Here is a 56,966-nt window from a genome sequence, read left to right as displayed (position 1 = left end):
CGGATTGACACCCATGATCGTTCGGCCGCGTCGCAGTGTCGTTTACGTTCCCGCCGCCAACGGGCGCGCCCTCGCCAAGGCGCGGCGCCTCGACGCCGATGCCGTTATCCTGGACCTCGAGGATGCGGTCGCGCCCGGCGAGAAGGCGGCGGCGCGGGCCGCCGCCGGAGCGGCGCTGGCGGAAGGTGGCTGGGGCCACCGCGAAACGGTGATCCGCGTCAACGGCCTCGACACGCCCTGGGGCGCCGCCGACCTCGCCGCCGCGGCCGCGGCGGGCCCGGACGCCGTCCTGCTCCCCAAGGTGTCGGGCCCCGACGCCGTGATGCGGGCCGCCGCCGCCCTGGCCCGGGCCGGCGCGCCCGAGGCGACCCGGCTCTGGGCCATGGTGGAGACGCCGGCGGCGGTGCTCGCCGTCGCCGCCATCGCGGCCGCCGCCGCCGATCCCGCGTCGCGCCTCGCCGTGCTGGTCCTCGGCACCAACGACCTCGCCAAGGACCTGCGGCTGCGCCCGGGGCCGGGCCGCGCGCCGCTGCTGCCCTGGCTCGCCGCCACGGTGGCGGCCGGGCGGCTGCACGGCCTCGACGTGCTCGACGGCGTGTTCAACGGCCTCGACGATCCGGAGGGTCTCGCCGCCGAGGCCCGGCAGGGGCGCGACTTCGGCTGCGACGGCAAGACCTGCATCCACCCCGGGCAGGTCGCGGCCTGCAACGCGGCCTTCGCGCCCGACGCGGCCGAGATCGCCTGGGCGCGCCGGGTGGCGACGGCCTTCGCGGGGACGGAGGGCGTCGGCGCCAACGTGCTGCGCATCGACGGCCGCATGGTCGAACGGCTCCACGCCGAGGAGGCCGGGCGGCTCCTGGCCCTGGCGGAAGCGCTGGAGCGCCGCACCGCCGGTGGAGCCGAGGGGGTGCTTTGACCCCGTGACGGTGGCAGGCTAGACCAACGCCGTCGTCGCAAAAAACCGGCAGCGGACGGGCCGAACGCCCCCTTGGGGCGTTGGGTCCGCGGGTACCGGGACGAGGGGACCCCGAGTGGCGCTTCGACGAAGCGCGGCCCGGGGAAAGGCGGAGAAGGAAGCGGGTATGGCGGAGAACGAGAACCGTGGGCCGAACGACTTCCGCGCGCGCAACGGCAAGCGGCGGCGGGAGCCCCCGATCATCGATGCTTCCGCCACCGAGGTCCCGCTCGACGCCCGCGACTCCGTTCCCGATGCCGACGGGGATCCTGCCGGCGGCGTCCACGCGTCCGGCTCGGATCCCGGCGGCCCGCAGTCCGGTTCCGCCGAGGCGTCCGAGCCCGTGCTGTTCGGCTCCGCCTTGCGGGATGCCGCGCCGAAGACAGACGCGGCCGAGCCGTCCGCCGTCGCGCCCGCCGAGGCCGTGACCGCCGCAGAGGGACCCACCCCGGTCGCCCCGGCGACCGGCAGCGGGTCGGTCGCGTCCGACTCCTTCGAGACCAAGCCTTTCGAGACCAAGCCCTTCGACGGCAAGCCGTTCGAGTCCGGGTCTTCCCCCATCCCGTCGACCCCGATCCCGCCGGCCGGCTCCGCATCCGCCTCGTCGACCACGGCGCCGACCGGCGGGTCCGACGACCGCCTGCCGCCGGCCGCCGCGGCGGCCCGGTCCGGCGGCGGCGCCATCCCCTGGCTGCTCGGCCTGTGCAGCCTCGCCCTGCTCGGCGCGCTGACCTGGGTGCTCTACACGGAGCCGCAGCGCAGCGGCGGCGGCGAGATCGCCGACCTCCGCGCCAGGGTGGCGGGCCTCGAAGCCCGGCCGGACCCCGGCGCGGCGGCGGCCGGCGTGGAAGGGCTCGACAAGCGCCTCACCGCCGCCGATGCGGAGCGGGCCGGCCTCGGCAAGAGCATCGCCGACCTGTCCGCCCGGCTCGACGCCGTCGCCCAAAAGGCCCAGGCCGCCCGCGACAGCGACAAGGCCACGCCCGCCGCCGAGGCGCCATCGGGAGCTGCGGCCGCCGCCACCGTCGGGGCTCTCGGCGCGTTGGCCGCCAGGCTCGAGGGCCTCGACGGGCGCGTCGCCGCCCTCGCCACGGCCCAGGGCGACACCGCCAAGGCCGTTGGCGACCTGCCGAAGCCCGTCGCTCCGGACTTCGGCCCCGTCAATGCCAAGCTCGCCGCCCTCGACGGGCAGGTGAACGCGCTCGACGGCAAGATGAACGGCTCGGACGCCCGCCTCAACGGCTTCGACGCCAAGGTCAATGCCGTGGACAGCAAGATCAACGGCTTCGAGGCGCGTATGAACGGCTTCGAGAACCGGACCAACGGCATCGAGGCCAAGGCAAACGAGACCGCGGCCGGCCTCGGCCAGGTGGAGGCGAGCGTCGCCAAGCTGCCCCGCGTCGACCTCGCCCCGCTGCAGGCCTCCACGGCGGCGCTCGACGGCCGGGTCGCCAAGATCGAAGGCCAGCTGTCGGCCCCGAAGGACGGCAGCCGCTCGACCGAGGCCCGCGCCGTCGGCAGCGCCGACGAGGCGCGGGCGACGCCGCTCGCCCTGGTGGGCCAGTCCGTCGCCGTCGCCATCGCGGACGGCCGGCCCTACGGGGCGGACCTCGACGCCCTGAAGGCGCTCGGCGCCGCGCCCGCGACGGTGGCCAAGCTGGATCCGCTCGCCGCCAAGGGTGCGCCGACCGCGGCCGCGCTGCGCGACCAATGGGAAGCCGTGCAGGGCAGCGTGCTGGCCGCCGTGAAGCCCGCCGAGCCCGGCAGTGCCTTCGATCGTTTCGCGGCCGGCGCTCGCAGCCTCGTCCAGGTGCGCCGCGTCGGCGCCGTGCAGGGCGACGACCCGGCGGCCCTCGTCTCGCAGGTCGATGGCGCGCTCGCCTCGGGCGACGTGGCGGGCGCCCTCGCCGCCTGGGACAAGCTGCCCCAGGCCGGCCAGGACAGGTCCCGCGACTGGGCCGCCGCGGCCCGCGGCCGTGTCGCGGCGGCGACGGCCGCGCAGGACGTCGTGAACGGCGCCATCGCCACGCTGGGCAAGACCAAGAGCTGACCCGACAGCCGACAGCCGATAACCGGGAGCCGGGATGGCGGGGCGACTCCCGCTGCCCCGCCGGCTTCCGGATCCGATGAGCCGCCCCGGCGGTTGCTCCGCCGCGGTGCCGTCCTCCACCCTGGGGCCGTCGCCGCTCTCGGGGCTGCCCCGAACGCGCGGCCGGGCCTGTCCCGCGGTGGGCGGCGGGCCGACTCCGCCACGATTCCCGCGCCCCGTTCCCGGGGCCGCGGCACGAGACCGATCCGATGAAGGTGGGCGATCCATGATACGCGTGCTGATCTATTTCGCCGTCGTGGTGCTCGTCGCGCTCGGCGTGGTCTGGATGGCCGACCATCCCGGCACCGTGCTGATCACCTTCGGCGGGCGCGAGATCGAGACTTCGACGCTGGTGGGCGCCATCGCGCTGCTGGTCGCGGCGGCCGTCGTCGCCATCGTGTGGAGCCTCATCCTCTTCGTGTTTCGGGTGCCCTCCCTCCTGTCGGGCGCGTCGCGTTCGCGCCGGCGGCAGCGCGGCATGACGGCGCTGTCCCGCGGGCTCGTGGCGGTCGGCACCGGCGATCAGGCCGCGGCCTTGCGCTACGCCGCCGAATCCGACCGCTACCTCAAGCGGGAACCCATGGTCCTGCTGCTCAAGGCCCAGGCGGCCCAGATGGCGGGCGACCCCGGCGCGGCGGAGAAGAACTTCGCCGAGATGCTCGATCACCCCGAAACGCGTGCGCTCGGGCTGCGCGGCCTGCACATCGAGGCGCTGCGCCGCAACGATCCCGAGGCCGCCTACGCCTATGCCGAGGAAGCCCTGAAGACCGCGACCCTGCCCTGGGCCGGCGAGGCCGTGCTGGAACATCGCGCCGGCAACGGGGACTGGGCCGGGGCGCTGTCGGCCGTGGAACGGAACGCCGGCGGTCGCATCATCGATCGCGCCACCGCCAACCGCCAGCGGGCCGTGCTCACCACGGCGATGGCGAGCGACCTCGCGGAGCGCGATCCCGACGAAGCCCTGAGCCTCGTCCGCGATGCCCTGAAAATCGCCCCGACCCTCGTGCCGGCCGCCGCCCTCGCCGGCAAGCTGCTGACCCGCAAGGGCGACATCCGCCGCGCCTCCAAGCTCATCGAGACCGCCTATTCGGCGACCCCCCACCCGGACCTCGTCGACGCCTATCTCAACCTCCGGGCCGGCGACTCCGCCGCCGACCGGCTGACCCGGGCCGAGACCCTGGCCCGCATCGCCCCGCGCGACCCCGAAAGCCTCATGGCGGTCGCCCGGGCCGCGCTCGAGGCGCGCGAGTTCGAGCGCGCCCGGGACACGCTGAAGCCGTTGGTCGAGGGCGGCGACGGCGCCCGGCCCACCGTGAAGGTGTGCCGCATGATGGCCGAGATCGAGGAAGCCGAGCACGGCGAGACCGGCACGCTGTTCGAGTGGCTGCAGCGGGCCCAGCGCGCGCCGCAGGACCCGGCCTGGGTGGCGGACGGCGTCGTGTCGGACCATTGGGCGCCGGTGTCGCCCGCGACGGGGCGGATCGATGCCTTCGAATGGACGACCCCGGCGGAACCCATGAGCCGCGGCGGCGCCGTGGATCATCTCCGGATGCCCGCCGGCGCCGACACGCCGCGGCTCGTCTCAGGGACCGAGCCCGCGACCCTGGAGACCGCCGCCGCCCCGTGACGGCCAGCCCGTGCCGGTCCTCAAGTGGGGAAAATCGCCTGGGACGGCGCCATCCGGCCAGACCTGTGGCATCCCCACACTAGAAAACTCCGCTTCCTGCCGGCAAGGCTCCGCCGGATCGAGAGGCCGGACAGGTCTTCGACGGGTCCGTCCCGGGGAGCAGTCTGGTGTCGAACATGAGCGGGCCGAGAGTCGGCCCGATGCCGCGGCGTGCGGCCTCGGCCGCGCTGTTGGCGTCCGTGCTGGGGGTCTGTAGCTCGGCCGTGCCCGGGGCGGCGCGGGCGCAGTCGGTCGCGTCCTGGGAGTCCTCGATCGCCAATCTCCAGGGCGCGAGCGTCTCGGGCAGCACGGTCCGGCAGTTCGCCCGCATCTCGGTCGGCGGCAGCCGGTTTCGCCTGCGCGTCTCGAACGAGACCGGCACGGCGCCGCTGCGCATCCTCGATGCCCACGTAGGGCTGGCGGGTTCGGCGCCGGGGTCGGTCCTCTCCGGCAGCGACCACGTCGTCACGTTCAACGGAGGCTCGTCCATCACGGTGGCGCCCGGCGCCGGCATCCTGTCGGATGCCGTCGACATGCCGCTGCAGCCGCTGTCGCGCCTCGCCGTCTCGACCTATGCCGAGACGGCGAGCCGGCACCAGGTCGGCCACCTTCTCGCCTCCGAGACCAACTACGTCGCGCCGGGCGACAGGGCCGGCGAGGCCGTCATGGCGGGCGCGGTGGCGACCTCGTCGGGCTTCACTCTCGGGGGGATCTCCGTGGAGGTCGGCATCCAGGCGGCCGGTGCCGTGGCCTGCCTCGGCGATTCGATCACCGACGGGCTCTTCTCCACCAGCGACGCCGAGCGTCGCTATCCCGACCGCCTGGCCGAACGGCTGTTGTGGGCCAGCCAGGGCCGGGTGGGCGCCATCAACGCCGGGATCATCGGCAACGGCATCCTGTCCGGCGGTGCCTTCTCGCTCGGCGGTCCCAGCGCCCTCGCGCGCCTGTCCCGCGACGTTCTCGGCCGGCCCGGCGTGCACTGGCTCATCGTGTTCGAGGGGATCAACGATATCATCTACCCGCCCGACGCGGGCGACACGGCGGACGAACTCATCGCCGCCTACGGCCAGGTGATCCTCCAGGCGCACGAGCACGGCGTCAAAGTCTTCGGCGCCACCCTGACACCCTTCGCCGGAACCGGGGCGGGCTACTTCTCGCCCGCCAGGGAGGCGCTGCGCCAGAAGGTGAACGCCTGGATCCGCGGGTCGGGCAGCTACGACGCGGTCTTCGACTTCGATGCCGTGGTGCGCGACCCCGGGGCGCCCCACCGCCTCCTGCCCGCCTACGACGGCGGCGACCACATCCATCTCGACGATGCCGGCTATGCCGCGGTGGCCGATTCCATCCCGCTCGGCACGATCCTGCGCGGGAGCGGGCGGTGACGGCCCCGATGCCCTGACGGGCTCGGGCCCGCGCTTGCCCCTGCCGTCGCCCTGTCCCATGCTGCACTGCAACGTGAGGAGAGCCCGGCATGACGGTTTCGACCGCAACACTCGCCCGGAGGATCGCGCAGGGACGGGGGCACGAGCCCGCCGACCTCGTGATCCGGGATGTCCGGCTGCTCGACCTCGTGACCGGCGCCCTCGTGCCGACCGACATCGCCGTCGCGGGCGAGACCGTGGTGGGCACCTATGGGCGCTACGAGGGGCGGCGGGTGGTGGAAGGGGCGGGGCGCATCGCCGTCCCGGGCTTCATCGACACCCACCTCCACGTCGAATCCTCGCTCGTCACCCCGCTGGAGTTCGACCGCTGCGTCCTGCCGCACGGCGTCACCACGGCGATCTGCGACCCGCACGAGATTGCCAACGTGCTCGGCACCGCGGCCTTCGACTATTTCCTCGCCTGCGCCGACCGCACCGTCATGGACCTCCGCGTGCAGCTGTCCTCCTGCGTCCCCGCCACGGCGCTGGAGACGTCGGGGGCGGAGATCGGCGCCGAGGACCTCGCCCGCTACGCCGCCCACCCCAAGGTGATCGGCCTCGCCGAATTCATGAACTTCCCGGGCGTGCTCGCCGCCGACCCGGCCTGCCTCGCCAAGCTCGCGGGTTTCGCGGGCGGGCACGTCGACGGGCATGCGCCGCTCCTCCGCGGCCTCGACCTCAACGGCTATGCGGCGGCGGGCATCCGCACCGACCACGAGGCGACCGGCGCCGAGGAAGCGCTGGAGAAGATCCGCAAGGGCATGGTGGTGCTGATCCGCGAGGGCTCGGTGTCGAAGGACCTCGCCGCCCTGGCGCCGCTGCTGACGCTCGAAACATCGCCGTTCCTGTGTTTCTGCACCGATGATCGCAACCCGCTCGACGTCGCCGAGGAGGGCCACATCGACGGCATCGTCCGCATGGCGATCGCGGCGGGCGTGCCGCCGCTCGCCGCCTACCGTTCGGCCACGCTGACGGCGGCCCGGGCCTTCGGGTTGATCGACCGGGGCATGATCGCGCCGGGCTACCGCGCCGACATCGCGCTGATCGACGCGCTCGAGAGCTGCTCGGTGTCGACCGTCGTGTGCGCCGGGCGGGTCGTCGACGAGGCCCTCTTCGCGGCGCGCGGCACCGTGCCGCCCATCGGCCGCGACAGCATGATGGCGCGGCCGGTCGCGGCGGCGGACTTCGCCGTGTCCGGCTCGGGGCGGGGCCGGCCCGTCATCGGCGTCGTGCCGGGGCGGATCATCACCGAGCACCTGACCCACGACCTGCCGGAGACCGACGGCACCGTGCGGGCCGACCCCGCGCGGGACGTCGCCAAGGTCTGCGTGGTGGAGCGGCACGGCCGCAACGGCAACATCGGGCGGGGCTTCGTCCAGGGCTTCGGCATGAAGCGCGGCGCTATCGCTTCCTCCATCGGCCACGACAGCCACAATATCTGCGTGGTGGGGGTCGACGATGCCGACATGGCGGCGGCCGTGAACCACCTCGGCACCATCGGGGGCGGCTTCGCCGTCGTGGAACGCGGCGTCGTCATCGCCGACCTGCCGCTGCCGGTGGCGGGGCTGATGAGCGACAGGTCGCACGAGGACGTGCATGCGGCGCTGCTGCCGCTGCGCATCGCCGCCCGGACGCTCGGCGTGACCCTGGCCGAGCCCTTCCTCCAGGTGGCGTTCCTGCCCCTGCCGGTGATCCCGCACCTCAAGATCAGCGACCGTGGCATGGTGGACGTGAACCGGATGGCGCTGATCGACGGGTGACGCCGGGCCTCCGGCCCCGCGTCACGCTTCGGCGCGCAGCTCCCGCCCGTCGTGGCCCGCGATGGCGACCTCCACGATGCGGCCGGGCGCGACGCCCTCGCCGAGGCGGACGGGCGAGAAGTCCTCCGTCCGGCCGCGGCCGCCCCGCTCGGCCAGCACCGGGAGCCGCCGGCCGACATGGCCGTCGAGGTGGCGGGCCAGCGCCGCCGCGCCCGCGGCCCGCAGCGCCGCCGCCCGGGCCTTGACGCGGTCGCCCGGCACCGCGGGCATGCGGGCGGCCGGCGTGCCGGGCCGGGCCGAATAGGGGAAGACGTGGAGGTGGGCGATGCCGCAATCCTCCACCAGCGCCAAGGATTGCGCGGCTTCCGCCTCGGTCTCGGTGGGAAAGCCCGCGATGAGGTCGGCGCCGAGGGCGAGGCCGGGGCGCAGCCGGCGCACCGCGGCGCAGAAGGCCACCGCCTCGGCCCGCGAATGGCGGCGCTTCATGCGCTTCAGGATCAGGTCCGCGCCGTGCTGCAGCGACAGGTGGAGGTGGGGCATGAAGCGGGGCTCCCCCGCCACCACGTCCAGGAGGTCGGGGTCGGCCTCGATGCAGTCGATGGAGGACAGGCGCAGGCGCGCCAACTCCGGCACGTCCCGCAGCACGCGCTTCAGCAGCCCGCCGAGGCGGCTGCCGTCCGGCGCCGCGAAGGAGGTGACGTCGACGCCCGTCAGGACGACTTCGGCGGCCCCCGCCGCCACCAGCCGGCGCACCTCGGCGACGACGCGCTCGGGCGGGGTCGCGCGCGAGGCGCCCCGGCCGAAGGGGATGATGCAGAAGGTGCAGCGGTGGTCGCAGCCGTTCTGGATCTCGACGAAGCCCCGGGTGTGGCCGCCCGCCGCCCCGGGTCCGAAGCCGGGGGGCGACGGCGCGGCGGGCGCCGGCAGGCCCGGCCTGGCCCAGGCTTCGGGCGCGGCCTTGCCGATGTTGGGGAGGGTGCGGCTCACCTCGGGCATGGCGGCGATGCCGGGATCGACCGCGGCGGCACAGCCCGTCACCACGATCTCGGCCCCGGGCCGCCGCCGCGCCGCGCCGCGGATCGCCTGCCGGGTCTGGCGCACCGCTTCGGCCGTGACGGCGCAGGAGTTGACCACGACGAGGTCGCGGTGGCCGGCGGCCGCGGCGGCGGCCCGCATGGCCTCGGATTCCACGATGTTCAGCCGGCAGCCCAGCGTCAGCACCTCGATGCCGCCGGGCTCCTCCCCGCTCACCACGGCGCGATGGCGCCGGTGGCCGGGTCGAGCCGGCCGCGGTGCTCGAGCGCGACCGGCCCCGTCATCACGATGTGGCCGTCGGCGCGCCAGGCGATGCGCAGGACCCCGCCGGGCAGGTGGACCTGCGCGGTCCGGCGCGTCAGGCCGCGCAGCGCGGCGGCCGCCAGCGTGGCACAGGCGGCGGAGCCGCAGGCCAGCGTCGCCCCGGCGCCGCGTTCCCACACGCGCAGCACGATCTCGTCCTGGCCCCGCACCTCGGCAAACGAGACGTTGGCACGGTCGGGCAGCATCGGGTGGCGCTCGAAGCGCGGCCCCAGCGCCGGCAGGTCGATGGCGGCGGCGTCGACCACGAAGAAGACGAGGTGCGGATTGCCCATGCTGACGGCGGCCGGGGCCTGCAGGCCCGTGCCGTCGAGGGCGTCGCCGAGGTCGACCTGCAGCGTGTCGGCGGCCTCGCGCAGCGGGATGTCGCGCCAGCCGAAATGCGGTGCCCCCATGTCGACCGTGAAGGCGAGGGGGCCGTCGCGGTGGCACGACACGGCGGTGCCGTCGACGTCGAGGCTGACGTCCGGGCCGGCGCCCGTCTCGGCCATGAACCAGCCGACGCAGCGCGTGCCGTTGCCGCAGGCGCCCGCCCGCGACCCGTCCGTGTTGAAGATGCGGACCGCGGCGTCGACGCCGGGCGACGCGGGGTCGGACAGCACCATCATCTGCTCGAAGGCGAGCGGGCCGTGGCACAGGGCGCGGGCCATGGGTCCGGTGAGGGCCGGGGTGCGGCCGCGCTCGTCCACCACCAGGATGGAATTGCCGGCTCCGTTCATCTTGGCGAATGGCAGCATGGTGGAAAACAGGTGGCACGCGCGGGGCCGGGGGACAAGGGCGGCCGCCGGAGCCGGGCTGCCCGGGGGGCGGCGCGCCGGTTCAGCCCCCGGTCGCGCCGCCGGGCTGCACCAGGCTGGTCCGCGCCGCCGCCACCACGGCGCGGGTGAGGTCGGCCAGGACCCGGGCGCCGATGCGGGCGAACTGCCAATGCAGCGGCACGTCGAGGCGCCGGCCCGGCGCCACTTCGACGAGGCGCCCGGCGGCGAGATGCGCCTCGACGAGGGCGAGCGGGTTGAGGCCCCAGCCGAGCCCCGCCAGGCAGGCGTCGACGAAGCCCTGGGTGGCGGGGAGCCAATGGGTCGGCGCCGACAGGTCCACCCCCGCAACCTCGCGCGCCCAAAGGCCCTGCAGCCGGTCGCGCCGGTCGAAGCGCAGCACCGGCGCGGCCGCGAGCGCCGCCGGGGTCGGGCCCTGCGGGAACCAGGCCCGCCGGCCGTCCGGGCTCGCCGTCGCGGCGTAACGGAGGGCGCCGAGCGGGCGGGTGCGGCAGCCCGGCACCGGCACGGGATCCGCCGTGACGGCCGCCAGCACCTCGCCGCTGCGCAGCCGTTCGGCCGTGTGCTCCTCGGCATCCAGCACCAGGTCGAGCAGCGCCCCGGTGTCGCGCGCGAAGCCCGCCGCCGCCGGCATGAACCAGGTGCCGAGGCTGTCGGCGTTGACGGCGACGCGCAGCGTGAGCGGCCCGTCCTGGCCGGCGCCGGCGAGGCCCGGCAGCAGCGTCGCGACCTCGCCCTCCAGCAGCCGCACGCGATCGACATGGGCGCAGAGCTGCGCGCCCGCCGCCGTGGCGAGGCAGGGCTGGCCGCGCCGCACCAGCACGGTGCCGACGCGCTCCTCCAGCGCCCGCACGCGCTGCGACACCGCCGAGGGCGTCACGCCGAGCGTGCCCGCCGCCCGCTCGAAGCTGCCGTCCCGGACGACGGCGGCCAGCGCCGCCAGGGCGGCATAGTCCAGCATGGCCTTAGCTCCGCTTCATCGCGTTAAGGCGATTGAGCTGGCCTACACCGATAGGGCGCGGCACGACAGCGCCATGTCCAGCTTGTCCCCCGTCGCCGGCGGTTTCGCCCTCATGGCTTCCCTCATCGTGGCGGTGGGGGCGCAGAACACCTTCGTGCTGCGGCAGGGCCTGCGCGGCGAGCACGTCGGGGCCGTGGTGCTGTTCTGCATCGCGGCCGACGTCACGCTCATGGCGGCGGGGGTGGCGGGGCTCGGCGCGGCGGTCGGGCGCGTGCCGGGGCTCAGCGCGGCGCTGACGGCCGGCGGCGCGGCTTTCCTCGGCTGGTACGCGGTCGCCGCGCTGCGGCGATCGCTGCGGCCCGGAACGCTGGTGGCGGAGAGCGCCGGCGGCGCCGTGCCGCTCCGCGCGACGCTCGGCCGGGCCGCCGGCTTCACGCTGCTGAACCCTCACGTCTACCTCGACACCGTGCTGCTGCTGGGGTCGGTCAGCGCGGCCCTCGCGGCGGGGGAGCGGCCCGGCTTCCTGCTCGGCGCCTCGCTGGCCAGCGCCTCCTGGTTCGTCGCGCTCGGCTACGGCGCGCGCCTGCTCGCCCCGCTGTTCCGCAGGCCCGTGGCTTGGCGCCTGCTCGACGGCGCCGTCGCCCTCACCATGGCGATCCTGGCCCTGGCGCTCGCCCGCCAGGTGCTGACCGGGGTGCCGTGACGCGTCCCGGCGCCGGGGTCAGGCGGCCCCCGGCTCCCCGAGCATGAAGGCGACGCCGGCGGCGGCGTGGAGGGCGGTGGTGTCGAAGACCGGCAGCGCCATGTCGGCCTGACCGATGAGCATGGTGATCTCGGTGCAGCCCAGGATGACGCCGTCCGCGCCCTCGCCCGCCATCCGCCCCACGACGTCGAGGTAGGCTCGCTTCGACTCGGGCCGGACGATGCCGCGGCAGAGCTCGCCGTAGATCACGTCGTGCACGGTGGCGCGGTCCTGCGCGCCGGGCACGAGGGCATGGATGCCGTGCCGCTCGGCGAGGCGGCCGGTGTAGAAGTCCTGCTCCATCGAGAACCGCGTGCCGAGGAAGGCCGGGCGGCGGCATCCGGCCTCGCGCAGCGCCCGTCCGGCCGCATCCGCGATATGGAGCACCGGCACGCCGGCCCGGGCCTCGATGGCGCCGTGGACGCGATGCATGGTGTTGGTGCAGAGCAGCAGGGCCTCGGCGCCCGCCGCCGCGAGACGCCGCCCGGCCTCGCCGAGCTCCTCGCCGAGTTCGTCCCAGGCGCCGGCCGCCTGCCGGGCCGCGATCCCGGCGAAGTCGAAGGACCACAGGAGCAGGGGGGCGGAATGGAGACCGCCCCGGCGCTCCCGCACGCCCTCGTTCAGCAGTCGGTAGTAGAGGGCCGTGCTTTCCCAGCTCATGCCCCCGAGCAGCCCCAAGCCGCGCATGCCGCGCTCCTCCCTCAATCCGTCATCACCAGCGCCCAGTAGGTCTTGAACCGGGTGCCCGGGGCACTCGCCGCCGCGATGCCGATGCGGCGGATGGGGCGGAAGAGCAGGTTGGCGTCGTGGCCGGGCGAGTGCTGCCAGCCGAGCAGCGCGCGCGCGAAGCTCGGGTAGCCGGCCGAAACGTTCTCGGCCTCGGCGCCGCGGCGCAGTCCTTCGGCCGCCACCCGCGCCGACAGGTCGCCCGCCAGCGTGTGGCTCAGCGTGTCGGCCCGCGCCATGGCGTCGGCCTGCCGCTGGGCGACGCGGTTCAGCGCGGGGTCGACCTCCACGGCGCCGAGGCCGTGGGCCTCGCGGTAGAGCGCGATGGCCCGGCGGGCCGCGTCGACGTCGACCGGCAGGGAACCGGCACCGACGATGCCGGGCCCCCCGCCGGCGTCCGGCAGGCCCGAACAGCCGGCGAGGGGCAGCAGCAGCAGGAGGAGGGCCGCCGCCGCGCCTCGCCGCGCCGTGCCCGTCTGCCGGGCAGCCCCCGGCAGGCCCGCCCGCGTCACTTCAGGAAGACGTAGATGTCCACCTCGAGCGTGTTGTCGTCCGAGCTCTTGGTGCGGTTGAGGTACTCCTCGGCGAACATGTTCTTCGCCTCAAGGCCCTTCTCGTCGAGATAGGCCGTGATGGCCTCGTAGGTGGAGTCGATGTCGTCGTAGGCGCTGCGGTGCTGGAACTTCATCACCTTGCCGCCGGGCGACTGGCCGAAGGACAGGTCGGCCGCCATGTCGGCGGGCTTGGCGCCGGGGTCGCCCGCCACCGGCACCATGGCGGTGAACTTGAACCCGGCATCGTCGGTCTCGGTGAAGACCGCCATGGGGTGGCCCGTCGGCTGCATCTTGGCCTTGGCCAGCGCCTCGTTGAGCTTGGTGAAGCTGTCGTTCAGCGTCTTGAAGCCGTCGTCCCAGGTGGACTGGCCGCTCAGCTGCAGCACCGGGTGGGGCTGCAGCGTCATGGTCTGGCTGATGGACGTGTCGGGCGGCGAGGCTGGCGCGGCGCCGGCGTCGGGGGCCGCGGGTGCGGGCGTCGCCGCGGTGTCGGGCGCCGCCGGCGTGGGCGCGGCGGCGGTCGGCGGGGTGGCGGCAGGCGCCGGGGTGGACGGGGCCGAGATGGCGGGAGCCGGGGTGGCGGGAGCCGGGACCGGCGCCGGGGGCGCAGGCGTGGCCGGCGTGGGGGCGGCCGGCGTCGCCGGCGTGGTCTGGGCGAGAACCGGGGGCGATGCCGCCGCGAGACCGCCCGCCACGGCCGCCATCAGCGCCAGCCGGCGAAGGATACCGTTGAAAGCCATTCTGCTTCTTTCCCGAGGAGGACCGCGGCGACACCGCGGCGACGCGCGCCGGCGCTTCTTATCCGACAAGCCCGGGCCGATTCAAAGAGGCTTCGCTGTTCCTCAGCCGCGGCGCCTCAGGCGCCGAGGCCGCCCTTGGTGCGGATGAACGCCATCACGGTGTCGACGCCCTCGCCCGACTTCATGTTGGAGAAGACGAAGGGCTTGCCGCGGCGCATCCGCAGCGTGTCCCGCTCCATCACGTCGAGCGAGGCGCCGACATGGGGGGCGAGGTCGGTCTTGTTGATGACGAGCAGGTCCGACCGCGTGATGCCGGGGCCGCCCTTGCGGGGGATCTTGTCGCCGCCCGACACGTCGATGACGTAGATGGTGAGGTCGGCGAGTTCGGGCGAGAACGTGGCGGCCAGGTTGTCGCCGCCCGATTCGATCAGGATCAGCTCCAGCGCCGGGAAGCGCCGGTTGAGGTCGTCGACCGCCGCGAGGTTGATCGAGGCGTCCTCGCGGATGGCCGTGTGGGGGCAGCCGCCGGTCTCGACGCCGATGATGCGCTCCAGCGGCAGCGCTTCGGCCCGCGCCAGGATCTCGGCATCCTCCTTGGTGTAGATGTCGTTGGTGATGGCGGCGATCTCGTGCAGGCCGCGCAGGCGGCGGCAGAGCTGCTCCATCAGGGCGGTCTTGCCGGAGCCGACGGGACCGCCGATGCCCACCCGGAGCGGGCCGCGATGTGACGTCATGAGCGGAACAACCTCGAATACAGGGTTTCGTGCTGCAGGGCGGCGATGTCCGACCTTAGGGCACAGCCGCCGAGATCGTCGAGCGTCGAGCCCGCCGCCCAGCCGCCGAGCGCCCGGGCCCGGGGCAGCAGCGCCGCCGTGACGCGCTGCCCGTCGGTCTGCCCGATGGGGCCGAGCCGCACCGCCGCCGAGACGAGGTTGCCCACGAAGGCCAGCGCCAAAGCTTCCAGGCTGGGGACGAGGGCCAGCCCCGCCGTGCCGGCCGCGGCGCCGAAGGCCACCGGATAGGCCACGTCGCCCTCGGCCGGCAGGCCCGGGCAGGCGGCCCCCGGCCAGGAGGCCCGGATGGCCTCGGCGAAGGCGCGGCCGGTGCCGCCCGTCTCGAGCCGCCGCTCCCGCCCCGGCGCCAGCGCGAGGGCGAGGTCGCTGAGGTCCCCGAGCAGGTCGTGACGCGGCCGGGGAGCGGCGGCGAGCCGCCAGGCTTCGGCCGCCAGCACGCCGTCCTGCCGGGCCGAGCCGTGGCCGAGCAGGTCGCCGAGCCAGCCTTCCAGCGTCGCGGCATCGTGCACCAGCCCGGCGTCGACCGCGCTCTCGAGCCCGTGGGAATAGGCGAAGGCGCCGACCGGGAAGGCCGGCGACAGCCAGGCGAAGAGCTCCAGCGGGGAGGGGCCCGCGTCGGGGGGCGTCAATGGTCGTGCTTGTGGTCGTGCTTGTGGTCGTGCTTGTGGTCGTGGTCGTGCTTGTGACCGTGCTTGTGCTTGTGGTCGTCCTTGCCGTCCTCGGGGCCGGGCTCGGCATGGCCCGCCTTGTCGTCCTTGTGGCGGTGCCCGTCGCCGTGCCGGTGGTCGTGGCCGTGCTTCTCGGCCTTGTGATCGTGCTTGTCGTGCTTGTGGTCGTGCTTGCCGTGCTTCTTGCGATCGTCCTTGGGTCCGTCGCCGTGCTTGTGGTGGTCGACCGTGCCGTGGCCCGCGCCCGCATAGGCGCCGCCTTCGGGATCGAAGGGCGCCTCGATGGCCACCACGGCGGCGCCGAGGCCGCGCAGCATGTCCTCGATGACGTGGTCGCCGCGCAGCCGCAGCGCGTTGGACATGACCTGGGCCGACAGGTGCCGGTTGCCGATGTGCCAGGCGAGGCGCACGAGGTCCCCCGGCGTGCGGCCCCGCACCTCGATCAGCGCCTCGGGGGCGGCCACGACCTCGACGACGCGGCCGTCGTCGAGCACGAGGCCGTCGCCGCCGCGCAGCGCCACCGCCTCGTCGAGGTCGAGCAGGAAGGCGAGCCCGCCCGTGCCCGTCATGGCGATGCGGCGGCGGTGACGGTCGTCGAAGTCGAGCACGACGGTGTCGGCGACGGCCGCGGCGGCGTGGTCCTCGGGCCAGTGGCCGCGGGGCAGGACTGTGGTGGCGCGGATCAAGGGCTGGTCCTCGAGGGCACGGGCTGCAGGGGAGGCGTCGGTCGGCTCAAAGCTCTTCGACGCGGGCGGCATGCACCACCTCGACCTTGCGGTCCGCGAGGTAGTCCGCCGAGACGCGGCGCCAGTCCTGGAGGTGCGGCGTGTCGAAATGGGCGGCCAGCGCCTCGCGCGACGCCCAGCGCTCCACGAAGACGAACTCGTTCGGCTCGGTGATGGAACTGGTGAGGTCATAGGAGAGGCATCCCTCCTCCTTGACGGTGTGGGCGATCACGGTGCGGGCGTCTTCGAGGAAGTCCGCGCGCTTCTCGGGATGGATGTGCAGTGTCGCGATCACATAGACCATGGGCTCGGGTCCTTTCCGAACAACTCGCGGCGTCGCGCCGAATCCGGCCGCCGCCGTGGTCTAACGCCCGAGCCCGCCCTTCGGCAACACGGCCCCGGCCGGGCGGTGGGGCGGACGGGAGGAGGCCGGTTCCGGGAGCGCGGTGCGGAGGCGGGGATGGACGACCGCCGACCGGACAGCATCGGCCGCGATCCCCGAAGCGGTGAGCAGGCTGGCCTCGACGACGGGCACAAAGCCATTGACACGGGCGCCCATTCGATCCTAGCGTTCGTTCGAGATCGCCAATGTATTTCCCCGGCCCATTTGGCCTGGCGATCTGGTCGGATCTGTCCGACGTACCGCACCGATAGGTCAAAATCGCCGTCGGTCGAATTGCGCTTCCTTCTATCTTTCTGAAAAATTTCAGCATCTTTGCCAAATCAGCCCGCCATGGATCCGATCGGTGATCGGACGACCTGCTTCGATTTTATTCGAACAGAGCGGCGTAACGGACGGGCCGGGACCGGTCCGCACCATTTTTTTGACCACCTGATCTATCGGGTCGTCACATGACCGATTTCACAATACCTGCATTGAAGAGTTCTCACGGCAACGACAATCGAGGCTTCGTGGCGGGTGCCAATCCCGGCGTCGCCTACGGCCGCTACGGGGCGATGTTCGATGCACCCTCGGCCCAGAAGCTGCCCCAGGAGGCGCTGATGGCCCTCGCGACGGCGATGATCAAACCCGACATCGGCGCCCCCATCACGGATCTGGAGCCGATCGACGAGAATCCGTCGATCCCTGCGGGCTATACCTACTTCGGGCAGTTCATCGACCACGACATCACCTTCGACCCGACACCGTTCAACACGAGTGCGGTCGATGTGGGCGCCCTCGTCGACTTCCGCTCGCCCGCCCTCGACCTCGACAACATGTATGGCCGGGGTCCGGACGATCAGCCGTACATGTACGAGAAGGACGGGTTCAGCCTGCGGGTGGGCCGCGTTCCCGGCCATGCCGATGCCGTGACGGGCACCAAGGCCGACCTGCCGCGGTTGCCCGACGGCACGCCGATCCTGGGCGACAAGCGCAACGACGAGAACAAGATCGTCTCGCAGTTCCACGGCGCCATGATCCAGTTCCACAACAAGGTCGCGGCCGACACCGCCATGCTGACCAGCTTCGGCTTCGACCCGGCGGTCAAGGGCAGCCGTTTCCGCACGGCCGCCAACATCGTTCGCTGGCACTACCAATATGTCGTGGTGTTCGATTACCTGCGGCACATCTGCCTGCCCGGCATCCTCACCGAAGTCTTGAACTTCGGCGAGATGCCGCGCCTGCCCAACTACCTCAAGACCGAGGCGAAGTTCGCCTACATGCCGATCGAGTTCGCAGGCGCGGCCTTCCGCTTCGGCCATTCCATGATCCGGCCGAGCTATTCGCTGAACAGCGTCGTGACGACCGCCAAGGGGGTGCCACCCGAGCCCAAGACGCGCATCCCGACCTTCACCCGCGACGAGACCGACCTTACTCACAATCTCAACGGCTTTCCGGGGCCGTTGGCCGATGTCTGGGGGCTGGACTTCGGCTTCTTCCTCGACCTTCCCGCCGGACCCGGGGCGGCGGCGGGCGGCATGAAGGTGCCGCAGCCGTCGTATCGCATCGACGCCCTGCTGACCGGGCCGTTGCAGGACCTGCCGGAGTTCTTCAAGGACACCGATACGCCGGCCAAGCTCTCGACGATGGTGGGCAACCTCGCCTTCCGCAATCTGGAGCGCGGGCAGACCCTCGGCCTGCCCTCCGGCCAGGCGGTCGCCAAGCTCCTGGGCGTGCTGCCGCTGACGGACGAGATCATCTGGAGCGCCGGCTCGCGCCTCCTCGACAGCGCCAAGCTCGACGCCGAAGCCAAGGCGGACGTCCAGACCACGACCGATGCCCGCGCCAAGGTGTTCGAGGACTGGGGCATGGACAACGGCTGCGTCCTGGCCGGCAACTGCCCGCTGTGGTTCTACATCCTGCGCGAGGCGGAATACTACGGAGTGAAGCATCGTCCGGACGATCCGATGATCGGCTTCGGCGGGCAGCATCTCGGCCCCGTCGGCAGCCGCATCATCTGCGAAACACTGCTCGGCCTGCTCTGGATGGACAAGTCGTCCTTTCTCCACAGCAACCGCGGCTTCACGCCGTTGCCGCAGATCGCGGGTGGGCAGATGACCCTGGCCCGCCTGATCGAATATGCCTTGAGCTGACGGCCCGGGCCGATGTTCAACAGTGCGATCCTCGACGTCGTCATCGGGCTGGTCTTCACCTTCATGGGCGTCAGCCTGGCGGCGAGCGCGGTGACCGAGGCGATCGGCTCCGCGTTCAAGCTGCGCCAAACCACGCTGCGGCAGGGCATCCAGGCCCTGGTGAACGACAAGGACTTCACGGGCCTCGCCCGTGACCTCTACAATCACGCGATCCTCAATCCGCTCGCCAGCGGCAAGGCAGACACCGTCAGGCAACTGTCGCAGCAGCCCGCCTACATCGAGACGAGGCAGTTCTCGATCGCCTTCCTGGACATCCTCGACGCCGGGACCGGTGGCCAGTCCCTGGCCGCCACCATCGCCGCCATCCCCGACGCCCAGCTCCGGGCCGCCCTCACGGCGCTTCTCGCGCAGGCCGACGGCGACGCGGCGAAGTTCCAGGCGGCGGTCGGCGCCTGGTTCGATGCCGCGATGGACCGGCTGAGCGGCTGGTACAAGCGCGACACCCAGGCCATCGCCTTCGCGGCCGCCCTGGCGATCTGCGTCGTCCTCAACGCCGATGCCTTCCACCTGGCCGAGGCCATCTGGCATCGGCCGGCGCTGGTCAGCGAACTCGGCGTCCGGCCGACGGTGCTTCCGAGCCCGACGGACGCCATCGGGCTCCTCGACAAGGCCACGTTGATCGGCTGGGTGGATTGGGACGTCGACGGCCGGCGGTCCTCGCCGTTCGGCCTGACCTGGATGGTGCTGGGCTGGCTGACGGTCGCCGCCGCCTCCCTGTTCGGCGCCCCGTTCTGGTTCGACACGCTGCAGCGCATCGTCCAGGTCCGGGGCACGGGCGACAGCGCCCGCGATGCCGCCGGCGCCAAGCCCGCGCGGCGACGGGGCGACGCCCGGTGAGCGCCGGCTCGCCCCGGCCGTTTGCCCTGCGCGGCCCCGACCCGCTATGCAGGCCGCCGGCGCCAGAGGGCGCGGAGGGCGCAGGCGGCGCGGACGGCGGGGAGGCGCGGGGTGGCGAGGGGCGACGTGAGGGGGACCGGGCCTGGCGCCGCGGTCCTCGTGGCCTGGCTGACCGTGGCGGTGGCCACGCTGGTCTTCGTGCTCCGTCCCCTGTCGATCGGCTTTCCCTCGGGTGGGCTCGACGCCTCCTGGGTGGCGGTGCTGGGCGAGGCGGCGACGCGCCCGGCGCGCTGGGGCGTCGACCTCGCCTTCACCTACGGGCCGGCCTCGGCCCTGGTGACGCGCTACTTCACCGACGGCTATCTCGTTCGGGACCTGCCCGTGCTGCTGGCGGTGGCGCTGGCCGGCGGCGGCGCCGTCGCCTGCCTGGCTGGCCTCGCCGTCGCCGGCCGGGCGCGGGGCGGCCTCCTCGTCGGCCTGGCGGCGCTCGGCACCGCCGCCGGCCTCGCCGCCGACCTCGCCCAGGACCAGGACAGCTTCTATTTCGCGCTCGCCGTGGCGCTGCTGCTGCTGGATCTGTCGCGGCCGCCGCGGCACCGCGCGGCGCGGGCCGCCGTGCTGTCCGGCTTCGCCCTGCTCGGCGTCCTGGCCCTCGCCAAGACGAGCTACGGCGTCCTGGCGCTCGGCCTCGCGGTCCTGGCCGATGCCCGGGCCGTGCTGGCCCGCCGGCGCTGGCCGCTCCTCGTGCCGGTGGTCCTCGGCGCGGCCCTCGCTGCCTTCCTGGCCTGCGGGCAGCGCCTCGCCGACCTGCCGGCCTATCTCGACCTGCAGGGCCAGGTGGCGGCGGGCTACGGCGAAGCCATGTACCTGCCGGCCGCCCGCGGCGAGATCCTGGCCTATCTGGCGGCCGCCGCCGGGCTGGTCGCAGTGGCGGCCCTGTGCGGCCCCCCCGGCGGCTGGGGGCGGACGAGCGCGGCGCTGGGCTGCTCCGTCGCCCTCGTGCTGGCCCTCAAGGCCGGCTTCGTCCGGGCCGACACCCACCCGCAGATCGCCTGGTCGCTGCTCGGCCTGGCCGCCCTCGCGCTCGCCGTCGGCCCCGTGCTGCGGCGCTCCCCGGCGGGCGCCGCGGCGCTCGGGGCGGCGGCGCTGGCCGTTCTGTGGGTCGTGGCGCCGCTGTTCCTCCTCGCCGCCACGGACCGGCAGCCCGAACAGCTTCCCGAGATCTACGGCGACATGCGGGTGCAGCTCGTCACCGAGATCGACGCCTGGGGCCGGTTCCTGCGCTCGCCCGCGCGCTTCGCCGCCGAGGCCCGGCAGGCCAAGGCGGCGGCCTTCGAGGCGATCCGCACCGCCCAGCCCCTGCCGGCGCTCGCCGGCGGCGTCGACACCGTGCCGTCGGCCCAGAGCGCCGTGCTGGCGAACCGCCTCGACTATCGGCCGCGGCCGAGCTTCCAGGAATATTCGACCTATACGGCGGGGCTGATCGCCGCCAACGCGCGGTTCTACGGCGGGCCCACGGCGCCCGATTGGGTGATCTTCGGCCCCGGCGGCCTCGACGACCGCTACCCCGCCATGACGGAGGGCGCGCTGTGGCCGGCGCTGCTGGAGCGCTACGAGCCCACGCTGAAGATCGGCGACTGGGTGGCGTTGAAGCGCCGGGCGGCGCCGCTGCCCGACGTGCTCGGGCCGCCGGTGCGGCTCGCGGCCCGGCTCGGCGAGCCCGTGGCGCTGCCGACCCGCGGGCCGGTCTTCGCCCGCATCACCGTGGGCGAAACCCTGCTGGGGCGGCTCGCCGCCCTGCTGTTCCGGCCGCCGGCCCTCAGCCTGCGGGTGACGCTGGCGGGCGGCGCCACCCGCTCGTCGCGCTTCATCCCGGCGCTGGCGGCGGGCGGCTTCCTGCTGTCCCCCGTCGTCGGCGATGCCGATGGTTTCGCCGAACTCGCCGACGGCCACGGCGCCGAGGCGGGGGGGGCCGAGGTCACCGGGTTCGAGGTGGGCGGCTCGCGCCTGGCGCGCCTCTTCTACGCCGGCACGATGGCGGTGGAGCTGCGGGCCGTCACCGTGCCCGAAACCCCGCCGAGCCCGGAAGCGGCGCCGCTCCGGGCCGCGCTCGACCGCGCCGTCCCCTGGCTGCGCAGCGTCCGGGCGATGGGCCGCTCCGCCGACCTCGACGGCGAGAAGCTGTCGGCGCCGGCGCCGACCGACCTCACGGTGCCGGCCGAGGGCGTGCGCCGCCTGCACGTCGGCTTCGGCCTCTACGACGGCGCCTTCACCGAGGGCCGGACCGAGGGCGTGTGCTTCGCCATCGCCCCCGCGCCCGGCGCGCCCCCGCTGTGGACGCGCTGCCTCGACCCGGCGGCCGTGGCGGGCGACCGCGGCCCGCAATCGGCCGACCTCGACCTGCCGCCCGGCCTCCGCTCCGTCATCGCCGAAACGCGCTGCCGCCGGAGCTGCGACTGGGGCTGGTCCTATTGGGACGCCATCGGTCCGGCGGGCGGGTGAGGCCGCGCGCTCCGGCCGTCAGGCCGAAGGTCAGGCGCGCGGGCGCAGCATCACGAACTTCTGGTCCTCGCCGATCCTGAAATAGTCGCCCGGGCCGCCGCCGCGCAGGATCGGCTCGGCCGCCGCCGTCTGATAGACGCCGTCCTTGAGGAGGCGCCGGGCGATGTGCACCATCACCACCTCGCCGAACACCATCCAGCTGTCGACCTCGCGGCCCTCGGCGGTCCTGAGCCGGACGACCTGGGTCAGCCGGCACTCGAACGACACCGGGCTCTCGCCGACGCGGGGCGCCGCGATCAGCCGCGACGGCGCCGGCGTCAGGCCGGCCAGCGCGAACTCGTCCACCCCCGGTCCGACCGCCGCGCAGGAGGCGTTCATGGCCTCGGCCAGCGGCAGCGTGCTGAGGTTCCAGGCGAAGGCGCCGGTCGCCTCGGCGTTGCGCAGGCTGTCCTTGGCGCCGATGGAGCAGAAGCCTACGATCGGCGGCACGTAGTTGAACGCGTTGAAGAAGCTGTAGGGGGCGAGGTTGCGGCGGCCGTCGCCGTCGACCGTCGAGATCCAGCCGATGGGTCGCGGCCCCACGATGGCGTTGAACGGGTCGTGGGCCAGGCCGTGGCCCCGGGCGGGTTCGTAAGAGTGGATCTCGTCGGTCATCGTCCGTTCCGTCCTGGTCCCGGGCGATCCATAGGGCGATCGGCCGGGGCCGCACAAGCTCCTGTGCGGGGCCGCTCGCGGTCTTGCCGCCCCCTGCGGTCTTGCCGCCCCCTGCGGTCCCGCGCCCCTGGACGGGGCCGGGGAAGATCGCATAGGGAGCCGGGGGACGACGTTGGACGATGCGCCGGCCCGGTGCGGGCGGGTTGGACGGGGGCGTGATGACCGAAGCAAGCGATGGGCAGGCCGACGACCTGCCGCCCCTGCCGCGGGGCCGCATCTCGACCGGCGTGCCGGGGCTCGACGACATCCTCGGCGGCGGCCTGACGCCGGACCGGCTCTACCTGCTCGAAGGCACGCCCGGCACCGGCAAGACGACGCTCGCGCTGCAGTTCCTGCTCGAAGGCGCCGCCGAGGGGCAGCGCCCGCTCTACGTCACCCTGTCGGAGACCGGCGAGGAGCTGCGGGCCGCCGCCGCCACGCATGGCTGGTCGCTCGACGCCGTCGACGTCTTCGAGCTCGTCAGCGAGATGGGCCTCGACCCCGACAGCGAGCAGACGATCCTGCATCCCTCCGAGATCGAGCTCGGCGAAACCGTGCGCGAGGTGATCGCCCGCGTCGACGAGATCCGGCCGGCCCGCGTCGTGTTCGACAGCCTGTCGGAGCTGCGGCTGCTGGCGCAGAACCCCCTGCGCTACCGGCGCCAGATCCTGGCCCTGAAGCAGTTCTTCTCCCGCCGGAGCTGCACGGTGCTGATGCTCGACGACCGGACGTCCGAGCCGGGCGACCTGCAGCTCCACAGCATCGCCCATGGCGTCGTCTCGCTCGAACAGGCGCCCCGCCAGTTCGGGCCGGAGCGCCGCCGCCTGCGCGTCGTCAAGATGCGCGGCATCAAGTTCCGGGGCGGCTACCACGACTTCAACCTCGAGACGGGCGGCGTGCGGGTGTTCCCGCGCCTGGTCGCGGCCGAACACCACGCGCGCTTCGATCCCACGGCCCGCGGCACGGGCTCGCCGGAGCTCGACCTGCTGCTCGGCGGCGGCCTCGTGCCGGGCACCAACACGCTGCTGCTGGGCCCCTCCGGCGTCGGCAAGACCACGACGGGCGTGCGCTGCATGCTGGCGGCGCTGGAGCGGGGCGAGCCCGCCACCTACTACCTCTTCGACGAGGGCCTGGCGACGCTGCTCGCCCGCTCGGCCGCGCTGGGGCTCGACCTCGCCCCCCACGTCGCCAGCGGGCTTCTGACCATCCTGCAGATCGACCCCGCGGAACTGTCGCCGGGCGAGTTCTCCGCCCGGGTCAAGGCGGCCGTCGAAGACCGCGGCTCGCGCTTCGTCGTCATCGACAGCCTCAACGCCTACCTGCACGCCATGCCGGGCGAGGAGTTCCTCATCCTGCAGATGCACGAGCTGCTGAGCTACCTGAACCAGCAGGGCGTCACCACGCTGCTGGCGCTCGGCCAGCACGGCGTCGTCGGCGAGGTGCGCAGCGACGTCGACCTCAGCTACCTCAGCGACTGCATCCTGCTGTTCCGCTTCTTCGAGGCCGCCGGCCAGGTCAGGACGGCGCTGGCGGTGGTGAAGAGCCGCGTCAACGCGCATGAGCGCACCATCCGCGAGCTGCGCCTGACCAGCCAGGGCCTGCAGGTCGGCCAGGCCCTCGGAGATTTCGAAGGCGTGCTGACGGGGCTGCCGGCCTATCGGGGGCGGATCGCCATGCTGCCCGGCGAGGCCTCCGCACACGACACCGCGCGCGACGCCGCGCCGTGAGCCTCTTCGCGGACGGCGAGGACCGCGTCCTCGTCCTGGCGCCCCGGGGTCGCGACGCCGCCGTGATCGAGCAGGTGCTGCACCGCGCCGGGGTCGCGACGCGGGCCTGCCCGGACCTGGCGGCCTGGCTGGCCGGCCTGCGGGAGGGGGCGGGCGCCGCCATCGTCACGGAAGAAACGCTGGCGGAACGCGACATGTCGGGCTTCGCCGCCTGGCTCGACGCGCAGCCGCCCTGGTCCGACTTCCCCTTCATCGTCCTCGCCACCCGGCAGGCCGGCCGCCGGTCCGGGCGCGCCTCGGCCCTGCTGGCCCGGCTCGGCAACGTCGTGCTGCTGGAGCGGCCCATCAACGCCGAAACGCTGGCCAGCGCGGCGGCCTCCGCGCTGCGGGCCCGCCAGCGCCAGTACCAGGCCCGCCGGCACATCCACGAGCGGGAGCGCGCCCAGGAGGAGCTCCGCTTCGCCAACCTCCACCTCGAACGGCGCGTGGGGGAGCGGACCGTGGAACTCGAAGCGGCGCGCGAAACGCTGGAATTCGCCCTCGATGCCGCCGGCATGGGCTCCTGGGACCTCGATCTCGACACGGACAGGGCGCGCCGCTCGCCCCAGCACGACGCCCTCTTCGGCTATGCCGCCCCGCTCGACGCCTGGGGCTGGCAGAGCTTCCTCGCTCATGTGGTGGAGCGGGACCTGCCGCTCGTCGCGGAAGCCTCCGAGGCCGCCTTCCAAACGGGGTCGCTCGACCTCGAATGCCGCATCGAGCGCCACGACGGCGTCGTGCGCTGGATCAACCTGAAGGGCCGGCTGAAATACGACGCCGCCGGCCGGCCGAGCCGCATGGCCGGCATCGTCATGGACCGCAGCGACCAGCGGCTGACCGAGGAAGCGCTGCGCCAGGCGCAGAAGATGGAAGCCATCGGCCAGCTCACCGGGGGCGTGGCGCACGACTTCAACAACCTCCTCACCGTGATCGTCGGCGGCCTCGACATGATCCTGCGCCGCCCCGAACAGGGCGAGCGGGTGAAGCGGCTGGCCGAGGCCGCCATGGGGGCGGCGCGGCGCGGCGAACAATTGACCCAGCAGCTCCTCGCCTTCTCGCGCCGCCAGATGCTGCGGCCGCAGACGCTGAACCCCAACCGCCTGCTGCTCGATTTCCGCTCCCTCGCCGAGCGTGCCGCGGCCGGGACGGCCGAGCTCGTCTTCGACCTCGATCCCGCCATCGATCCGGTCCGCATCGACCCGGCGCAGTTCGAGTCCGCCGTGCTCAACCTCATCGTCAACGCCCGCGACGCCACCGAGGCGACGACGGCGCCGGCCCGCATCGCGGTGCGGAGCCGCAACCTCCACCTCGGCATGGCGGCGGTCGCCGACAAGGGGGTGGCGCCGGGGCCCTACGTGGTGGTGTCGGTCAGCGACACCGGCGTCGGGATCCCGCCCGACACGTTGCAGCGCGTCTTCGAGCCCTTCTTCACCACCAAGGACGTCGGCAAGGGGACGGGGCTCGGCCTCAGCCAGGTCTACGGCTTCACCCGCAGCGCCAAGGGCTTCGTCGAGATCGAGTCCGAGGTCGGCGTCGGCACCACCATCAGCCTGTGCCTGCCGCGCTCGAGCGACCCCGCGGCCGAGGAGGCGGGGACCGGGGGCGCCGGCGCCACCCCGCTGCGCCGCGCCGCCGAGGGCGAGACCGTGCTGCTCGTCGAGGACGACGAACAGGTGCTGGGCATGGCGGTGGAAAGCCTGGAGGAGCTGCAGTACCGCGTCGTCGTGGCCCGCAACGCCGCCGAGGCGCTGGAGCGGCTCGCCAGCGCCGGGCGGGTCGACGTGCTGTTCTCCGACGTGGTGATGCCGGGCGGCATGAACGGCTCGCAGCTCGCCGCCGAGGCCCAGCGCCTCCGCCCCGGCCTCAAGGTGCTGCTGACCTCCGGCTATGTCGCCGACCTCGACGAGGGCCAGGTCATCGGCCACGGCGAGCTGCCGGTTCTCAACAAGCCCTACCGGCGGGACGAGCTCGCCCGCGCGCTGCGGCTGGTGCTGGGCGGACCGGAGACGTAGGGCGCCCTTCTCGCGCGGACGGGAGCGGGCGGAGGCGGCACCGTCGGGCACCGGCTCCGGCAGAACAATTGGCTATTGGAATTACCTTCTGCTCAGATCATGCTCGCGAGATCCTTGCGGCGCGTTCCATCGCCATGAGTCTGTTCCACTTCGGCGACGATCCCGGCATCGCGGTCTTCGTGCCGCGCACCCTGCGCGTCGCCGTGGACCGCGGCCCCGACCGTGCCTGGCTCAACGGGCCGCTGGTCTGGGCGACCGACAGTCGCCACGGCCTGCTCTACCTCTCCCCCCGCGAATGCCCCCGCACCGTGATCTGGCCCACCGACACGACGAGCCCGGAGGACCGCGACGCCTGGTTCGGCGGCCGCAGCTGTCGGGCCATCGCCTTCATCGAGGACGATTGGCGCGACAGGCTCCGGGCCGCGGTCCTCTACCGCTACGCCCTGCCGGCCTGTGGCTTCGAGGACATCGACGCTGTCGGCATGTGGGTGTCGCGCCGGGCCGTGGTGCCGTCGGGCCTGGACGTTCCCGACGACCTTCCCGGCGCGCTGGATGACGAGGCCGTCGAACTCCGCAGCCTACCCCGTCTCACCCCCCTGCGCTCCATCCGGCAGACCACGCTGCATGCGAGCCGTATCAGGACGCGCAATGCGCAGGATGGGGAACCGGCGGGATGGAGCCATTCCAAGCCGGGACGAACCGTGGTGGCGTGATGTCGAGGGCCAACGCTTCCGTTCTGGCCTAGGGCTCCGAATTCAGGTCGACGGTGCCGCTTCGCCCTTCTCCCCTCTGGGGGAGAAGGTGGCGCGAAGCGCCGGATGAGGGGTCACGACGGGCTGAAACGCCACAAGGGCTCGATACACGGACGATGCGCGGTGCTCCCCCGCCCTCATCCGACGCCGCTGCGCGGCGCCACCTTCTCCCGCCGTCGGGAGAAGGGCTCTCCCGACGGTTCCAGATCAACCCGAGTTCGGAGCCCTGCGTCCCGGCCTCGACGTGTTGGCGCCCGCCCCGGACCGGGCGATAGTCGGGGACCGCAGGCCGACGCCGGGGAGCTTCCCATCGCCATCGCCGATTCGCCCGTCCCCACCCTCGACACCCCGCGCCTCGTGCTGCGCGGTCACAGGCTCGACGATTTCGCCCCCTGCGCCGCGCTGTGGGCCGACCCGGAGGTGACGCGCTTCATCTCGGCGGCGCCCGCCAACGAGGAGGAAGCCTTCGCGCGCTTCCTGCGCTTCCCCGGCCTTTGGGCCGTGCTGGGCTTCGGCTATTGGGCGGTGGAGGAGCGGGACACGGGGCGCTACATCGGCCACGTCGGCTTCGGCGACTACCGCCGCGCCATCGTGCCGCCGCTCGACGGGCCCGAGATCGGCTGGACGCTGGCGGCCGCCGTCGCGGGACGGGGCTATGCCACGGAGGCCGCCGGGGCCGCGCTGGCGTGGAGCGACCGCCATCTCGCGGGGCGCGCCACGGTCTGCATCATCAGGACCGATCACGCGCGCTCGATCCGGGTGGCCGAGAAGCTCGGCTACCGCCCGGCCGGCCTCGCCGCCTACAAGGGGGCGGCCTGCGCGGTCTACCGGCGTCAGGCCCCGGGCCGCTCGAGCACCGCATAGACGGCATAGCCCCGGTGGAGGCTGCGGCAGTCGAGCGCCAGCCCGTGCCGGGCCGCGAGGTCGCCGAGCGCCACCGGCAGGTCGCCGATGGGGTGGACGTGGAACAGCGCCAGCCAGGCGAAGAGCCCGCGCCCGAAGGCGCGCGGCAGCCCGTCCTGCGGGCCGAAATCCACCACCAGCAGCCGGCCGCCGGGCGCCAGCGCCTCGGCGGCGCGCTCCAGCGCGGCGCGCCAGTCCGGGATCATCGAGAGCACGTAGGAGATGAAGACCCGGTCGAACCCCGGGCGGCCGAAGAGCGCGCCGGCCGCCACCGCCGTGGCATCGGCCTGGGCGATCTCCACCCGCCCGCCGAGGCCGGCCCGGGCGAGCGCCGCCGTGGCGGTTTCCAGCATGGCGGGCGAGACGTCGAAGCCGTAGAACCGCGCCGCGGGGTGGCGCCGCGCCGCCGCCACGAGGTTGCGGCCCGTGCCGCAGCCCACCTCCAGCACGGTCCCGGAGCCTGGGGCGAGGTCGGCGATCAGCCGGTCGCGGCCCAGCAGGTAGTGGCGCCGGGTGAGGTCGTAGATGACGCGCTGGCGCCGGTAGATCCGGTCCATCGCGGCGGCGGGATCGGCCGCGGCGGCGGGATCGGCCGCGGGAGCCGGGTCGGCGGCGGCGCTCACCGGCCGGGCGCCAGCGTGTAGAGGTGGAATCCGCCGTAGATGGCGGAGCGGTCGCGCGCCGTGAGGTCGCGGCAGCGCGCCCGGTCGCTGTGCCAGCGGGCGAGCAGCGGCTCGGGCAGGCGGCCCGGCAGCAGGCTTTCCTCGGCGGCGGTGCGGAAGATGACGCGGGCGCCCGGCCGGGCCGTGCGGGTGATCTCGCGCCACAGCGCCGTCAGCGTCGCGTCGTCCATCCAGTCCTGGGCGTCGAGCAGCACATAGGCGTCGAGGCTGCCGTCGGGCTCGCCCCGCAGGTGGTCGATCATGTTGGCGTGGCGCACCGCGACGCGTCCCGCCCGCGCCCGCAGCAGCGGGAAGGCCCGGCGCTCGAGATAGGGCGGCACGGGCCCGTCGCCCTCGGGCTTGTAGCCGCGGGCGAAGGCGGCCCAGGCGAAATAGTTCTCCCGCACGTCGAAGTCGCAGGCGAGCCGTTCCATCCGGGCGCGCAGCACGCCCACGATGCCGGCCGTGCCGCCGTCGGCGGCCAGCGCGTCGTATTGGGCGGGCGGGATGCCGAGCCCGTAGAGGGCGGCGCGCCGGTGGCTCAGCCAGCGCACGAGCGGCCGGTCGAAGAGCGGCGCCACGTGGCGGTCGAAGGCGGCGCGCTGCCCGGCGAGGTCCCGGGCCCGCAGCACCGCCGACAGGTTCGCGCCGTGCAGGCGCGCCACGACGTGGCCGGCCGCGATGAAGCGGCCGAGCAGGCCGTGGCGGTGCAGCCCCCGGGCGAGGTAGCCGTGGCGCGGGAAGCCCCAGGCGTCGCGCCCGTCCCAGTAGGCCCGCGTTTCGGCGTCGAGCGCCGGCCGCAGGCGCATGCGGTAGAGGTCGCGGTTGCCCCGGCCGCGGCCCCGGCCGAAGAGCGCGTAGAAGGCCGCGTGGTCGGTGAGCGCGCCGGCGGCGGCGAGCTTCAGGCGGTTCAACGCCACATGGTGCCGGTTGAGGTCCACGGCCGTGATGGCGGCGGGGTCGGCCAGCAGGTAGCTCAGCACGTTGCAGCCGCCCGACGCGATCGTCACCATGCGGTCGGTCGGCCGGAGCGCCAGTGCCTCCATGTCGATGGCCGGGTCCTCCCAGATCTGCGCGTAGACGAGGCCGCTGAACGCCAGGGTGAAGAGCCGGTCCTGCAGGCCGCGCGCCGACAGGAGCCGACCGTGTTCGACGGCACGCTTGACCGAAGCGCGGGGCAGCGCCGCCGTCTCGCCGGCCAGGGCCGGGCTGTAAGCGTCCCCGGCCAGAGCCGGGCTGTAAGCCTCCCCGGCCAGGGTCGGATTGTGCGATGGGGTCACGGGGCCTCCCGGGCAGGCGTCATCTCATTTGGAGATGGCGGCATCGACGGAAGGCACGGCTAGCCGGGTCTCGTGACAGGCCCGCGACACCCGCCCCCGGCCGCGGCGGGAGCGGGATTTTTCCTCTCCGTCCTTCCCGCCGGCCTGGAATCCCTCGGAAAAAGCCCCCACATCGGGAAGGATCGGCCGCCGCAACGGGGCCGCACTTTATCGGACGATCCGCGCCGCTTCGGGGCCGGGCCGCCATGGAGACCAGAACCATGAACTTCGAGAAATTCACCGAACGCGCCCGCGGTTTCGTGCAGTCCGCCCAGTCCTTGGCGGTCCGCGAAGGCCACCAGCAGTTCACGCCCGAACATGTCCTCAAGGTGCTGCTCGACGACGAGGAGGGGCTTTCGGCCGGCCTCATCGACAAGGCTGGCGGCCGCTCGCGCGACGCCCTGCAGGCGACCGAGGCGGCGCTGGCCAAGCTCCCCAAGGTTGGCGGCAGCGGCGCCGGCCAGCTCTACCTCGCGCCCGCCACGGCGCGGCTCTTCGGCGAGGCCGAATCCATCGCCACCAAGGCCGGCGACAGCTTCGTCACGGTGGAGCGCCTGCTGCTCGCCCTCACCATGGACAAGTCGGCCGAGGCCGGCCGCATCCTGGCCGCCGCCGGCGTGACGCCGCAGGCGTTGAACGGCGCCATCGAGGACCTGCGCAAGGGCCGCAAGGCGGATTCCGCCTCGGCCGAGAACGGCTACGACGCGCTGAAGAAATACGCCCGCGACCTCACCGAGGCGGCGCGGGCCGGCAAGCTCGACCCCGTGATCGGCCGCGACGAGGAGATCCGCCGCTCCATCCAGGTCCTGTCGCGCCGCACCAAGAACAACCCGGTGCTGATCGGCGAGCCCGGCGTCGGCAAGACCGCCATCGTCGAGGGCCTGGCGCTGCGCATCGTCAACGGCGACGTGCCCGAAAGCCTCGAGGACAAGCGCCTGCTGTCGCTCGACATGGGCTCGCTGATCGCGGGCGCCAAATACCGGGGCGAGTTCGAGGAGCGGCTGAAGGCCGTGCTCAGCGAGGTCACGGCCGCGGCGGGCTCGATCATCCTGTTCATCGACGAGATGCACACGCTGGTCGGGGCCGGCAAGGCGGACGGCGCCATGGACGCCTCGAACCTGTTGAAGCCCGCCCTGGCGCGCGGCGAGCTGCACTGCGTCGGCGCCACCACGCTGAACGAATATCGCAAGCACGTCGAGAAGGACGCCGCGCTGGCGCGCCGCTTCCAGCCCGTCTTCGTGTCCGAGCCCACCGTCGAGGACACGATCTCGATCCTGCGCGGCCTCAAGGAGAAATACGAGCTGCACCACGGCGTGCGCATCACCGATGCCGCGATCGTGGCGGCCGCGACCCTGTCGAACCGCTACATCGCCGACCGCTTCCTGCCCGACAAGGCCATCGACCTCGTCGACGAGGCCGCGTCGCGGCTGCGCATGCAGGTGGATTCCAAGCCCGAGGAACTCGACGAGCTCGACCGCCGCATCGTGCAGCTGAAGATCGAGGCCGAGGCCCTGAAGAAGGAGCCCGACGCCGCCTCGCAGGACAGGCTCGCCCGCCTTGAGGGCGAGCTCCGCGCCCTGCAGGAGCGGTCCGACGCCCTGACGCTGCGCTGGCGCTCGGAGAAGGACAAGCTCGGCACCGCGCAGAAGCTGAAGGAGCAGCTCGAGGCGGCCCGCAACGAACTCGTCCAGGCGCAGCGCCGCGGCGAATACCAGCGTGCCGGCGAGCTCACCTACGGCATCATCCCGGACCTCGAGCGCAAGCTCGCCGAGGTGGAGGCCAAGGGCGCCGAGGTGCTGGTGTCGGAGGCCGTGACGGCCGACAACATCGCCCAGGTCGTGTCGCGCTGGACGGGCGTGCCGGTCGACAAGATGCTGCAGGGCGAGCGCGACAAGCTCCTCGCCATGGAGGCGGCGCTGGGCCGGCGCGTGGTCGGCCAGGCCGATGCCGTGAAATCGATCTCGACCGCGGTGCGCCGCGCCCGGGCCGGGCTCCAGGACCCGAACCGGCCGATCGGCTCGTTCATGTTCCTCGGGCCGACCGGCGTCGGCAAGACGGAGCTGACCAAGGCGCTGGCGTCGTTCCTCTTCGACGACGACACCGCCATGGTGCGGATCGACATGTCGGAATACATGGAGAAACACTCCGTGAGCCGGCTGATCGGCGCGCCTCCCGGCTATGTCGGCTACGAGGAAGGCGGCGCCCTCACCGAGGCGGTGCGGCGGCGGCCCTACCAGGTGGTGCTGTTCGACGAGATCGAGAAGGCGCATCCGGACGTGTTCAACGTCCTGCTGCAGGTGCTCGACGACGGGCGGCTGACGGACGGGCAGGGGCGCACGGTCGACTTCCGCAACGTGCTCATCATCATGACGTCGAACCTCGGCTCGGACTATCTCGCGGCCCAGAAGGACGGCGAGGACACCGCCAAGGTCCGGGACGACGTGATGGGCGTGGTGCGGGGCCACTTCCGGCCCGAGTTCCTCAACCGCGTCGACGAGATCATCCTGTTCCACCGGCTGCGCCGGGAGAACATGGCGGCCATCGTCGACATCCAGTTCGGCCGGCTGCAGAAGCTCCTCGTCGATCGCAAGATCACCCTGGAGCTCGACCCCGCGGCCCGCGCCTGGCTGGCCGACAAGGGGTTCGACCCGGCCTATGGCGCGCGCCCGCTGAAGCGCGTGATCCAGAAGGCCGTGCAGGATCCGCTGGCCGAGTTGATCCTGTCGGGCGAGGTGATGGACGGGACCGTGGTGCCGGTGACGACGGGGCGCGACGGGCTGCGGATCGCCGGCCACGGTGCCGCGGTCGACGAGGTCGGCGGCGGCGACGAGGGCCGGGTGGTCAACTTCCCGCGCGGCGCGTGAGCCCGCGCCGGCGCGGCGCTTGAAGCCGCGCCGGCGACGGCCAGCGGCCCCGCCCGCTTCCAGGCTCCAAGCGGCGCCCGGCCCCTCGGCCGGGCGCCGCCTTGCGTTGCATAAGGGCCGGTCCGGAACCAGCCGGGGGGTGTCGACGTAGAGCGCGGGCCTTCCCCGTCGCGATGGGCGCAGTCGCCCGCCGTCTCGGTCCAGGCCGCGACCCGCGCGCCGCGCCGCGACGCCGATCCACAACGCGCCATAGAGACCCGCCTTGACCCAAATGTCGCCGAGCGTCCTGGAGCGCCTCGACTTCGAGGTCGGCGATCGGCAGGGCTTCGGCGCCTATCACGACCTCTACGCATCCGGCTCGACCGTGTCGCGCGTCGCCGGGCCCTTCAGCGCCAGCATCGCGGGCTTCCGCCTGCCCGGGCTCCTGCTGTTCGATCGCCAGATCACCGGGGCGTCCCACCGGCGCGATGCCGCCCGGGTCCGCACCGACGGGTTCGACCATTTCGTGCTGCAGATCCTGCGCTCCGGGCGCATGGGGGCGGGGGTGCCGGGCGACGAGAAGTGGATGGGGGCCGGCGATGCCGTCCTGTTCGACACGACGCTCCCGCAGGCCACCGTCGTCGAGCGTGCCGACTACATCACGTTGAGCTTGGCGCGCGAGCAGCTCGCCGTGCTCCTGCCGGAGGCGCGCAGCCTGCACGGCACGATCCTGCCGCGGGCCGCCGTCGGCCTCCTGGGCGACTTCGCCCATTCGTTGATCCGCCATTCCACCCGGCTCGGCCCCGAGGTCACCCTGAGGAGCGGCGCCTTCGTGGCCGAGATGCTGGCGGGCGCCGTGGCGGCCGTCACGGGGCCGCGCGATGCCCAGGAGGATGCGCTGGCCCTGCAGCTGTTCCGGGCCCGGAGCTTCATCGAAGCCCATCTCCACGATCCGACGCTCGACGCGGGCCGCATCGCCATCGCGCTCGGCCTGTCCCGCAGCACGCTCTACCGGGCCTTCGCGCCCCTCGACGGCGTGGCGCGCCAGATCACGATCCACCGGCTGAAGACGTTGCGGGCGGCGCTGCGGAGCGATCGCGAGACGCGCAGCATTGCGGCGCTGTGCTACGCCGTGGGCTTTTCCAGCGAAAGCCAGGGCAACCGCGCCTTCAGGGCGGCTTTCGGCGTCGCGCCCGGCCAGTTTCGCCGGGAAGCGCGGGCCGCAGCGGCGCTGAACGCGTCCCGGTCCCTCGCCGCCCGACTGGCGCGCTGGCCCAGCGAGGTCAGCCGATGAGCGCTGCGAGCCATCCAGCGCCGCCGCTGGTGGCGCTGAGCCGGCGGCAGCTCGCCGCCGTCGCGCTCGGCAACGGTTTCGAGTTCTACGATTTCACCGTCTACGGCTTCTTCGCGGTGCCGATCGGCCGGACCTTCTTCCCCGCCCTCTCGCCCTGGACGTCGCTGCTCCTGTCGGTGGCGGCCTTCGGCGTCGGTTTCGGGGCGCGACCGCTCGGCTCGGTGTTCTTCGGCGTCTATGCGGATCGGCGCGGCCCGCGGCCTGCCATGCTGCTGACCGTGCTGCTGATGGCGCTGGGCTCGCTGACCGTCGCGGCGCTGCCGGGCTACGCGGTGCTGGGCCCCGCCGCGCCGATCCTCATGGTGGCGGGGCGGCTGGTCCAGGGCTTCGCGCTCGGGGGCGAGATCGGACCCTCCACCACCTTTCTCCTCGAGGCGGCCCGCCCGGGGCAGCGCGCCCGCGCGGTCTCGTGGCAGATCACCATGCACGGCGTCGCGGTCCTGGCGGCCGGGGCCTTCGGCATCGCCGCCACGACGCTGCTGCCGCCCGAAGCGCGCGACACCTGGGGTTGGCGCCTCCCCATGCTGCTGGGGCTCGGCATCCTGCCGGTGGGGCTGATGATCCGGGCGACCCTGCCGGCCGCGGCGGCCGTGCCCCGGGCGCGACCGGCACCGTCCGCCCTGCTGCGGCCCGTGCTGGCCCATCCCGGCCGACTGGGGGCCGCCATCCTGGTCATCTGCAGCGGATCGGTGCCGTTCTACATCGTGAGCTATCTCACGTCCTACGGCATCACCGTCATGAAGCTGCCGGCGGCCGATGCCCTGCTGGCCGCCGTCGGGTCGGGTCTCGCCACCCTGGCGATCGCGCCGCTCGGCGGCCGGCTGGCGGACCGGTGGGGGCGGCGCCCGGCCCTGCTCGCGTCCCGCCTCGGCATGGCGGCGATCGCGGTGCCGGCCTTCGCCTGGCTGGCCGGGAGCGGGGGCACGCCAGCCCTGCTCGCCGTGTCGGCCGCCCTCGCGGCGCTCAACGCGCTGGGGGCGCCCGCCGGCCTCTGCATGATCCTGGAATCCTTGCCGGCCGGTGTCCGGTCGACGGGGCTGGCGATCGTCTACGCGGTGGGGGTCAGCCTGTTCGGCGGGCTCTCGCAATTCGCCGCCACCGCCCTCACCGCCCTGACCGGGGACCCGCTCTCGCCCGCCGACCTGCTCGCCGCGGCGAGCCTCGCCGGGGCCGCCGCAGCCTTCCGGCTCCCCGCGGCCCGGGACGCCGCCGTCAGTCGACGGCCTTGAGGTCCTTCAGGTCGACGGTTCCGTTCGCGTCCGAGAAGGTTGCCGATCCACCGCCGGCCTGCTGCACGCCGCTGATCCTGTGGTCGCCGCTGTCGTAGGTCTTCACCTTGCCGTCCGTCTCGACGAGCAGCCGCTTCTTGTCCGGGAAGAACGCGTAGCGCATCCCGTTCTGCGAGCCGCTGGAGGCGGGCGAGCCGAGGTCCTTCGGCCACCAGGCGTCGCCGCCGTCCATGGGCTTCATCGGTTCCATGGGCTTCATGGGTTCCATCGGCTTCATCGGTTCCATCGTGGTGGCTCCCGCCCGGAGTGCCGCAGGCGCGGCATCTGTCTCAAAAGGATGGGCAGGGCGGCGGGGGAGGACCCGGGCCGCCGTGCCGAAGCGGGAACGCGCGAGGCGCCCTCCGTGTCCGTCAGCCCTGCCGCAATTTCGCCGCCGTATGGGTCGCGCCCATGCGCTCGGCGAGGTCGAGGGCCGTGAAGCCGGCGGCGTCGCGCGCGCCGGCCGCGGCGCCGCGCTCCAGCAGCAGGTCGAGCATCTCCACCCGGTCGAACATGGCCGCCATCATCAGGGCGGTCTTGCCGTCCGGCCCGCAGCCGTCGACCGGCGCCCCCGCGTCCAGCATGGCTTCGATGGCGGCGCCATAGCCCTTGAAGGCGGCCGCGGCGAGCGGCACCTGACCCCGGTCGTTGGCGAGGGTCGGGTCGGCGCCATGCGCCATCAGGGCCCGCACGGCATCGGCATGGCCGTGATAGGCGGCCAGCATCAGCAGCGTGTCGCCCTTGTCGTTCAGGAGGTTGGCGGGAAGGCCGGCGGCCAGCAGCTCGGCGAGTTCCGGCGCATGGCCCAGCCGGGCGAGCTGGAACACCTTGCCGGCGAAGGCGATCGTGTCCTCGTCGAGGGCGGGCTTGCCGGCGGCATCGGTCATGTCGGGTCCTTCGCAAAACGCGTCGCGCTGTGGTCGGGCTGGACATAGGGGCTCGCGCCCGCGTCGGCCAGCCGCGTCGATTGCCGCTTGCGATGCCGGGCCGGATTGGGGAAGTGTGGCGTTCCGCAGGAGAGCCCCCGATTTGACCGACGCCCCGACCTCCGCCCCGCTGCTGTCCGTCGAGGATCTCGCGGTCGGCTTCACGCAGGGCGGTCGGACCACGCGGGCGGTGGACGGCGTCTCCTTCGCGCTGAAGCGCGGCGCCACGCTGGCGCTGGTGGGGGAGTCGGGCTCCGGCAAATCCGTCACCGCCATGGCGATCGCCCGCCTGTCGGAAGCGTCCGGCGCCGAAGTGCTGGGCGGCCGCATCCTGTTCGCCGGGCGAAACCTCCTCACGGCGCCCGAGGCCGAGATGCGCCGCATTCGCGGCAAGGCCATCACCATGGTGTTCCAGGAACCCATGACGTCGCTGAATCCCCTGCACACGATCGAGATGCAGGTCGGCGAGATCCTGGAACTGCACGGCCTGTCGGGCGGCGCCAAGCTGCGCCCGCGCGTCGTGGAACTGCTGGCCGAGGTCGGCATCCCGGACCCCGCCTCGCGGCTCGGGGCCTTCCCGCACCAGCTGTCCGGCGGCCAGCGCCAGCGCGTCATGATTGCCATGGCGCTGGCCAACCGGCCCGACCTCCTCATCGCCGACGAGCCCACCACCGCCCTCGACGTCACCGTGCAGGCCCAGATCCTGCGCCTGCTCAAGGAGCTGCAGTCCAAGCTCGGCATGGCGATGCTGTTCATCACCCACGACCTCGGCATCGTGCGGCGCATCGCCGACGACGTCTGCGTCATGCAGAAGGGCCGCATCGTCGAGGCCGGCGCCACCGCCGACGTGTTCCGGGCGCCCCAACACGCCTACACCCAGATGCTGCTCGCCGCCGAGCCCAAGGGCCTGCCGCCGGCCGCCGACCCCACCGCCGCCTCGATCCTGAAGGCCGAGGACCTCAAGGTGTGGTTCCCCATCCGCCGCGGCTTCCTGCGCCGCACCGTGGGCCACGTGAAGGCGGTGGACGGCATCTCGCTCGACGTGCGCGAGGGCCAGACCGTGGGCGTCGTCGGCGAATCCGGCTCGGGCAAGACCACGCTCGGCCTCGCCATCCTGCGGCTCATCCGCTCGGAAGGGCCGGTGAGCTATCTCGGCCGCCGCATCGACGGGCTCGACGGGCGTGCCCTGCGGCCGCTGCGGCGCGACCTCCAGGTGGTGTTCCAGGACCCCTACGGCTCGCTGTCGCCGCGGCTGTCGGTCTTCGGCATCGTCGAGGAAGGGCTGACCATCGGGCGCCGCATGCCCTACGCGCAGCGGCGCGAGGTCGTCGCCCGGGCCCTCGCCGACACGGGGCTCGACCCCGCCAGCATGGACCGCTACCCGCACGAATTCTCCGGCGGCCAGCGCCAGCGCATCGCCATCGCCCGCGCCATGGTGCTGGAGCCGAAGTTCGTGGTGCTCGACGAGCCCACCTCCGCCCTCGACATGTCGGTGCAGGCGCAGATCGTCGACCTGCTGCGCGAGCTGCAGCGGCGGCGCGGCCTCGCCTACCTGTTCATCAGCCACGACCTCAAGGTCGTGCGGGCGCTCGCCACCGACATCGTCGTGATGAAGGCGGGCCGCGTCGTCGAGGCCGGCCCCGCCGCGGACGTCTTCGCGGCCCCGCGGAGCGACTATACGCGCGCCCTCTTCTCCGCCGCCTTCGACGTCGAGGCGGTCGGCGATCCCGGCATTCTGGCGCAGTAGCGCGGTGGCGCGCGCCGTCCTCCTGGTGCTGGATTCGGTCGGGATCGGGGGCGCGCCCGATGCCGAAGCCTACGGCGATGCCGGCGCCGACACGCTGGGCCACATCGCGGAGGCCTGCGCGGCCGGGCGGGGGGACCGCGCCGGCCTGCGTGCGGGCCCGCTCGCCCTGCCGAACCTCGACGCGCTCGGCCTCGGCGCCGCCGCCGCCGCCGCCGGCGGCCGGCTGCCGCCGGGCCTTTCCGCCGACCCGGCGCCGGGGGCCGGCTGGGGCTTCGGCATCGAGGTGTCGGCCGGCAAGGACACGCCCTCGGGCCATTGGGAACTCGCCGGCACGCCCGTGCCCGAGCCCTGGGGCTATTTCCCCCGCACCGACCCCTGCTTCCCCCCGGACCTCGTGGCGGCCTTCTGCGCCGAGGTCGGCCTGTCCGGCATCCTCGGCGACCGGCACGCCTCGGGGACGGCCATCATCGACGACCTCGGCGAGGCCTCGCTGCGGGGCGGCCTGCCGATCCTCTACACGTCGGTGGATTCCGTGCTGCAGATCGCGGCCCACGAGGACGCGTTCGGGCTCGACAGGCTGTACGCGGCCTGCGCGGTGGCGCGGCGGCTCTGCGACCCGCTGCGCATCGGCCGGGTCATCGCCCGCCCCTTCACGGGCGGGGACGCGGCGAGCTTCCGCCGCACCGCCCACCGCCGCGATTTCGCCATGCCGCCGCCGCCCGGCACGGTCCTCGACCGGGCCGCCGTGGCGGGCCGGGCGATCGTGACGGTGGGCAAGACCGCCGACATCTTCGCGCGGCGCAACACCGGCATCGAGCATCACGGCGACGGCAACGACGCCAATGTCGACCACCTCGTGGGCGCGCTCGCCACCCTGCCGGATGGCGGCTTCGCCTTCGCCAACCTCGTCGACTTCGATTCCGACCACGGCCACCGCCGCGATCCCGCCGGCTACGCCGCCTGCCTCGAACGCTTCGACCGGCGCCTGCCGCAGATCCTCGCCGCGCTGCGGCCGGGCGACCTCCTGGTGATCACCGCCGACCACGGCAACGACCCGACGTTCCCGGGCACCGACCACACGCGCGAATGCGTGCCGATCCTGGCCCATGCGCCGGGCGGGACCGCCGGTGCGATCGGGCGCCGGAGCTCCTTCGCCGATGTCGGGGCGACGCTGGCGCGCCACCTCGGGTTGGACGGCACGGCGGCGGGCCGCCCTTGGCTGTGACGGCGGCGGGCCGCCCTTGGCTGTGACGGCGGCGGGCCGCCCTTGGCTGTGACGGCGGCGGGCCGCCCCTGGCTGTGACGCCGGACTGATCTGGCAACCGGAACAATCGTCGTTTTCTGTGATGATGTTTGTGGGTGACACGTGAGGCGAGCGGGCACTGGCCGGAGGGCTGGGCGACCGATGACTCTGCGGTGACATGCGGGGAACGCTCCACTTGCCATTCGCCTTTTGCAACTGCATAGGGCATAACGTGCCTCGGTGGTGCGTGCCTGTTGCAATAGGAGGTCGCCATGGTTTCCGACGGCGTCCAGCTCGTCGTCGATGCAGTCGTTCGCGAACGACTTGGCAGCGATCACATCGTATCCGTCAGCACAGATCGTGATGACGATGACTTCGCTGACGACGACACTCTTTGGGTGACGATCGTCGTCGAGAACGAGTTGCCCGATAGTGACTTCTCGGGCGAGATTGAACTCGTACGTCACCTGAGACCAAGACTCGATCAAGTCGGCGAGAAAGGTTTTCCTGTGATCAGCTTCATGTCCAGGTCCGAAGCCGAAGAGGCTGCGGAGGCGGCTTGAGTAGCCAAGATCTCATCTCCTCTGCCCAGTATCTGCTGGATCGGCCTGCGTCTTCGCAAACGCAATCGGATCTGCGGCGCGGCATGAGTACCTTGTACTATGCTTTGTTTTGCGAGTTGGCTTCGATGTGTGCGGATTACATCGCTGGCCCTCGAACAGGCACGCATAGTAGCCATGCCTGGACGCAGTGCTATCGAGCCCTAGAGCATACGCATAGCCGTGAAGCCTGCAAACAAGCTGGTCAGCGTGGATTTCCCCAAGACATCAGAGATTTCGCCAACGCTTATGTCACAATGCAGGCGAAGCGGCATCGTTGCGACTATACGCCTGACCACCCTATTCGCCCGACTGAATTGAAGCGTGCTATCTCTGCAACGAGAAAAGCCATCGTCAAGCTCGGAGTTGCGGCCGAGTCCGATAGGCGTGCATTCTGCGCTCTTGTGCTTCTCAAGAGTCGTAGAGACTAGAGCGCATTGCCTTGTCCGAACGCGCTCCAGTTTCGGATCGAGAGCCGTCTCGTCGGCTTGGAACCGTGAAGGCAGTTCCAAGACGGCGAATCCCGCTCTGGTGTGCCACAGTCCGATCCCATTCGCCCTATCGCAGCCGTCACCTGCACCATGAGGACGGCGGTCGATCACCCTGCCGCTGGCCTCGCCCCTGGCGCCCCATCGCACGGGTAGCCGCGAGGAAAACGAGGCGTGAGCCATGCCGTCTCGGTCCGGCTCCGTTTTTCGAAAGGCGGCCCAACGAGAAGGCTCCCTCGAAGATGCCGCGATCCTGCACCGCGCTCCCGGCGCACGCCCACATCGAGCCTCGCAAGGCTCGTTCCGACATCCGCGATGCGATGACGGCCGTGGCGGTGCCGCGACGGCCGCCTCCGCCCGGGTCAGCCGGTGAACGGGAAGCGCCCGGCCTCCTCCCAGGGGCCGCCGCGGTAGTGCCACAGGGCGAGGCCCTCGATCCGTCCGGCGATGGGCAGCAGGGCCTCGACCGCGCGCAGCGTGGCACGGGCCTCCTCGCCCGAAACCTTGTTCTGCACCGTGGCATGGGGCCGGTAGCCCTGGCGGTCCTGCGCGGTGAGCCGGTCGGCGAAGGCTGTGGCGAGGCCGGCGCGCAGGCGGATCAGGGGCGGGCAGTCGATCGCCAGGGCGACGCCGCGGCCGAGGGAGCGGGCTTCCGCCATGGTGAACTCCAGCGGCCCGGTGCCGGCGCAAACCTCGCGCAGCCGCTCGACGACCGCCCGCAGGCTCTCGCCCGGCAGGTGATGGAACAGGGTCGCGTGGGCCGGCACGCGGTTCAGCGCCGGCGGAAAATACCGCCGCCGCAGCCCGTCCAGCGCCGCGAAGCTCTGCGCGTCGAACAGGGCCGTCATGATCAACGGATCGAACTCCGGCGGGCCGGAGGGCGTAGAACCATGGGCAGAAGCCGGCATCGATCGCGTCCCGTGTCGGGGCCGGTCGGCCGGCCCCGGCATGGACATAGGGCTGCGCCGCCCGAGGTGGAGCCCCGGTGCAGCCCGAGTGCCGCCCCGGGGCACGCCGAACCGGAGACCGCCCGTGCCGCGCAGAGACGACCTCCAAAACGCCGTGGGCCAAGCTCCCGCGGCCCCGAGCCTCGAGACGGGCTCGCTGCCCGACGCCGCCGCGCTCGCCGGCGGGCCCGCGACGCCGGAGCCATCGGGGGCCGAAACCCACAACCGGGTCGGCTCGCCGCGCTACATCCGCACCAGCCTGGCGCTGTTCCTCGCCGGCTTCGCCACCTTCTCGCTGCTCTACTGCCCGCAGCCGCTGCTGCCGACGCTGTCGCGCGCCTTCGGGGTGGATGCGGCGGCGGCCTCGCTCTCCATCTCGTTCTCCACCGCCTGCCTGGCGCTGTCGATCGTGGCGGCCGCGACCCTGTCGGACCTCAAGGGCCGCAAGTCCGTCATGATGCTGTCGCTGCTCGCCGCCTCGGCCCTGAACGTCGTCGCGGCGGCGGCGCCGAGCTGGCCCCTGTTCCTGCTCGCCCGGGCCCTCGAGGGCGTGGCGCTCGGCGGCGTGCCGGCCGTGGCCATGACCTACCTGGCCGAGGAGACGGAAGCGCGGGGCCTCGGGCTCGCCATGGGGATCTACGTCGGCGCCACGGCCGTCGGCGGTATGGGCGGGCGGGTGATCACCGGCCTCGTGGCGCAAGCCTTCGACTGGCGCGCCGCCGTGGCGACGATCGGCGCCCTCGGGCTGCTCAACGCGCTCGGCTTCCTGCTGCTGCTGCCCGCCTCGCGCCACTTCCGCGCCCGGGCCGTGGATGTGCGGACGCAGGCCCTCGCCTTCCGCGGCGCCCTCGCAGACCGGAGGCTGCTCGCCGTCTACGCCTTCGCCTTCCTGGCGATGGGGGGCTTCGTGGCGATCTACAACTACGCCGGCTTCCGGCTCGAAGCGCCGCCCTACGGGCTCGATCAGGCCCAGGAGGGCCTCATCTTCACGCTCTACCTCCTCGGTACCCTGTCGTCGACCCTGGCCGGCACGCTGGCGGACCGGCTCGGCCGCGCGCCCGTCATGGCGCTGGCCCTCGCGGTGGCGCTGCTCGGCGTCGGCGCGACGCTCTTCGCCCCGCTGGCCGCCGTGGTGCTGGGCATCGCCCTCGTCACGCTGGGCTTCTTCGCCGGCCACGGCGTCGCCAGCGGCACGGTGGGCGGGCTGGCGGGCCCCAACAAGGCCCAGGCCGCCTCGCTCTACCTGCTCAGCTACTATTTGGGGTCGAGCGTGCTCGGCACGCTCGGCGGCACCTTCTGGACGGCCGGCGGCTGGGCCGGCGTCGCCGGCTTCGTGGCGGCGCTCTTCGCCGGCGCGACGCTGCTGGCCCTGGCGCTCGCCGCCGCGGTCAGGCGGTCGGGGCCGGCCGTGCCGTGACGGCGGGCGCCGGCCGCGCAGGGGTCGCCCCCGCCGTCCCGACGCCCTATCCTGGCGGGAAACGCAACCTCGACGAGGACACGATGGTCGCCATCCGCTCCACCAGGCTCGCCCATGACGGCTGGCTCAAGCTCCGCGTCGCGACCCTGTCGGGCGACGACGGCGTGGCGTTCGACCGCGAGATCGAGGACCACGGCCCCGCCGTGGCCGTGCTGCCCTATGATCCCGAGCGCCGCACGGCGCTGCTGGTGCGGCTGCCCCGCGCCCCGGTGCTGTTCATGGGCGCCCCCTGCGACTTCCCCGAAGTGCCGGCCGGCCTGCGCGACGACGGCGAGGACCCGGCCGACTGTGCCCGCCGTGAGGCCGAGGAGGAGGTCGGGGTGAGGCTCGGCGACGTGGAGGAGGCCGGCCACGTCTGGACCATGTGCGGCGTTTCCACCGAGCGCATGCACCTCTTCCTCGCCCCCTATGCCGCCGAGGACCGCACCGGCGCGGGCGGCGGCCTCGCCGAGGAACACGAGAACATCACCGTGCTCGAAGTGCCCCTCGCCGAACTGCGCGACATGGCCGACCGCAACGCCATCGCCGACATGAAGACCCTGGCGCTGGTGCAGACGCTGCGCCTGCGCCGGCCGGATCTCTTCGACTGAGGTTCCGCCCGCGGCGCCGGCCTCGCCCATAAGCCCGCGCGATGGCGGTCTCGCAAAATCGAGGACGTGGAACGCCCGAAGGGCTTTGACCGGGGGCGCTCCGCTCCGCGACAATCCCCCCGACACCGCAACAACGGACCGGGGCTTGACCATGACGGGCAGACTGCGATTCCTCGGCGCCACGGCGTCCTGCGCCCTCCTGTTGCTCGGTGCCGGCGCGGCCTCGGCCGAGACCGTGCTCCGGCTGGGCCATGCCAGCAGCGCCGGGAGCCTCGTCGACCAGGCCGTGCTGCGCTTCGCCGACGCCGTGAAGGCCGAGACGAAGGGCGGTGTCACGGTCCAGGACTTCCCCGCCGGCCAACTCGGCGACGAAGGCCCCATCGCCGAGGGCGTGGGTTCGGGGGCGATCGACATCGGCCTCGGCGGCGTCGTCGACGGCATCGACCCCAAGCTGAACGTCCTGGCCCTGCCGTTCCTGTTCAAGGACCTCGCCGACGCCCATGCCGTCCTCGACGGCCCGGCGGGGCAGACGCTGAAGGCCCTGGGGCAGGACCGCGGGTTCCGTCTCCTCGGCTTCCTCGACTCCGGGTTCCGCGACTTCGCCGACAGCAAGCGGCCCATCGCGGTGCCGGCCGACCTCGTCGGGCTCAAGCTGCGCACCCCGCCGATCCCCGTCATCCTCGACACGCTGAAGGCGCTCGGCGCCCTGCCGCAGGCCATCCCCTTCGGCCAGGTCTACACGTCGCTCCAGTCCCACGTGGTCGACGGCGTCGAGCCCGAGCTGCGCGACTACCAGGACCAGAAATGGTTCGAGGTCGCCAAATACCTGTCGATCTCCAACTACATCTGGACGGCGAACGTCTGGTACATGAACAAGGAGCGCTACGACGGCCTGACGGCGGCCGAACGCGGCGCCGTCGACAAGGCCGCCGCCGATACGGTCGCGTGGTACCGCGGCCAGCTCGACGCCACCTACGCGCGCGTGCTTTCGGAGCTGAAGGCCAAGGGCGTCGTGGTCAACACCGTCGACCCCGCGCCCTTCAAGGCCGCGGTCGCCCCCGTCTATGCCCACTACCAGCAGGTCTGGGGCAAGCCCTTCGTCGATGCCGTCGTGGCGGCTGCCGCCAAGCCCGCACCGTGAAGCGACTGGCCCTCGCGGGGCTCACCGGTCTCGGCCTCCTCGCCCTCCTCGTCATGGTGGCGACGACGCTTCTGGCGGTGGCCGCCCGGTTCCTGGACCTCGCCGGGCTCGAATGGTCCTACGAGGTCGCCGGCCTCGCCTTCGTCTGGACGACGTTCCTCGGCGCAGCCCTCGCCGAGGCCCGGCGGGAGAACGCCGCCTTCGAGGTGGTCCGGGCGCGGCTGCCAAGGGCCTGGCAGGCCGGGCTGGAGCGGTTCGGCGCCCTGCTGCTGCTGATCGTTGGAGGCGCCCTCGTGGCCAGCGGCCTCGCGGCCCTGTCGCGCTCGGGCTGGGTGCCGACGCCGCTGCTGCGCTGGCCCGGCGGCGTGCAGACGGCCGCGGCGCCGCTGCTCGGCGCCAGCCTCTGCCTCATCGCGCTGCAGCGCCTCCTGCGCCGCGGCGCCGCGGCGGAACCCGGTCCCGTCACGGCGTTGCCGGACGACGCCACGGGCTTGCCGCTGTGATCGTCGCCCTCCTCATCGGCGGCTTCCTGGCGCTGCTGCTGCTCGGCATCCCGGTGGTCTGGGCCATGGCGGCGGCGACGCTCGTCGCCATCTCGGCCGGCAACCTGCACCTGCCGCTGTCGTGGTTCTCGCAGCAGGTGCTGCACGGCGCCGACAGCATCACGCTCTCGTCGATCCCGCTGTTCCTGCTGGCCGGCGGCATCATGAACGCGGGCGGCCTCACGCGCCGCATCGTCGGCGTCGCCGAAAGCCTGTTCGGGCGCCTGCGCGGCGGGCTGGGCCTCGCCAACGTGGCGACCTGCCTCGTCTACGGCGGGATCTCGGGCTCCGCCACGGCCGACACCGGCGCCGTCGCCGCCATCATGATCCCCGCCATGGAAGCCCGGGGCTATCCGCGGGACTTCTCGGCCGCCGTCACCGCCGCCTCGGGCACGCTCGGCATCATCGTGCCGCCGAGCGTGGTGATGATCCTCTACGGCGTCATCACCAACACGTCGATCGGCGGCCTGTTCGTCGCCGGCATCATCCCGGGCCTGCTGGTCAGCGCGGCCTTCATGCTGGTGTCCTACGGCATCGGGTTGAAGCGGGGCTTCCCGCGCCTGCAGCGCCGGCCCGACCTCCGCAGCTTCGGGGCCGACCTGGCGAAGGCGGTGCCGGCGCTGGTGATGCCGCTGCTGATCCTCGGCTCCATCGTGGGCGGCTTCGCCACGGCCACGGAGGCGGCGGGGCTGGCCGTCATCTATGCGCTGCTGGCCGGCCTCCTGGTCTATCGGGAGCTGAGGCTTTCCCACCTTCCCGCTATCGCCCGCGACGCGCTCGCCACCACGGGCGCCATCATGATGGTCATGGCGGTGGCGACGCCCTTCGCCTGGGTGCTGACGGTGGAGCGCGTGCCCATGCTGGCGGCCTCCTGGATCACCGGACTCCAGACCGGCCCCTTCGCCACCCTGGCCCTGGTGCTGGTGCTGCTGAAGGTCGTGGGCTTCTGGCTCGACCTCGGCCCGGCACTGGTGATCCTCGCGCCGATCCTCCACCCCATCGTCCGCGCGGCCGGCTTCGGCGAATACCAGATCGGCCTGCTGTTCATCGTGACGCTCGGCATCGGCCTCTTCACCCCGCCGATCGGCACCAACATCTTCGTGGTCTGCAACGTGGGCCGGGTCGACATGGGCGCGGTGTCGCGCTGGCTCGCCCCCTACTGGGTCGCGGCCCTGGCCTGCGTCTTCCTCCTGGCCGTCGCGCCCCCGCTCACCGAGTGGCTCCCTCACCTCTTCGGACTCTAGACGCGTGATGTTCACCCATCTGGTCGGCGGCATCTCCAGCGCCGGCCGCGCCCTGCCGGGGCGCGCCCTCACCATCGCCCGCGCGGCCGGTCCCTACCTGTGGGACGACGAGGGCCGCCGCTACATCGACACGGCGCTGGGCTTCGGCGGCACGGTGCTGGGCCACGCCCACCCGGCCGTGACGGCGGCCTGCGAGCGGGCGCTGCGCGACGGGCCGCTGCCGGCCTTCGCGCATCGGGCCGAGGAGGCGGCCGCGGCGGCCCTGGCGGCCCGTGCCGGCCCCCTGACGCGCGTCGCCTTCACCAATTCGGGGAGCGAGGCCGTCCACCTCGCCTGTCGGGTCGCCCGAGCCGTCACGGGGCGCTCGCGCGTCGCCAAGATGGCGGCCGGCTACGACGGCTGGTACGACGAGCAGGCGCTCGGCAATGCCGGCTCGGCCGAGGCCCGGCCCTTCGGCAATGCGCGCCCCGACAACGGCCGCATGGTGCTGCTGCGGCACAACGACGAGGCCGACACGGAGGCGCTCTTCGCCGAGCGTCCCGACATCGCGGCCGTGATCGTCGAGCCCGTGCTGGCCAATGCCGGCTGCATCCCGGCCCGCGCCGGCTACCTCGAACACCTCCAGGAGACGGCGCGCCGCCACGGCGCCCTGCTGGTCGCCGACGAGGTGCTGATGGGCTTCCGGCTCGGCCCCGGCCTCGCCGCCCATCGGTTCGGGCTCGATCCGGACCTCGCGACAGTCGGCAAGGCCATCGGCAGCGGCATCGCGGTCGCGGCCGTGCTGGGCCGACCCGACGTCATGGCGGCCCTGGAGGACGGCCGGGCCGCGCGGGCCGGCACCTACAGCGGCAACCCGCTCGCCTGTGCGGCCGTGCTCGCCACCCTGTCGGAACTCGAACGCCAGGACTATCCAGCCTTCCTGGAGCGAGGAGAGGGGGTGCGCGGCGCCGTGGTGGCGGCCTTCGCGGCGGCCGGCACGCAGGTGTCGACCACGGGCTTCGGCAGCGTCTTCACGGTCTGGCCGGGCCCCGTGCCACCCGCCGATTACGCCGCGGCGCTCGCCGCCGCCGACCCCGCCTTCACGGCCCGGCTCCACGGCGCCATGCGCGAGCGCGGCGTGCTGCTGATGCCGTTCCCGTTCGGCCGCATCTACCTGTCCTTCGCGCATGGGGAGGCGGATATCGCCGCCACCGCGGAGGCTCTGGCGGCGTCGGCTCAGGCCATGGCGGGCTCCGCCGGCGCCTGATCCGGGCCGAAGCCGTCGCGCAAGGTGCGGGCCAGGCGCCGGGCCATGACGCCGGCGCCGTCGGGCACCAGCAGGGCGAGTTCGAGCGGCGGCAGGGCGGGCAGCGACGCCTCCGGCCCGAGCACACGGAAGCGGGCCGGTATGCAGGAGGCCGGCAGCACCGTGGCGGCGCCGCGCTCCACCGCGGCATAGATCCCGTGGAGGTGGCTGCAGGAATAGGCCAGCCGCCAGGCCCGCCCGCTGTCGGCCAGGGCATCGAGGATCAGCGGCCGGGCGCGGCACTGGTCGTTGAACAGGGCCACGGGCAGCACGGCTTCGCGCTCCGGCAGGCTGTCGGGCGCCGCGCACCAGAGCTGGGGTTCGTCGCGCAGCTTCTCGCCCAGGGTCGACCGGCGACCCCGCGTGATGACGGCGAGGTCGAGGTCTCCGGCGCCCACCAGGACCTCCAACCGGCGGGAAAAGTCGCAGGTGATCTCGACGCCGACGCGCGGCCAGGATGCCGCGAAGCGGGACAGCACCGAGGTGCCGACATGCGTCACGTAGTCGTCGGGCAGGCCGAGGCGGACGCGCTCCGAGCCTGCATCGCCGTCGAGCGCCTGGATCAGCTCGTCCTCGAGGGCCAGCATGCGGCGGGCATGCGCCACCACGATCTCGCCGGCCGGCGTCGCCACCACGCCGCGCGGCGTGCGCTCGAAGAGGCGGTGTCGGAGCTGCTTCTCCAGGCGGCCGATGCCGAGGGACACCGCGGCCTGACTGCGGTTGAGGTCGCGGGCCGCCGCCGAGAAGCTCATGCGCTTGGCGACGGCCAGCACCACCGCGAGGGCATCGATGTCGATATGCTGCATGGCGTCGATCGCGGCTTCGGGAAGGGATGACCGATTGAGGGCCGTCCGCGCCCGTCATGCAAGCGGCACGCCTATGCGGGGCCTCGGCTCGTCGGTATGGATGGCGCGCAGCATGGGGAGCCGGGCGAAGCGCGATGGATGGCCACGAGACCAGCGAGCCCGACGACCCGCGCCGGTGCCGTCCCGGCCGGTCCTGCGCGGCCGGTCCGCGATGATCGCGCTCCTCGCCCTCGCCGCCGTCCTCGTCACGCTGCTGCTGTCCGCCGTCACCGCCGGCGCCGTCGCGGTGCGCGGCATGGCGTCCCCGGCGCGGGCCGTGGTGGGGCCGCCGCCGGAGGGAATCGGTGCGCGGGCCGTCACGGTCCCGTCCGCCACCGGCCAGGCCCTCGCCGGATGGTACGCGCCCGGCCGCCCGGGGCAGGGGGCCGTGCTGCTGCTGCACGGCATCCGCGCCGACCGGCGCATGCTGGCCTCCCGCATGGTGCTGCTGGCGCGGGCCGGCATGGCGGTGCTGGCGGTGGATTTCCGGGCCCACGGCGAGAGCCCCGGCCGGTCCATCACCTTCGGCCACCTCGAGGCCCGCGACGCCGAGGGCGCGCTCGCCTGGCTGAGGGCCGCGGCGCCCGGGGAACGCGTCGGCGCGGTCGGCATCTCGCTCGGGGGCGCGGCGCTGCTGCTGGCGAGCCGCACCGCCCCGGTCGACGCCATGGTGCTCGAATCGGTCTTCCCCGACATCCGGGCCGCCGTGGTGAACCGCCTCGCCGTGGCGCTCGGCGCCCGGCTCGGCCACGCCGTGGCGCCCGCCTTCCTCGCCATCGGCACCGGCCTCACGGGCCTGCGTCCCGCCGACCTGCGACCCATCGAAGCCCTGGCGCGCTATCCCGGCCCGGTCCTGGTCGCCTCCGGCGCGCGCGACCGGGCCACCACGCCCTCTGAAACCCGGGCCCTCCATGCCGCCGCCCCCGGCCCGAAGGAGCTCTGGCTCGTCGACGGGGCGGGTCACGTGGATTTGGCGGGTGCCGCGGCTTCGGACTACGAGGAGCGGGTCCCGGCCTTCCTGGCCCGCCACCTCCACCGGAATCTTCCATGCGCCTGATCCTGGTCGGCGGCGGGCTCGCCAACAGCCTCATCGCGCACCGCCTCGCCGCCCTGCGGCCCGACGTCGATTGGACGATCCTCGAAGCCGGCGAAACGCTCGGCGGCAACCACACCTGGTCGTTCCACGCCGGCGACCTCACGGCCGCCCAGCAGGGCTGGATGGAGCCCTTCGTGGCAGCCTCCTGGCCCGGCTACGCCGTGGCCTTCCCGAGGCTGCAGCGGCGGCTGCCGCTCGGCTACCGCTCGGCCTCCTCCGAGCGGCTCCGCGCCGTCATGGCGCCCCATGCGGCGCGGATCCGCACGGGACTGGCGGTGCGGGAGCTGCGCCCGGACCGCGTGACATTGGCGTCGGGCGAGGAGATGCGGGCCGATGCCGTGATCGACGGGCGCGGCTACCGGCCGAGCCCGCACCTGCGCATCGCCTTCCAGAAGTTCGTCGGCGTCGAACTGCGGACCGCCGCGCCGCACGGCCAGGCCGAGCCCGTCATCATGGACGCGACCGTGCCGCAGCGCGACGGCTTCCGCTTCGTCTACACGCTGCCCTTCGCGCCCGACCGGGTGCTGGTCGAGGACACCTATTATTCGGACGACCGCGCCCTCGACCCCGGGGCCCTGCGCGGCGAAACGCTGGACTATGCCCGCCGCCGCGGCTGGCGCGTGGCGGAGGTGCTGCGCGAGGAGGTGGGGGTGCTGCCCATCGCGCTCGGCGGCGACATCGCGGCCTTCTGGGCGGATGCGGGCGGGGTGGCGCGCTCGGGCCTGCGGGCCGCCCTGTTCCACCCCACGACCGGCTATTCGCTGCCCGACGCCGTGCGCCTCGCCGACCGGATCGCGGCGCTCGGCGAGCTTTCGGCGGCGCGCCTGCATGCCGAGACGCGGGCGCATTCGGTGGCGTGCTGGAAAGCCGCGGGCTTCTACCGCCTGCTCGACAGGATGCTGTTCCGGGCGGCCGAGCCCGACGGGCGCTACCGGCTGCTGCAGCGGTTCTACGGCCTGTCCCCGGACCTCGTGTCACGCTTCTATGCGGGGCATTCCACCCTCTATGACAAGGCGCGCCTCCTTTCAGGCCGGCCACCCGTGCCGGTGCTGCGCGCGCTCCGCTGCCTGCGGGACTCCTCGAACCTCGTGACCGCCCCATGAACGCACCCTTCAAGCCCGACACCGGTCCCGGCGGCCCCCGCCCGCGGGCCGTCGTGGTGGGCTCCGGCTTCGGCGGCCTCGCCCTCGCGATCCGCCTGCAGGCCGGCGGCTTCGACGTCACCGTGCTCGAGAAGCGGGACAAGCCCGGCGGGCGCGCCTACGTCTACGAGGACGAAGGCTTCACCTTCGACGGCGGCCCCACCGTCATCACGGACCCGACCTGCCTCGAGGAACTGTGGACCTGCGCGGGCCGGCGCATGGCCGACGACGTCACGCTGCTGCCCGTGAACCCCTTCTACCGGCTGTGCTGGGAAGACGGCGTCAAGTTCGACTATGCCAACGACCAGGCGGAGCTCGACCGGCAGATCGGCAAGCTGTCGCCCGAGGACGTCGCCGGCTACCGCAAGTTCCTGTCCTTCTCGGAAGCGGTCTTCGAGAAGGGCTACGTCGGGCTCGGCGCCGTGCCGTTCCTGGATTTCAGGTCCATGCTGCGGGTCGCGCCCGCGCTGGTGAAGCTCGAATCCTACCGCAACGTCTATGACCTCGTGGCGCGCTTCATCAAGGACGAGCACCTGCGCCAGGCCTTCTCCTTCCATACGCTGCTGGTGGGCGGCAGCCCCTTCCGCACCTCGGCCATCTACGCGCTGATCCACGCGCTGGAGCGCAAGTGGGGGGTGTGGTTCCCCAAGGGCGGCACGGGCGCGCTCATCCAGGGCATGGTGCGGCTCCTCGAGAGCATCGGCGGCACGGTCCGCCTCGGCGCCGCCGTGCGCGACATCCGCACCGAGGGTGGCCGCGTCACCGGCGTCGTTCTGGAGGACGGCAGCCGGCTCGACGCCGAGATGGTGGCGTCGAACGCCGACGTCATGCACACCTACCGCGACCTGCTGCGCCACGACCCGCGCGGCCAGGACGAGGCCCGGCGGCTGGCGAAGAAGCGTTATTCCATGTCGCTCTTCGTCGTCTACTTCGGCCTCAAGGGCGACCATCGCGGCCTCGCCCACCACACCGTGTGCTTCGGGCCGCGCTACCGGGAGCTGATCGCCGAGATCTTCGGGTCGGACAAGCTGGCCGACGACTTCTCGCTCTACCTCCACGCCCCCAACGCCACCGATCCCTCGCTCGCCCCGCCCGGCCACAGCGCCTATTACGTGCTCTCGCCCGTGCCCCACCTCGGCACCGCCGACATCGACTGGGAGGTCGAGGGCCCGAAATACCGCGACCGCATCTTCGACTACCTGGAGAAGCACTACATCCCGAACCTCAAGCGCGACCTCGTCACCTCGCGCATGCTGACGCCCTTCGAGTTCCGCGACGAGCTGAACAGCCACCACGGCTCGGCCTTCTCGCTGGAGCCGATCCTCACCCAGAGCGCCTGGTTCCGGCCCCACAATCGTGACGGGGCGGTCGGCGGGCTCTACCTGACGGGCGCCGGCACCCATCCGGGCGCGGGCGTGCCGGGCGTCGTCGGTTCCGCCAAGGCCACGGCCGCGCTGATGCTGGCCGACGCGGGCCTGTCGACGCCGGTCGGGCCCGCCGAGGCCCTGGAGACGGCGGGGATCGCGCCGGCATGATGGATGCGGTGTCCGAGACGAGCCGGCAATCGATCGAGGCCGGCTCCAAGAGCTTCGCGGCCGCGGCGCGCCTCTTCGACCCCGAAACCCGCGACAGCGCCCGGCTCTTCTACGCCTGGTGCCGCCACTGCGACGACGTCATCGACGGGCAGGCCGGCGGCATGGGCCGGGTGGAGCAGGCCGGCACGCCGGCCGAGCGGCTGGCGATGCTGGAGCGGCGGACGCGCGAGGCCCTGGCGGGGCTGCCGCAGCAGGACCCCGCCTTCGCGGCCTTCGCCCGCGTCGCCGCCAAGCACCGCATCCCGCCGCAGCTGCCGCTCGACATCCTCGACGGCTTCCGCATGGACGTCGAGGAGCGAAGCTACGCGACCCTCGACGAACTCCTGAGCTATTGCTACGGCGTCGCCGGCGCGGTCGGCGTCACCATGGCGATCGTGATGGGGGTCGACCCGGAGGACCGCGCCGTGCTCGACCGGGCCTGCGACCTCGGCCTCGCCTTCCAGCTCACCAACATCGCCCGCGACGTGATGGACGATGCGCGGCTCGGCCGCGTCTACCTGCCGGCCGAGCTGTTCCGCCTGCCGTCCGTCACGCCCGCCTTCGTGCTCGACCCCGCCAACCGCCGCGACGTGGTGGAGGCCACCCACGCCCTGCTGGAACTCGCCGAACGCTACTACGCCTCGGCCCGCACCGGCATCGCGCGCCTGCCCTGGCGCTCGGCCTGGGCCGTGGCGGTGGCGCTGCGCGTCTATCGCGAGATCGGCAAGCGCGTGCGCTTCTCGCCCGACCCCTGGGCGCGGCGCCTGTCCGTGCCGACCTGGCGCAAGCTGTGGCACGTCGGCATCGGCGCCGCCCAGCCGACGCTCTACCGTGTCGTCGGCGCGCCGCCGCGCACCGGCCTGTGGACCCGCCCGCCGGGCCGCCACGCCGCGTGACCCGCGGGCCGCGGGAGCGCCGCCGCGCTCGGTCGCCGGTCGCGGCCGGCCGCGGCGTTTGACGCTGCCGGCGCCGTCCCCCATGCTCCCGGCGGTTGAACCGGTCGGGAGCCTGGGGCGTGACGCGCATCGACGACGGGCCGCGGCGGCCTCCCATGCCCGACGAGCTCCGGCGCTGGAACTGGGGCGCCTTCCTGCTCAACTGGATCTGGGGGATCGGCAACAACACCTTCATCGCGCTGCTGTGCCTGGTCCCGGGCGTCGGCATCGTCATGGCCTTCGTGCTCGGCGCCAAGGGCAACGCTTGGGCGTGGCGCAACGGGCGCTGGGACGATGTCGCGCATTTCCGGCGCGTGCAGCGGCGCTGGGCGATGTGGGGCTTCATCATCGCCTTCGCCGTCGTCGGCCTGTTCGGGGCCATGTTCGGCGGCCTCTTCTACGCGCTGAAGACGTCCGACGCCTACCGCCTGGGGGTGGAACGGCTCGAACAGAGCCGCGTCGCCACCGCCCTCCTGGGATCGCCCATCGCCACCGGCTTCCCCATGGGCTCGATCGGCACGAGCGGGTCGTCCGGCAGGGCCGCGCTCGACTTCTCCGCCACGGGTCCCAAGGGGTCGGGCCGGGTCACGCTTCAGGCGGTCGAGACGGGTGGCACCTGGGCGCTGACCGGCCTGCGCCTGCGGATGGACGGCGGCACCGAGGCGATCGACCTCCTGCCGGAGGACCATGCCGCCCTTCGGCCCGGGCGGGTTTCCACGGTCCCGCCGCCCGGATGGACGCCGGCCGTTGTCGCCCGGTCTCAGCCTTCGGGCGCGAAATGCCCGGCGAGCGCCGCCACGGCGGCCTGCACGCCGCCCTCGCCGTGCGGCAGGCCGAGCGCCCGCAGCGCCACTTCCGCCGCGCCGAGCGTGCCCAGCACCATGGGGGCGTTGGCATAGCCCATGTGGGCGATGCGGAAGGCTTGGCCGGTGAGGTCGCCGATGCCCGAGCCCAGCACCACGCCGCAGTTCTCCCGCGTGAAGCTGCGCAGCCGCTCGGGGTCGAAGCCGGGCGTGAGGATGGTGGTGACGGCCGCCGAGCGCTCGGCCGGCGCCACGATGTTGAAGTCGAGCGCCCCGCCCTCGGACCAGACCGCGACGGCGGCCTGCACGGCGCGGGCCAGGGCGGCATGCCGCGCCCAGGCGCGCTCGAGGCCCTCCTCGAAGAGCAGGCCCAGCGCGGTCCGCAGCCCGAACAGCATGTGCTCGGGCGCGGTGCCGCAGAACTTGCGGTAGTTCTCCGGCATGTCGCGGGCCGTCCAGTCCCAATAGGCGGTGCGGAGGCCGGCGGTGCGGTGAGCGGCCCGCGCCCGGTCGGTGGCCGCCACGAAGGACAGGCCGGGCGTCATCATCAGGCCCTTCTGCGAGCAGGTCACGGCGACGTCAACGCCCCACAGGTCCATCTCGAAGGGCATGCAGCCGATGGATGCGATGCCGTCCACCATGAGGAGCGCCGGGTGGCCGGCGGCGTCGATCGCCGCCCGGATGGCCGGGATGTCGTTGACGACGCCCGATGCCGTGTCGATCTGCACCACCAGCACGGCCTTGATCGTGCCCTCCGGGTCGGCCCGGAGCCGCGCCGTCACGGCGGCCGGGTCGACGGCCCGGCGCCAGCCGCCGGGCAGCACCTCGACGGCGAGGCCCAGCATCTCGCCCTGGTCGCCCCAGCCGCGGGCGAAGCGCCCGCTTTCCAGCACCAGCACGCGGTCGCCGCGCGACAGCGTGTTGGTCAGCACGGCTTCCCAGGCGCCGTGCCCGTTGGCGATGTAGATGTAGGTCGAGCCCGCCGTGCGGAACACCGGCTTCAGGTCCTGCAGGCACTGGCGCGTCGTGTCGAGCAGGTCGTCGGCGTAGATGTCCACGGCCGGCCGGTGCATGGCCTGCAGCACGGTCTCGGGCACGTTGGTGGGTCCCGGGATGGACAGGAACTCGCGGCCGCGGGCCAGCGGCACCGGCCCGCCGGGCGTCGAGGATGGGGCCTTGGCCATGGAGGGGGGAGCCTTCGCTTGCTGGGCCGGCGGCGCGTGCCGGCCGCGGGATCGTCGCATCCCCGTATGCCGGGAACCGACCCGGGCCACAACAGCCGGGGCACTCCCGATCCCGAGCCGGAGCCGATCCGGCGGCCCGCGTGGTGCGTCGGTCATCCGGAGGGCGCCAGCCAGCCCGGAGGGTCGGCCGGGGCGACGCTCGTGCAGGCGGCCTCGATGCAGCGCTCGAGGCTCCCGAAGCGCAGGCCCCGGCCCACGAGACCGGGTCCGTAATGCGCGTATTTGCCGGAATTCGTCATCAGCCGCCGGGCCGCGGGCGGGATGACGGGCTCGGCGATCATGCACCAGCAGGTGTCGGTCAGCAGCCGGACGCCGAAGGCCGCGAGTTCGGCCGCCAGCCCGTCGGCCTCGGCGCCGGCCAGCGTGTCGCGGCCGCAGGTAACGGTGACGCCGACCCGCGGCGACTTGGTGCGGCCGCGGCAGAGGTGCCGCAGACGCTCGAGTTCCGTCCGGGACAGGTGCGGGCTGCCGAGGCACACGAGGTCGATGGCGCCGGCCGCGCCGATGTCGAGCTGCCGCCAGACCGCGAGGAGGTCGGCGCGGCCCAGGGTTTCGGCCGGCAGCCCCGCCGGGTCGCCGAGCCCGTCGGCCTCGGGCGTGACGCCCCGGATGTGGAACATGGGCGCCGAGGCGGTCGTCGCGAAGGCGGCCCCGAAGGCCTTGAGGTCGTCGGGGCCGGGCGCGAGCCCCTCGAGGCCGGTGACGACGGGGATGCGGTCCCGGGCGAGCGACCCCACGGCGTGGCCGAGCAGGGGATAGAGGCTGTCGTCGGCGGCGCCGAGCGGCCCGACCGCGATGGCGAGGCCGGCGCGCCGGCCCGCGTCGCCATGGGGGCCGCCGCCCGGCGCCCGGCCCGTCAGGGCGATGCAGATGTCGAGCAGGTCCGGCGTCTTGGCGGTGCGAGCCCCGAGGACGCTGTTGGCGAAGACCACGGCGTTGGACTCCGACCAGGCGATGGCTTCGCCGAAGCGCGGGGGAGCGTCCAGCGTATAGGGCGCGCAGGTGAAGCTGTCGCGCGCCCCCATGTCGAGGTAGGCCTGGGCCAGGGCGGTGGCCGGCACCCCGAGGGCCGGGTCGACGCCGAGGTCGCGCCAGCGGCGCGCGTCGACCGAGATGGCGTTGAGCGTCGTCGGCACGGCGACGCGGGCGCCCCGGTCGCGCAGGTGCTCGGCGAAGCGCAGTCCGGCCGGCCCCGTGTAGATGCAGCCGTCGACATGCACCCGGGTCACGTCGACGAGGCCGGCGCCCTGCGCGAGGGCCGCCGTGCGCAGGACGATCCTCATGGCGACGCGGGCGCCCTCGCCCGCCGCGCCCGACAGCAGAGCGCGGTCCCGTGCCGTGGCGGCGAGGCCGGCCAGGTCCGGCGGCGGCACGGCGGGGCGCCGCGGCGGGCGGAATGATGCCGGGCAGCCGGCCAGCCGGTCGCCCGCCACGGCGGCCCAGGACAGGGCCGCGACGTCCCGGAAGCGCTCGCCCAGGCCGAGGACCGGGATGGCGCGGCCGAAAATCTCGTCGGCGACGATGACGCCGAGCGTCAGGATGTCGTCGGGCGTCTCGAAGACCAGGGCGGCGGGCGCCCGGCCGTTCATGATGAGTTCCAGCATGACGGCGCTGCCCGAACAGGACCCACGCCCCTGCGGCATGGCCAGCACGGCGCCG

General features: G+C 73.3%; 48 protein-coding genes and 1 pseudogene (1 of these 49 only partly in view). 30 read left to right on the top strand and 19 right to left on the bottom strand.

The features are described from left to right. Nucleotides 1-13: 13 nt before the first annotated feature. From D3272_RS01790 to ade, 5 genes are all read left to right on the top strand, one after another. Nucleotides 14-916: an HpcH/HpaI aldolase/citrate lyase family protein gene (locus D3272_RS01790; protein WP_129217347.1), complete on the top strand. Its 903-nt coding sequence runs from the start codon at nucleotides 14-16 to the stop codon at nucleotides 914-916. A gap of 166 nt (nucleotides 917-1,082) precedes the next feature. Further along, nucleotides 1,083-3,005, top strand: a complete 1,923-nt coding sequence (locus D3272_RS01785) for a COG4223 family protein (RefSeq protein ID WP_129217346.1) — start codon at nucleotides 1,083-1,085, stop codon at nucleotides 3,003-3,005. A gap of 265 nt (nucleotides 3,006-3,270) precedes the next feature. Further along, the gene (locus D3272_RS01780; RefSeq protein WP_165361171.1) at nucleotides 3,271-4,671 is read left to right on the top strand and encodes a heme biosynthesis protein HemY; all 1,401 of its coding nucleotides are present in this window, start codon (nucleotides 3,271-3,273) and stop codon (nucleotides 4,669-4,671) included. A 176-nt stretch (nucleotides 4,672-4,847) separates the two neighbouring features. Then, a complete protein-coding gene (locus tag D3272_RS01775; protein ID WP_129217344.1) occupies nucleotides 4,848-6,092 on the top strand; it encodes an SGNH/GDSL hydrolase family protein in 1,245 nt (414 codons plus the stop codon). Nucleotides 6,093-6,181: 89 nt separating this feature from the next. Beyond that, nucleotides 6,182-7,891, top strand: a complete 1,710-nt coding sequence (ade, locus tag D3272_RS01770) for an adenine deaminase (RefSeq protein ID WP_129217343.1) — start codon at nucleotides 6,182-6,184, stop codon at nucleotides 7,889-7,891. A 21-nt stretch (nucleotides 7,892-7,912) separates the two neighbouring features. Here the strand turns inward: ade and D3272_RS01765 are convergent, their stop codons facing one another. The 3 genes from D3272_RS01765 to D3272_RS01755 form a co-directional block, all read right to left on the bottom strand. Continuing rightward, entirely contained in the window at nucleotides 7,913-9,145 is a 1,233-nt protein-coding gene (locus tag D3272_RS01765; RefSeq protein ID WP_281010577.1) for a MiaB/RimO family radical SAM methylthiotransferase, read from the bottom strand. Then, a complete protein-coding gene (dapF, locus tag D3272_RS01760) occupies nucleotides 9,139-9,984 on the bottom strand; it encodes a diaminopimelate epimerase (RefSeq protein ID WP_129217342.1) in 846 nt (281 codons plus the stop codon). Before dapF ends, D3272_RS01765 begins: the two co-directional genes overlap by 7 nt. Before the next feature lie 82 nt (nucleotides 9,985-10,066). Beyond that, nucleotides 10,067-10,984 carry a LysR family transcriptional regulator ArgP gene (locus D3272_RS01755; protein WP_129217341.1) on the bottom strand — a complete coding sequence of 306 codons (918 nt, stop codon included), beginning with the start codon at nucleotides 10,982-10,984 and terminating at the stop codon, nucleotides 10,067-10,069. 73 nt (nucleotides 10,985-11,057) lie between these two features. On the opposite strand from D3272_RS01755, the gene D3272_RS01750 reads away from it, so the two are divergent. Next, on the top strand, nucleotides 11,058-11,687 hold the full coding sequence (locus tag D3272_RS01750) for a LysE/ArgO family amino acid transporter (RefSeq protein ID WP_129217340.1): 630 nt from the start codon (nucleotides 11,058-11,060) through the stop codon (nucleotides 11,685-11,687). Between the two features lie 18 nt (nucleotides 11,688-11,705). On the opposite strand, the gene D3272_RS01745 is transcribed toward D3272_RS01750, so the two are convergent. From D3272_RS01745 to D3272_RS01715, 7 genes are all read right to left on the bottom strand, one after another. Next, nucleotides 11,706-12,413, bottom strand: coding sequence for an aspartate/glutamate racemase family protein (locus D3272_RS01745; protein WP_129217339.1), 708 nt, complete (start codon nucleotides 12,411-12,413; stop codon nucleotides 11,706-11,708). 14 nt (nucleotides 12,414-12,427) lie between these two features. After that, nucleotides 12,428-12,964 carry a CAP domain-containing protein gene (locus D3272_RS01740; RefSeq protein WP_245496322.1) on the bottom strand — a complete coding sequence of 179 codons (537 nt, stop codon included), beginning with the start codon at nucleotides 12,962-12,964 and terminating at the stop codon, nucleotides 12,428-12,430. Beyond that, complete coding sequence (locus D3272_RS01735) at nucleotides 12,961-13,746, bottom strand: GyrI-like domain-containing protein (protein ID WP_129217338.1); 786 nt, start codon at nucleotides 13,744-13,746, stop codon at nucleotides 12,961-12,963. Before D3272_RS01735 ends, D3272_RS01740 begins: the two co-directional genes overlap by 4 nt. A 116-nt stretch (nucleotides 13,747-13,862) precedes the next feature. Beyond that, nucleotides 13,863-14,480, bottom strand: a complete 618-nt coding sequence (ureG, locus tag D3272_RS01730) for an urease accessory protein UreG (protein WP_129217337.1) — start codon at nucleotides 14,478-14,480, stop codon at nucleotides 13,863-13,865. Further along, nucleotides 14,477-15,169 (bottom strand): urease accessory protein UreF, encoded by a 693-nt coding sequence (locus D3272_RS01725; RefSeq protein WP_129217336.1) that lies wholly within the window; start codon nucleotides 15,167-15,169, stop codon nucleotides 14,477-14,479. The genes ureG and D3272_RS01725 overlap by 4 nt, the downstream gene beginning before the upstream one ends. Beyond that, nucleotides 15,166-15,894: an urease accessory protein UreE gene (locus tag D3272_RS01720; protein ID WP_129217458.1), complete on the bottom strand. Its 729-nt coding sequence runs from the start codon at nucleotides 15,892-15,894 to the stop codon at nucleotides 15,166-15,168. The genes D3272_RS01725 and D3272_RS01720 overlap by 4 nt, the downstream gene beginning before the upstream one ends. Before the next feature lie 46 nt (nucleotides 15,895-15,940). Then, a complete protein-coding gene (locus D3272_RS01715; protein WP_129217335.1) occupies nucleotides 15,941-16,237 on the bottom strand; it encodes a putative quinol monooxygenase in 297 nt (98 codons plus the stop codon). A gap of 548 nt (nucleotides 16,238-16,785) precedes the next feature. Between D3272_RS01715 and D3272_RS01710 the strand changes: the two genes are divergently transcribed. From D3272_RS01710 to D3272_RS01700, 3 genes are all read left to right on the top strand, one after another. Then, nucleotides 16,786-18,468 carry a peroxidase family protein gene (locus D3272_RS01710; protein ID WP_129217334.1) on the top strand — a complete coding sequence of 561 codons (1,683 nt, stop codon included), beginning with the start codon at nucleotides 16,786-16,788 and terminating at the stop codon, nucleotides 18,466-18,468. Nucleotides 18,469-18,480: 12 nt separating this feature from the next. After that, nucleotides 18,481-19,365: a hypothetical protein gene (locus D3272_RS01705; RefSeq protein WP_129217333.1), complete on the top strand. Its 885-nt coding sequence runs from the start codon at nucleotides 18,481-18,483 to the stop codon at nucleotides 19,363-19,365. Nucleotides 19,366-19,491: 126 nt separating this feature from the next. Next, nucleotides 19,492-21,867: a hypothetical protein gene (locus D3272_RS01700; RefSeq protein ID WP_129217332.1), complete on the top strand. Its 2,376-nt coding sequence runs from the start codon at nucleotides 19,492-19,494 to the stop codon at nucleotides 21,865-21,867. A gap of 30 nt (nucleotides 21,868-21,897) precedes the next feature. Here D3272_RS01700 and D3272_RS01695 read toward each other — a convergent pair whose 3' ends face one another. Further along, on the bottom strand, nucleotides 21,898-22,521 hold the full coding sequence (locus D3272_RS01695; protein WP_129217331.1) for a flavin reductase family protein: 624 nt from the start codon (nucleotides 22,519-22,521) through the stop codon (nucleotides 21,898-21,900). 218 nt (nucleotides 22,522-22,739) lie between these two features. Here D3272_RS01695 and D3272_RS01690 point away from each other — a divergent pair, with 218 nt between their 5' ends. From D3272_RS01690 to D3272_RS27815, 4 genes are all read left to right on the top strand, one after another. Further along, the gene (locus tag D3272_RS01690; RefSeq protein ID WP_129217330.1) at nucleotides 22,740-24,287 is read left to right on the top strand and encodes an ATPase domain-containing protein; all 1,548 of its coding nucleotides are present in this window, start codon (nucleotides 22,740-22,742) and stop codon (nucleotides 24,285-24,287) included. Further along, nucleotides 24,284-26,338, top strand: coding sequence for an ATP-binding protein (locus D3272_RS01685; protein ID WP_129217329.1), 2,055 nt, complete (start codon nucleotides 24,284-24,286; stop codon nucleotides 26,336-26,338). Before D3272_RS01690 ends, D3272_RS01685 begins: the two co-directional genes overlap by 4 nt. A 134-nt stretch (nucleotides 26,339-26,472) precedes the next feature. Then, entirely contained in the window at nucleotides 26,473-27,051 is a 579-nt protein-coding gene (locus D3272_RS01680; RefSeq protein ID WP_129217328.1) for a DUF6886 family protein, read from the top strand. A gap of 396 nt (nucleotides 27,052-27,447) precedes the next feature. Continuing rightward, the gene (locus tag D3272_RS27815; protein WP_245496320.1) at nucleotides 27,448-27,954 is read left to right on the top strand and encodes a GNAT family N-acetyltransferase; all 507 of its coding nucleotides are present in this window, start codon (nucleotides 27,448-27,450) and stop codon (nucleotides 27,952-27,954) included. Here D3272_RS27815 and D3272_RS01670 read toward each other — a convergent pair. Together D3272_RS01670 and D3272_RS01665 are read right to left on the bottom strand one after the other, a co-directional pair. Beyond that, entirely contained in the window at nucleotides 27,924-28,616 is a 693-nt protein-coding gene (locus D3272_RS01670) for a class I SAM-dependent methyltransferase (protein ID WP_428977954.1), read from the bottom strand. The two genes, D3272_RS27815 and D3272_RS01670, sit on opposite strands and share 31 nt — an antisense overlap. After that, entirely contained in the window at nucleotides 28,613-29,935 is a 1,323-nt protein-coding gene (locus D3272_RS01665; protein WP_245496319.1) for a BtaA family protein, read from the bottom strand. Before D3272_RS01665 ends, D3272_RS01670 begins: the two co-directional genes overlap by 4 nt. A 260-nt stretch (nucleotides 29,936-30,195) precedes the next feature. Here D3272_RS01665 and clpB point away from each other — a divergent pair, with 260 nt between their 5' ends. The 3 genes from clpB to D3272_RS01650 all read left to right on the top strand — a co-directional run bounded on the left by clpB (nucleotide 30,196) and on the right by D3272_RS01650 (nucleotide 35,400). After that, nucleotides 30,196-32,838: an ATP-dependent chaperone ClpB gene (gene clpB, locus D3272_RS01660; protein WP_129217326.1), complete on the top strand. Its 2,643-nt coding sequence runs from the start codon at nucleotides 30,196-30,198 to the stop codon at nucleotides 32,836-32,838. Between the two features lie 271 nt (nucleotides 32,839-33,109). Next, nucleotides 33,110-34,111 (top strand): helix-turn-helix domain-containing protein, encoded by a 1,002-nt coding sequence (locus D3272_RS01655; protein WP_245496336.1) that lies wholly within the window; start codon nucleotides 33,110-33,112, stop codon nucleotides 34,109-34,111. Further along, entirely contained in the window at nucleotides 34,108-35,400 is a 1,293-nt protein-coding gene (locus D3272_RS01650) for an MFS transporter (protein WP_129217324.1), read from the top strand. Before D3272_RS01655 ends, D3272_RS01650 begins: the two co-directional genes overlap by 4 nt. On the opposite strand, the gene D3272_RS01645 is transcribed toward D3272_RS01650, so the two are convergent. Further along, nucleotides 35,384-35,659 (bottom strand): hypothetical protein, encoded by a 276-nt coding sequence (locus tag D3272_RS01645; RefSeq protein ID WP_342634157.1) that lies wholly within the window; start codon nucleotides 35,657-35,659, stop codon nucleotides 35,384-35,386. The genes D3272_RS01650 and D3272_RS01645 overlap by 17 nt on opposite strands. Before the next feature lie 151 nt (nucleotides 35,660-35,810). Then, nucleotides 35,811-36,326, bottom strand: coding sequence for an ankyrin repeat domain-containing protein (locus D3272_RS01640; RefSeq protein ID WP_129217322.1), 516 nt, complete (start codon nucleotides 36,324-36,326; stop codon nucleotides 35,811-35,813). A 142-nt stretch (nucleotides 36,327-36,468) separates the two neighbouring features. Between D3272_RS01640 and D3272_RS01635 the strand changes: the two genes are divergently transcribed. The 3 genes from D3272_RS01635 to D3272_RS01625 all read left to right on the top strand — a co-directional run bounded on the left by D3272_RS01635 (nucleotide 36,469) and on the right by D3272_RS01625 (nucleotide 39,918). Continuing rightward, nucleotides 36,469-38,112, top strand: coding sequence for an ABC transporter ATP-binding protein (locus D3272_RS01635; protein ID WP_245496318.1), 1,644 nt, complete (start codon nucleotides 36,469-36,471; stop codon nucleotides 38,110-38,112). A gap of 4 nt (nucleotides 38,113-38,116) precedes the next feature. Then, the gene (locus D3272_RS01630; RefSeq protein WP_129217320.1) at nucleotides 38,117-39,337 is read left to right on the top strand and encodes a phosphopentomutase; all 1,221 of its coding nucleotides are present in this window, start codon (nucleotides 38,117-38,119) and stop codon (nucleotides 39,335-39,337) included. A gap of 290 nt (nucleotides 39,338-39,627) precedes the next feature. Then, nucleotides 39,628-39,918, top strand: coding sequence for a hypothetical protein (locus D3272_RS01625; RefSeq protein WP_129217319.1), 291 nt, complete (start codon nucleotides 39,628-39,630; stop codon nucleotides 39,916-39,918). Nucleotides 39,919-40,804: 886 nt separating this feature from the next. On the opposite strand, the gene D3272_RS01620 is transcribed toward D3272_RS01625, so the two are convergent. Further along, on the bottom strand, nucleotides 40,805-41,290 hold the full coding sequence (locus tag D3272_RS01620; protein ID WP_245496316.1) for a 2'-5' RNA ligase family protein: 486 nt from the start codon (nucleotides 41,288-41,290) through the stop codon (nucleotides 40,805-40,807). A gap of 256 nt (nucleotides 41,291-41,546) precedes the next feature. Here D3272_RS01620 and D3272_RS01615 point away from each other — a divergent pair, with 256 nt between their 5' ends. The 6 genes from D3272_RS01615 to D3272_RS01590 all read left to right on the top strand — a co-directional run bounded on the left by D3272_RS01615 (nucleotide 41,547) and on the right by D3272_RS01590 (nucleotide 47,629). Beyond that, a complete protein-coding gene (locus tag D3272_RS01615; RefSeq protein WP_428977957.1) occupies nucleotides 41,547-42,806 on the top strand; it encodes an MFS transporter in 1,260 nt (419 codons plus the stop codon). Nucleotides 42,807-42,889: 83 nt separating this feature from the next. Beyond that, complete coding sequence (locus tag D3272_RS01610) at nucleotides 42,890-43,456, top strand: NUDIX domain-containing protein (protein ID WP_129217316.1); 567 nt, start codon at nucleotides 42,890-42,892, stop codon at nucleotides 43,454-43,456. Nucleotides 43,457-43,607: 151 nt separating this feature from the next. Next, nucleotides 43,608-44,597 carry a TRAP transporter substrate-binding protein gene (locus tag D3272_RS01605; protein WP_129217315.1) on the top strand — a complete coding sequence of 330 codons (990 nt, stop codon included), beginning with the start codon at nucleotides 43,608-43,610 and terminating at the stop codon, nucleotides 44,595-44,597. Next, nucleotides 44,594-45,100: a TRAP transporter small permease gene (locus tag D3272_RS01600; RefSeq protein WP_129217314.1), complete on the top strand. Its 507-nt coding sequence runs from the start codon at nucleotides 44,594-44,596 to the stop codon at nucleotides 45,098-45,100. The genes D3272_RS01605 and D3272_RS01600 overlap by 4 nt, the downstream gene beginning before the upstream one ends. Then, nucleotides 45,097-46,383 (top strand): TRAP transporter large permease, encoded by a 1,287-nt coding sequence (locus D3272_RS01595; RefSeq protein WP_129217313.1) that lies wholly within the window; start codon nucleotides 45,097-45,099, stop codon nucleotides 46,381-46,383. Before D3272_RS01600 ends, D3272_RS01595 begins: the two co-directional genes overlap by 4 nt. A 7-nt stretch (nucleotides 46,384-46,390) precedes the next feature. Further along, nucleotides 46,391-47,629 (top strand): aminotransferase class III-fold pyridoxal phosphate-dependent enzyme, encoded by a 1,239-nt coding sequence (locus tag D3272_RS01590; protein ID WP_129217455.1) that lies wholly within the window; start codon nucleotides 46,391-46,393, stop codon nucleotides 47,627-47,629. Here D3272_RS01590 and D3272_RS01585 read toward each other — a convergent pair. Further along, a complete protein-coding gene (locus tag D3272_RS01585; RefSeq protein ID WP_129217312.1) occupies nucleotides 47,599-48,474 on the bottom strand; it encodes a LysR family transcriptional regulator in 876 nt (291 codons plus the stop codon). The genes D3272_RS01590 and D3272_RS01585 overlap by 31 nt on opposite strands. Before the next feature lie 211 nt (nucleotides 48,475-48,685). Between D3272_RS01585 and D3272_RS01580 the strand changes: the two genes are divergently transcribed. The 5 genes and pseudogenes from D3272_RS01580 to D3272_RS28275 all read left to right on the top strand — a co-directional run. Further along, entirely contained in the window at nucleotides 48,686-49,570 is an 885-nt protein-coding gene (locus D3272_RS01580; RefSeq protein WP_165361169.1) for an alpha/beta hydrolase, read from the top strand. Further along, nucleotides 49,561-50,712: a lycopene beta-cyclase CrtY gene (crtY, locus tag D3272_RS01575; RefSeq protein WP_129217310.1), complete on the top strand. Its 1,152-nt coding sequence runs from the start codon at nucleotides 49,561-49,563 to the stop codon at nucleotides 50,710-50,712. The genes D3272_RS01580 and crtY overlap by 10 nt, the downstream gene beginning before the upstream one ends. Next, on the top strand, nucleotides 50,709-52,286 hold the full coding sequence (locus tag D3272_RS01570; RefSeq protein WP_129217309.1) for a phytoene desaturase: 1,578 nt from the start codon (nucleotides 50,709-50,711) through the stop codon (nucleotides 52,284-52,286). Before crtY ends, D3272_RS01570 begins: the two co-directional genes overlap by 4 nt. Continuing rightward, entirely contained in the window at nucleotides 52,283-53,221 is a 939-nt protein-coding gene (locus D3272_RS01565; protein ID WP_129217308.1) for a phytoene/squalene synthase family protein, read from the top strand. Before D3272_RS01570 ends, D3272_RS01565 begins: the two co-directional genes overlap by 4 nt. A 155-nt stretch (nucleotides 53,222-53,376) precedes the next feature. After that, nucleotides 53,377-53,925: pseudogene (locus tag D3272_RS28275) on the top strand (cytochrome c oxidase assembly factor Coa1 family protein); the annotation flags it as partial. A gap of 95 nt (nucleotides 53,926-54,020) precedes the next feature. Here the strand turns inward: D3272_RS28275 and D3272_RS01555 are convergent. Together D3272_RS01555 and lhpI are read right to left on the bottom strand one after the other, a co-directional pair. Next, nucleotides 54,021-55,211 (bottom strand): pyridoxal-phosphate-dependent aminotransferase family protein, encoded by a 1,191-nt coding sequence (locus D3272_RS01555; protein ID WP_129217454.1) that lies wholly within the window; start codon nucleotides 55,209-55,211, stop codon nucleotides 54,021-54,023. 188 nt (nucleotides 55,212-55,399) lie between these two features. Continuing rightward, nucleotides 55,400-56,966, bottom strand: partial view of a cis-3-hydroxy-L-proline dehydratase gene (lhpI, locus tag D3272_RS01550; RefSeq protein WP_129217306.1) — the 3' portion only. 173 nt of this gene lie beyond the right edge of the window; 1,567 of the gene's 1,740 nt are visible here — the last part of the coding sequence; its start codon lies beyond the right edge, outside the window — the gene reads right to left on this strand; the stop codon is at nucleotides 55,400-55,402.

This window comes from Lichenibacterium ramalinae, assembly GCF_004137085.1.
GTDB lineage: Bacteria > Pseudomonadota > Alphaproteobacteria > Rhizobiales > Beijerinckiaceae > Lichenihabitans > Lichenihabitans ramalinae.
This window is presented reverse-complemented; position numbering and strand designations above follow the sequence as displayed.

Coding starts and splice junctions, on each gene's coding strand:
- D3272_RS01790 (WP_129217347.1), top strand. CDS start 14: ATGATCGTTCGGCCGCGTCGCAGTGTCGTTTACGTTCCCGCCGCCAAC.
- D3272_RS01785 (WP_129217346.1), top strand. CDS start 1,083: ATGGCGGAGAACGAGAACCGTGGGCCGAACGACTTCCGCGCGCGCAAC.
- D3272_RS01780 (WP_165361171.1), top strand. CDS start 3,271: ATGATACGCGTGCTGATCTATTTCGCCGTCGTGGTGCTCGTCGCGCTC.
- D3272_RS01775 (WP_129217344.1), top strand. CDS start 4,848: ATGAGCGGGCCGAGAGTCGGCCCGATGCCGCGGCGTGCGGCCTCGGCC.
- ade (WP_129217343.1), top strand. CDS start 6,182: ATGACGGTTTCGACCGCAACACTCGCCCGGAGGATCGCGCAGGGACGG.
- dapF (WP_129217342.1), bottom strand. CDS start 9,984: ATGCTGCCATTCGCCAAGATGAACGGAGCCGGCAATTCCATCCTGGTG.
- D3272_RS01755 (WP_129217341.1), bottom strand. CDS start 10,984: ATGCTGGACTATGCCGCCCTGGCGGCGCTGGCCGCCGTCGTCCGGGAC.
- D3272_RS01750 (WP_129217340.1), top strand. CDS start 11,058: ATGTCCAGCTTGTCCCCCGTCGCCGGCGGTTTCGCCCTCATGGCTTCC.
- D3272_RS01745 (WP_129217339.1), bottom strand. CDS start 12,413: ATGCGCGGCTTGGGGCTGCTCGGGGGCATGAGCTGGGAAAGCACGGCC.
- D3272_RS01735 (WP_129217338.1), bottom strand. CDS start 13,746: ATGGCTTTCAACGGTATCCTTCGCCGGCTGGCGCTGATGGCGGCCGTG.
- ureG (WP_129217337.1), bottom strand. CDS start 14,480: ATGACGTCACATCGCGGCCCGCTCCGGGTGGGCATCGGCGGTCCCGTC.
- D3272_RS01715 (WP_129217335.1), bottom strand. CDS start 16,237: ATGGTCTATGTGATCGCGACACTGCACATCCATCCCGAGAAGCGCGCG.
- D3272_RS01710 (WP_129217334.1), top strand. CDS start 16,786: ATGACCGATTTCACAATACCTGCATTGAAGAGTTCTCACGGCAACGAC.
- D3272_RS01705 (WP_129217333.1), top strand. CDS start 18,481: ATGTTCAACAGTGCGATCCTCGACGTCGTCATCGGGCTGGTCTTCACC.
- D3272_RS01695 (WP_129217331.1), bottom strand. CDS start 22,521: ATGACCGACGAGATCCACTCTTACGAACCCGCCCGGGGCCACGGCCTG.
- D3272_RS01690 (WP_129217330.1), top strand. CDS start 22,740: ATGACCGAAGCAAGCGATGGGCAGGCCGACGACCTGCCGCCCCTGCCG.
- D3272_RS01680 (WP_129217328.1), top strand. CDS start 26,473: ATGAGTCTGTTCCACTTCGGCGACGATCCCGGCATCGCGGTCTTCGTG.
- clpB (WP_129217326.1), top strand. CDS start 30,196: ATGAACTTCGAGAAATTCACCGAACGCGCCCGCGGTTTCGTGCAGTCC.
- D3272_RS01655 (WP_245496336.1), top strand. CDS start 33,110: ATGTCGCCGAGCGTCCTGGAGCGCCTCGACTTCGAGGTCGGCGATCGG.
- D3272_RS01650 (WP_129217324.1), top strand. CDS start 34,108: ATGAGCGCTGCGAGCCATCCAGCGCCGCCGCTGGTGGCGCTGAGCCGG.
- D3272_RS01645 (WP_342634157.1), bottom strand. CDS start 35,659: ATGAAGCCCATGGAACCGATGAAGCCCATGGACGGCGGCGACGCCTGG.
- D3272_RS01640 (WP_129217322.1), bottom strand. CDS start 36,326: ATGACCGATGCCGCCGGCAAGCCCGCCCTCGACGAGGACACGATCGCC.
- D3272_RS01625 (WP_129217319.1), top strand. CDS start 39,628: ATGGTTTCCGACGGCGTCCAGCTCGTCGTCGATGCAGTCGTTCGCGAA.
- D3272_RS01620 (WP_245496316.1), bottom strand. CDS start 41,290: ATGACGGCCCTGTTCGACGCGCAGAGCTTCGCGGCGCTGGACGGGCTG.
- D3272_RS01610 (WP_129217316.1), top strand. CDS start 42,890: ATGGTCGCCATCCGCTCCACCAGGCTCGCCCATGACGGCTGGCTCAAG.
- D3272_RS01605 (WP_129217315.1), top strand. CDS start 43,608: ATGACGGGCAGACTGCGATTCCTCGGCGCCACGGCGTCCTGCGCCCTC.
- D3272_RS01590 (WP_129217455.1), top strand. CDS start 46,391: ATGTTCACCCATCTGGTCGGCGGCATCTCCAGCGCCGGCCGCGCCCTG.
- D3272_RS01585 (WP_129217312.1), bottom strand. CDS start 48,474: ATGCAGCATATCGACATCGATGCCCTCGCGGTGGTGCTGGCCGTCGCC.
- D3272_RS01580 (WP_165361169.1), top strand. CDS start 48,686: ATGATCGCGCTCCTCGCCCTCGCCGCCGTCCTCGTCACGCTGCTGCTG.
- crtY (WP_129217310.1), top strand. CDS start 49,561: ATGCGCCTGATCCTGGTCGGCGGCGGGCTCGCCAACAGCCTCATCGCG.
- D3272_RS01570 (WP_129217309.1), top strand. CDS start 50,709: ATGAACGCACCCTTCAAGCCCGACACCGGTCCCGGCGGCCCCCGCCCG.
- D3272_RS01565 (WP_129217308.1), top strand. CDS start 52,283: ATGATGGATGCGGTGTCCGAGACGAGCCGGCAATCGATCGAGGCCGGC.